The 57,222-nt window shown below is 64.2% G+C and carries 53 protein-coding genes and 1 pseudogene (1 of these 54 only partly in view); 33 read left to right on the forward strand and 21 right to left on the reverse strand.

Translation table 11 applies throughout. The features are described from left to right. The 3 genes from CV770_RS15315 to CV770_RS15325 all read left to right on the forward strand — a co-directional run. Positions 1-187, forward strand: a 187-nt coding sequence (locus CV770_RS15315; protein ID WP_146101290.1) for a transposase, incomplete at its 5' end; no start/stop codon positions are given. A gap of 325 nt (positions 188-512) precedes the next feature. Then, on the forward strand, positions 513-1,256 hold the full coding sequence (locus tag CV770_RS15320; RefSeq protein ID WP_104462911.1) for a cysteine hydrolase family protein: 744 nt from the start codon (positions 513-515) through the stop codon (positions 1,254-1,256). Then, a complete protein-coding gene (locus tag CV770_RS15325; protein ID WP_104462912.1) occupies positions 1,222-2,889 on the forward strand; it encodes a regulator in 1,668 nt (555 codons plus the stop codon). The genes CV770_RS15320 and CV770_RS15325 overlap by 35 nt, the downstream gene beginning before the upstream one ends. 52 nt (positions 2,890-2,941) lie before the next feature. Here the strand turns inward: CV770_RS15325 and soxA are convergent, their stop codons facing one another. The 7 genes from soxA to CV770_RS15360 are packed head-to-tail and all read right to left on the reverse strand — an operon-like array spanning position 2,942 to position 8,927. Next, positions 2,942-3,721, reverse strand: a complete 780-nt coding sequence (gene soxA / locus CV770_RS15330) for a sulfur oxidation c-type cytochrome SoxA (RefSeq protein WP_201759868.1) — start codon at positions 3,719-3,721, stop codon at positions 2,942-2,944. Further along, positions 3,718-4,035 carry a thiosulfate oxidation carrier complex protein SoxZ gene (gene soxZ, locus CV770_RS15335; protein ID WP_091965637.1) on the reverse strand — a complete coding sequence of 106 codons (318 nt, stop codon included), beginning with the start codon at positions 4,033-4,035 and terminating at the stop codon, positions 3,718-3,720. Before soxZ ends, soxA begins: the two co-directional genes overlap by 4 nt. Beyond that, the gene (locus CV770_RS15340; RefSeq protein WP_104462914.1) at positions 4,035-4,502 is read right to left on the reverse strand and encodes a SoxY-related AACIE arm protein; all 468 of its coding nucleotides are present in this window, start codon (positions 4,500-4,502) and stop codon (positions 4,035-4,037) included. The genes soxZ and CV770_RS15340 overlap by 1 nt, the downstream gene beginning before the upstream one ends. Before the next feature lie 8 nt (positions 4,503-4,510). Next, positions 4,511-4,963: a sulfur oxidation c-type cytochrome SoxX gene (soxX, locus tag CV770_RS15345; protein ID WP_104462915.1), complete on the reverse strand. Its 453-nt coding sequence runs from the start codon at positions 4,961-4,963 to the stop codon at positions 4,511-4,513. Further along, entirely contained in the window at positions 4,956-6,227 is a 1,272-nt protein-coding gene (locus CV770_RS15350; protein ID WP_104462916.1) for an NAD(P)/FAD-dependent oxidoreductase, read from the reverse strand. The genes soxX and CV770_RS15350 overlap by 8 nt, the downstream gene beginning before the upstream one ends. A 52-nt stretch (positions 6,228-6,279) precedes the next feature. After that, positions 6,280-8,466 (reverse strand): xanthine dehydrogenase family protein molybdopterin-binding subunit, encoded by a 2,187-nt coding sequence (locus tag CV770_RS15355; protein WP_104462917.1) that lies wholly within the window; start codon positions 8,464-8,466, stop codon positions 6,280-6,282. A gap of 11 nt (positions 8,467-8,477) precedes the next feature. Beyond that, the gene (locus CV770_RS15360) at positions 8,478-8,927 is read right to left on the reverse strand and encodes a (2Fe-2S)-binding protein (protein WP_165637755.1); all 450 of its coding nucleotides are present in this window, start codon (positions 8,925-8,927) and stop codon (positions 8,478-8,480) included. Positions 8,928-9,259: 332 nt separating this feature from the next. Between CV770_RS15360 and CV770_RS15365 the strand changes: the two genes are divergently transcribed. Both CV770_RS15365 and CV770_RS15370 read left to right on the forward strand, forming a co-directional pair. Continuing rightward, positions 9,260-10,876: a B12-binding domain-containing radical SAM protein gene (locus CV770_RS15365; protein WP_104462918.1), complete on the forward strand. Its 1,617-nt coding sequence runs from the start codon at positions 9,260-9,262 to the stop codon at positions 10,874-10,876. Between the two features lie 184 nt (positions 10,877-11,060). After that, positions 11,061-13,256 (forward strand): hypothetical protein, encoded by a 2,196-nt coding sequence (locus CV770_RS15370; RefSeq protein ID WP_104462919.1) that lies wholly within the window; start codon positions 11,061-11,063, stop codon positions 13,254-13,256. A gap of 38 nt (positions 13,257-13,294) precedes the next feature. Here CV770_RS15370 and CV770_RS15375 read toward each other — a convergent pair whose 3' ends face one another. Beyond that, positions 13,295-14,683: an MFS transporter gene (locus CV770_RS15375; RefSeq protein ID WP_104462920.1), complete on the reverse strand. Its 1,389-nt coding sequence runs from the start codon at positions 14,681-14,683 to the stop codon at positions 13,295-13,297. 173 nt (positions 14,684-14,856) lie between these two features. Here CV770_RS15375 and CV770_RS15380 point away from each other — a divergent pair, with 173 nt between their 5' ends. Next, entirely contained in the window at positions 14,857-15,918 is a 1,062-nt protein-coding gene (locus tag CV770_RS15380) for an isocitrate/isopropylmalate dehydrogenase family protein (protein ID WP_104462921.1), read from the forward strand. Between the two features lie 390 nt (positions 15,919-16,308). On the opposite strand, the gene CV770_RS15385 is transcribed toward CV770_RS15380, so the two are convergent. Next, positions 16,309-16,584, reverse strand: a complete 276-nt coding sequence (locus CV770_RS15385; protein WP_104462957.1) for a hypothetical protein — start codon at positions 16,582-16,584, stop codon at positions 16,309-16,311. 14 nt (positions 16,585-16,598) lie between these two features. Further along, positions 16,599-17,030: a pyridoxamine 5'-phosphate oxidase family protein gene (locus CV770_RS15390; protein ID WP_104462922.1), complete on the reverse strand. Its 432-nt coding sequence runs from the start codon at positions 17,028-17,030 to the stop codon at positions 16,599-16,601. A gap of 1,148 nt (positions 17,031-18,178) precedes the next feature. Between CV770_RS15390 and CV770_RS15400 the strand changes: the two genes are divergently transcribed. The 4 genes from CV770_RS15400 to CV770_RS15415 all read left to right on the forward strand — a co-directional run bounded on the left by CV770_RS15400 (position 18,179) and on the right by CV770_RS15415 (position 22,181). After that, the gene (locus CV770_RS15400; protein ID WP_146101291.1) at positions 18,179-19,807 is read left to right on the forward strand and encodes a coiled-coil domain-containing protein; all 1,629 of its coding nucleotides are present in this window, start codon (positions 18,179-18,181) and stop codon (positions 19,805-19,807) included. Between the two features lie 62 nt (positions 19,808-19,869). After that, complete coding sequence (locus CV770_RS15405; RefSeq protein WP_104462958.1) at positions 19,870-20,913, forward strand: TAXI family TRAP transporter solute-binding subunit; 1,044 nt, start codon at positions 19,870-19,872, stop codon at positions 20,911-20,913. Beyond that, entirely contained in the window at positions 20,910-21,539 is a 630-nt protein-coding gene (locus CV770_RS15410; protein ID WP_245453762.1) for a hypothetical protein, read from the forward strand. The genes CV770_RS15405 and CV770_RS15410 overlap by 4 nt, the downstream gene beginning before the upstream one ends. Positions 21,540-21,563: 24 nt before the next feature. Beyond that, entirely contained in the window at positions 21,564-22,181 is a 618-nt protein-coding gene (locus CV770_RS15415; RefSeq protein ID WP_245453763.1) for a DsrE family protein, read from the forward strand. 60 nt (positions 22,182-22,241) lie between these two features. Here the strand turns inward: CV770_RS15415 and CV770_RS15420 are convergent, their stop codons facing one another. Further along, complete coding sequence (locus CV770_RS15420; protein ID WP_104462925.1) at positions 22,242-22,985, reverse strand: SDR family NAD(P)-dependent oxidoreductase; 744 nt, start codon at positions 22,983-22,985, stop codon at positions 22,242-22,244. A 148-nt stretch (positions 22,986-23,133) separates the two neighbouring features. Between CV770_RS15420 and CV770_RS15425 the strand changes: the two genes are divergently transcribed. From CV770_RS15425 to CV770_RS15440, 5 genes and pseudogenes are all read left to right on the forward strand, one after another. Continuing rightward, on the forward strand, positions 23,134-23,904 hold the full coding sequence (locus CV770_RS15425; protein WP_104462926.1) for a methyltransferase domain-containing protein: 771 nt from the start codon (positions 23,134-23,136) through the stop codon (positions 23,902-23,904). A gap of 198 nt (positions 23,905-24,102) precedes the next feature. Further along, positions 24,103-25,104: a DctP family TRAP transporter solute-binding subunit gene (locus CV770_RS15430; protein WP_104462927.1), complete on the forward strand. Its 1,002-nt coding sequence runs from the start codon at positions 24,103-24,105 to the stop codon at positions 25,102-25,104. A gap of 155 nt (positions 25,105-25,259) precedes the next feature. Next, a pseudogene (locus CV770_RS43315) lies at positions 25,260-25,733 on the forward strand (TRAP transporter small permease); the annotation flags it as partial. A 222-nt stretch (positions 25,734-25,955) separates the two neighbouring features. Then, positions 25,956-27,236 carry a TRAP transporter large permease gene (locus CV770_RS43320; protein WP_244550726.1) on the forward strand — a complete coding sequence of 427 codons (1,281 nt, stop codon included), beginning with the start codon at positions 25,956-25,958 and terminating at the stop codon, positions 27,234-27,236. 242 nt (positions 27,237-27,478) lie between these two features. Then, positions 27,479-29,407 (forward strand): alkyl/aryl-sulfatase, encoded by a 1,929-nt coding sequence (locus tag CV770_RS15440; RefSeq protein ID WP_104462928.1) that lies wholly within the window; start codon positions 27,479-27,481, stop codon positions 29,405-29,407. 183 nt (positions 29,408-29,590) lie between these two features. Here the strand turns inward: CV770_RS15440 and CV770_RS15445 are convergent, their stop codons facing one another. Together CV770_RS15445 and CV770_RS42590 are read right to left on the reverse strand one after the other, a co-directional pair. Continuing rightward, entirely contained in the window at positions 29,591-30,661 is a 1,071-nt protein-coding gene (locus CV770_RS15445; RefSeq protein WP_091965655.1) for a glycosyltransferase family 4 protein, read from the reverse strand. A 110-nt stretch (positions 30,662-30,771) separates the two neighbouring features. Next, positions 30,772-31,011 carry a hypothetical protein gene (locus tag CV770_RS42590; RefSeq protein ID WP_201759873.1) on the reverse strand — a complete coding sequence of 80 codons (240 nt, stop codon included), beginning with the start codon at positions 31,009-31,011 and terminating at the stop codon, positions 30,772-30,774. Here CV770_RS42590 and CV770_RS15450 point away from each other — a divergent pair. Genes CV770_RS15450 through CV770_RS15465 form a run of 4 tightly spaced genes read left to right on the forward strand, consistent with a single transcriptional unit; the run spans position 30,939 to position 36,814 of the window. After that, the gene (locus CV770_RS15450) at positions 30,939-32,702 is read left to right on the forward strand and encodes an ABC transporter ATP-binding protein (RefSeq protein ID WP_091965656.1); all 1,764 of its coding nucleotides are present in this window, start codon (positions 30,939-30,941) and stop codon (positions 32,700-32,702) included. The genes CV770_RS42590 and CV770_RS15450 overlap by 73 nt on opposite strands. Before the next feature lie 58 nt (positions 32,703-32,760). Further along, the gene (locus CV770_RS15455) at positions 32,761-34,965 is read left to right on the forward strand and encodes an amylo-alpha-1,6-glucosidase (RefSeq protein ID WP_104462929.1); all 2,205 of its coding nucleotides are present in this window, start codon (positions 32,761-32,763) and stop codon (positions 34,963-34,965) included. A 20-nt stretch (positions 34,966-34,985) separates the two neighbouring features. After that, positions 34,986-35,504 (forward strand): PRC-barrel domain-containing protein, encoded by a 519-nt coding sequence (locus tag CV770_RS15460; protein ID WP_165637756.1) that lies wholly within the window; start codon positions 34,986-34,988, stop codon positions 35,502-35,504. A 23-nt stretch (positions 35,505-35,527) separates the two neighbouring features. Further along, the gene (locus CV770_RS15465) at positions 35,528-36,814 is read left to right on the forward strand and encodes an MFS transporter (RefSeq protein WP_091965658.1); all 1,287 of its coding nucleotides are present in this window, start codon (positions 35,528-35,530) and stop codon (positions 36,812-36,814) included. 74 nt (positions 36,815-36,888) lie between these two features. Here CV770_RS15465 and CV770_RS15470 read toward each other — a convergent pair whose 3' ends face one another. From CV770_RS15470 to fixL, 4 genes are all read right to left on the reverse strand, one after another. Then, a complete protein-coding gene (locus tag CV770_RS15470; RefSeq protein ID WP_201759869.1) occupies positions 36,889-37,587 on the reverse strand; it encodes a helix-turn-helix domain-containing protein in 699 nt (232 codons plus the stop codon). 103 nt (positions 37,588-37,690) lie between these two features. Beyond that, positions 37,691-38,113, reverse strand: coding sequence for a response regulator transcription factor (locus CV770_RS15475; protein ID WP_091965659.1), 423 nt, complete (start codon positions 38,111-38,113; stop codon positions 37,691-37,693). Between the two features lie 59 nt (positions 38,114-38,172). After that, positions 38,173-38,790, reverse strand: coding sequence for a response regulator FixJ (gene fixJ / locus CV770_RS15480; protein ID WP_091965660.1), 618 nt, complete (start codon positions 38,788-38,790; stop codon positions 38,173-38,175). A 17-nt stretch (positions 38,791-38,807) separates the two neighbouring features. After that, positions 38,808-40,325 (reverse strand): sensor protein FixL, encoded by a 1,518-nt coding sequence (gene fixL, locus CV770_RS15485; RefSeq protein WP_091965661.1) that lies wholly within the window; start codon positions 40,323-40,325, stop codon positions 38,808-38,810. A gap of 207 nt (positions 40,326-40,532) precedes the next feature. On the opposite strand from fixL, the gene CV770_RS15490 reads away from it, so the two are divergent. The 10 genes from CV770_RS15490 to ccoS all read left to right on the forward strand — a co-directional run bounded on the left by CV770_RS15490 (position 40,533) and on the right by ccoS (position 49,964). Beyond that, positions 40,533-41,366 (forward strand): universal stress protein, encoded by an 834-nt coding sequence (locus CV770_RS15490; RefSeq protein WP_104462931.1) that lies wholly within the window; start codon positions 40,533-40,535, stop codon positions 41,364-41,366. A gap of 34 nt (positions 41,367-41,400) precedes the next feature. After that, positions 41,401-41,826, forward strand: a complete 426-nt coding sequence (locus CV770_RS15495; protein WP_028143087.1) for a CBS domain-containing protein — start codon at positions 41,401-41,403, stop codon at positions 41,824-41,826. 221 nt (positions 41,827-42,047) lie between these two features. Next, entirely contained in the window at positions 42,048-43,697 is a 1,650-nt protein-coding gene (gene ccoN / locus CV770_RS15500; protein ID WP_018322740.1) for a cytochrome-c oxidase, cbb3-type subunit I, read from the forward strand. 11 nt (positions 43,698-43,708) lie between these two features. Beyond that, complete coding sequence (ccoO, locus tag CV770_RS15505; RefSeq protein ID WP_018322741.1) at positions 43,709-44,443, forward strand: cytochrome-c oxidase, cbb3-type subunit II; 735 nt, start codon at positions 43,709-43,711, stop codon at positions 44,441-44,443. Positions 44,444-44,456: 13 nt separating this feature from the next. Next, positions 44,457-44,621 (forward strand): cbb3-type cytochrome oxidase subunit 3, encoded by a 165-nt coding sequence (locus CV770_RS15510; protein ID WP_018322742.1) that lies wholly within the window; start codon positions 44,457-44,459, stop codon positions 44,619-44,621. 6 nt (positions 44,622-44,627) lie between these two features. Next, on the forward strand, positions 44,628-45,503 hold the full coding sequence (ccoP, locus tag CV770_RS15515; protein WP_104462932.1) for a cytochrome-c oxidase, cbb3-type subunit III: 876 nt from the start codon (positions 44,628-44,630) through the stop codon (positions 45,501-45,503). Positions 45,504-45,615: 112 nt separating this feature from the next. Next, positions 45,616-47,082, forward strand: coding sequence for a cytochrome c oxidase accessory protein CcoG (gene ccoG / locus CV770_RS15520; protein ID WP_104462933.1), 1,467 nt, complete (start codon positions 45,616-45,618; stop codon positions 47,080-47,082). Positions 47,083-47,101: 19 nt separating this feature from the next. Beyond that, the gene (locus tag CV770_RS15525) at positions 47,102-47,593 is read left to right on the forward strand and encodes a FixH family protein (RefSeq protein WP_104462934.1); all 492 of its coding nucleotides are present in this window, start codon (positions 47,102-47,104) and stop codon (positions 47,591-47,593) included. Positions 47,594-47,604: 11 nt separating this feature from the next. Further along, entirely contained in the window at positions 47,605-49,797 is a 2,193-nt protein-coding gene (locus CV770_RS15530) for a cation-translocating P-type ATPase (RefSeq protein ID WP_104462935.1), read from the forward strand. Further along, positions 49,797-49,964 (forward strand): cbb3-type cytochrome oxidase assembly protein CcoS, encoded by a 168-nt coding sequence (gene ccoS / locus CV770_RS15535; RefSeq protein WP_008550618.1) that lies wholly within the window; start codon positions 49,797-49,799, stop codon positions 49,962-49,964. Before CV770_RS15530 ends, ccoS begins: the two co-directional genes overlap by 1 nt. Here ccoS and CV770_RS15540 read toward each other — a convergent pair. Together CV770_RS15540 and CV770_RS15545 are read right to left on the reverse strand one after the other, a co-directional pair. Further along, the gene (locus CV770_RS15540) at positions 49,961-51,163 is read right to left on the reverse strand and encodes an MFS transporter (RefSeq protein WP_104462936.1); all 1,203 of its coding nucleotides are present in this window, start codon (positions 51,161-51,163) and stop codon (positions 49,961-49,963) included. The two genes, ccoS and CV770_RS15540, sit on opposite strands and share 4 nt — an antisense overlap. Before the next feature lie 91 nt (positions 51,164-51,254). Next, complete coding sequence (locus CV770_RS15545) at positions 51,255-51,737, reverse strand: cupin domain-containing protein (RefSeq protein ID WP_104462937.1); 483 nt, start codon at positions 51,735-51,737, stop codon at positions 51,255-51,257. Positions 51,738-51,750: 13 nt separating this feature from the next. On the opposite strand from CV770_RS15545, the gene CV770_RS15550 reads away from it, so the two are divergent. Continuing rightward, positions 51,751-51,942, forward strand: a complete 192-nt coding sequence (locus tag CV770_RS15550) for a hypothetical protein (protein ID WP_146101292.1) — start codon at positions 51,751-51,753, stop codon at positions 51,940-51,942. 149 nt (positions 51,943-52,091) lie between these two features. Beyond that, positions 52,092-52,808 (forward strand): peroxiredoxin-like family protein, encoded by a 717-nt coding sequence (locus CV770_RS15555; protein WP_104462939.1) that lies wholly within the window; start codon positions 52,092-52,094, stop codon positions 52,806-52,808. A 17-nt stretch (positions 52,809-52,825) separates the two neighbouring features. Here CV770_RS15555 and CV770_RS15560 read toward each other — a convergent pair whose 3' ends face one another. Further along, on the reverse strand, positions 52,826-53,707 hold the full coding sequence (locus tag CV770_RS15560) for a LysR family transcriptional regulator (RefSeq protein WP_201759870.1): 882 nt from the start codon (positions 53,705-53,707) through the stop codon (positions 52,826-52,828). 201 nt (positions 53,708-53,908) lie between these two features. Between CV770_RS15560 and CV770_RS15565 the strand changes: the two genes are divergently transcribed. Beyond that, complete coding sequence (locus CV770_RS15565; RefSeq protein WP_104462941.1) at positions 53,909-55,045, forward strand: DUF3734 domain-containing protein; 1,137 nt, start codon at positions 53,909-53,911, stop codon at positions 55,043-55,045. Positions 55,046-55,136: 91 nt separating this feature from the next. Beyond that, positions 55,137-56,081 carry an oxygenase MpaB family protein gene (locus tag CV770_RS15570; protein WP_201759871.1) on the forward strand — a complete coding sequence of 315 codons (945 nt, stop codon included), beginning with the start codon at positions 55,137-55,139 and terminating at the stop codon, positions 56,079-56,081. Between the two features lie 286 nt (positions 56,082-56,367). On the opposite strand, the gene glgA is transcribed toward CV770_RS15570, so the two are convergent. Continuing rightward, on the reverse strand, positions 56,368-57,222 hold the 3' portion of the coding sequence (glgA, locus tag CV770_RS15575) for a glycogen synthase GlgA (RefSeq protein ID WP_104462942.1). It continues 561 nt past the right edge of the window; 855 of the gene's 1,416 nt are visible here — the last part of the coding sequence; its start codon lies beyond the right edge, outside the window — the gene reads right to left on this strand; it ends in the stop codon at positions 56,368-56,370.

Raw genomic sequence — 57,222 nt, forward strand, 5'->3', positions numbered from 1 at the left:
AAGGCTCAAACGCTACAACCGCCTCATCGCGCGCCGACGAGCCCAGGTTGAGACCACCTTCGCCACTCTCAAACGCCGCATGCGACTGACTTGCATCCGCTACGTTGGTCTGATGAAGGCAAGCGGGCAGGTCCTGCTCGCCTCGATCGCCTTCAACATGAGGCGGTGGGCCACGATCGCGGCCTGAGCCGCCCGCCGAGGGCGACCACTACAGACTTGGCTGGCAATTGCCGTAACCACGGCCCTTCTCCTGCCGTCCTCAACTTCAAAAGCCGATAACGCAACAGGCCCACAAGGGGAGAAGGGAAGAATGCTGCCAATCGGCCGCTCATCCCTTAGGCAAATGCTCTTCGCGAAGCCGTCGCACAGGGAATGAGCAGACGTCGATCTGCGTCCTAACCGTCTGAGCGCACTTCAAATTCTCTCGCCGCTCACGCTCCATCGCAATTGTACACAATGGCACGGCGCTTGCAGAACTCCGGCAAGGAGAGTTCTCGCGAGGGGCGGGCGTCATGCTGGACTCGAGCAAGTCGACATTGGGCGTCATCAGCGCCGAGCCCGAGCCCATCAAGCTCGACTGGCCGAGCACCGCACTTCTCATCATCGACATGCAGCGCGACTTCATGGAGCCCGGCGGCTTCGGCGAGACGCTCGGCAACGACGTCAGCCAGCTTGCGCGCGCGGTGAAGCCGATCGGCACCGTGCTGACGGCGGCGCGCGACACCGGCATGCTGGTGATCCACACCCGCGAGGGCCATCTGCCCGATCTCTCCGACGCGCCGCCGGCGAAAGTCGAACGCGGCGCGCCGTCTTTGCGCATTGGCGACCCCGGTCCGATGGGCCGCATCCTCATTCGCGGCGAGGCCGGTCACGACATCATTCCCGAGCTCTATCCGCTCGACAGCGAGATCGTGATCGACAAGCCCGGCAAAGGCGCGTTCTACGCCACTGAGCTCTCCGACGTGCTGGAGAAATACGGCATTGAGAATTTGCTGGTGTGCGGCGTCACGACCGAGGTGTGCGTCAACACCACGGTGCGCGAAGCCAATGACCGCGGCTACCGCTGCGTCGTCATGTCGGACGGCTGCGCGTCCTACTTCCCCGAGTTTCACGAGATGGGCCTGAAGATGATCAAGGCCCAGGGCGGCATCTTCGGCTGGGTCGCAACCTCGGCCGCGGTTCTGGAGGCAATGAAGGTTTCGACCACACAGGGGTATTGTCATGAGCACATTGACGGGGACGATCGGCAAGTCTGAGATCAATACGTCCGAGTTCAGGCCGGCACTATGGACATCGGGCGACTGGAACGCGTTTTTCGGCTTCGGCACCAACATCCTCGTCAACATGCTGGTGCTCACGGGGCTCCTGCGTTTCGTTTTGAAGATGCCGGACAGCCTGGTGTTCGGCCGCATCCTGCCCGCGCTCGGGCTGATGATGTGCCTCTCGACCTTCTACTACGCCTACCTCGCCTATCGTCTGGCGCAGAAGACCGGCCGCAACGACGTCTGCGCGTTGCCCTCGGGCGTCAGCGTGCCGCACATGTTCATCGTCACCTTCGTGATCATGCTGCCGATCACGCTGAAGACGGGTGACCCCCTTAAGGGGTGGTCGGCCGGCCTGGTCTGGGTGTTCTTCCAGAGCTTCATTCTCATGATCGGCGGTTTCATAGCGCCGTTCATCCGCAAGATCACTCCGCGCGCAGCGCTGCTCGGCACGCTTGCCGGCGTTTCCGTCACCTTCATCTCGATGCGGCCAGCGCTGGAGATGTATATGACGCCGCAGATTGGTCTCGTCTGCTTCGCCATCATCCTGGTGAGCTGGTTCGGCGGCGTGAAATATCCGCGCGGCATTCCCGCCGGTCTTGTCGCGATTGCCGTCGGCATGATCATCGCCTGGGGTTCGAACCTGTTCGGTCTCGGTCTCGGCGGCTTGAGCGTAAAAGGCGTCGGCGATGCCTTCGCAAATTTCGGCTTCTCGGTGCCGATTCCCGCCGTGGGCTACGTCTTCTCCGGCTTCGAATTCCTCGGCATCATCCTGGTCACCGCCATTCCGTTCGGCATCTATGACCTCGTCGAAGCCATGGACAATGTCGAGAGTGCGGAAGCCGCCGGCGACGAATATCCGACCACGCGGGTGCTCACGGCCGACGGCGTCGTCAGCCTGATCGGCTGCCTGATGGGCAATCCCTTCATCAATGCCGTCTATATCGGCCATCCCGGCTGGAAAGCGATGGGCGGCCGCATCGGCTACTCCGCCGCAACCGGCATCATGGTGATCGTGCTGGCCTGGTTCGGCATCATCTCGGTGCTGCTGGCACTCGTGCCCGTGGTCGCGATCTCGCCGATCCTGCTCTACATCGGCATGCTGATCGGAGCGCAGGCGTTTCAGACCACGCCGGTCAAGCACGCGCCCGCGATCGTGCTGGCGCTGACGCCGCATCTGGCCGCCTGGGCCAAGCTGCAGATCGACACGATGCTGGGCTCGACCATGAATGCGGCGGCAACCGTCGGCGGCATGGCGGCCGACAAAGCCGACGCGGTGAAGGCTGCCGCGATCGCCGCGCTGCCGCAGCAGGGCGTGTTCTACCACGGCCTGGAGGTGATGGGCGGCGGCTCCATTCTCGGGGGCCTCATCCTGGGCGCGATCGGCGTCTTCATCATCGAGCGCGACTTCGAGAAGGCCTCAGGCTTCGCGCTGGTCGGTGCGGTCCTGACCTATTTCGGCTTCATGCATGGCGAGGCCGTCGGCATCGGCGGCGGATTCGGGGTCACGCCCGCTGTCGCGCTCGCCTACGCCGCGATGGCCGCCGGCCTGTTCGCGGCCAGCAAGCTCGGCGCCGGCGAACACTATGCCACGCATCCGGAGATGTCCGCCGCACCGGCGGAATAGGAGGCGGCACGAACTTCTGCGAAGCGGCCGGCCTGTGCCGGCCGCTTTTGTTTCAGGGCCGCACGGCCGGCGTTTCCATCGGCAAGCCGCGTGCCCGCGACATCAGATAAAGCTCGAGCACGACCAGCTCGGGCGAGCCGTAATCATAGGCCTGGGCGCGGACGCCGCTCATGCAGCTGCGCAGCCGTCGCTCCAGCGATCCCAGCGTTTGCCACTCCAGGCGGTAGAGCGGATAGCCGGTCGGCTGTCCTTGCGTGATCGGCGCGCCGGCGAGGTGTTTGTCGAAATTGTCGTCGTGGCAATTGGTGCAGGCGAGGTTGAGCTGGCCCTCGCGCTGCATGAAGAGGTCGCGGCCCTGCGCCACGAAGGGTTTTGCTTGCGGATCGTCGCCGGCGGTGATCGCGACACCGCGCGATTGGTGGGCGACGAAGGCGGACAGCGCCAGCAGGTCGCGGCTCTCGTAAGGCAGTGGCGACGCCTGCTGATGAGTGGCGCGGCAGAGATTGATGCGCTGGTCGAGCGTGACGGGGCGACTGAGCGCGTTGTCGAAGGCCGGGTAGCGTGCGGCAACGCCCTTCATGCTGCTGCGTGCATCGCCATGGCAATCCGCGCAGGTCTTCTCGGCGCTGCCGGACTTCTTCGTCCAGAGCGACTGGCCGTCGAGCACGAACAGCATGCCCGGGTTGGAGGTGTCGTCATCCTGCATGGCGCGCGTGTCCGGGCCCATGAAGGAGTAGCCAGACCGGCGCGCATCGGGCGGGATTTCACCGGCGAGCAGGGCTGGGGCCGCGGCGAACAAGGCCGCTGCTGCTATCGCGTGCCAGACGCTCATTCGACAGTGATCGACGCCGACGCAGTGGACGAATAGCCGTTGTCGCCGATCCATTCGAACTCGAACTTGCCGCTTTCTTTGGCGACCGTGAAGAACGACAGATAAGGATTGGCCGCGATCGCCGGAAACAGATCGGCGCGAAAGATCTCGGCGCCGTTGTAGCGGCAGGTGAAGCTCGTGATGATGTCGCGCGGCACCAGCTTGCCGTCCACAGTGTGGCGGAAGCCTGTTTCCATAATGTGCGAGGTCAGCGTGCGGATCTCGATGACGTCGCCGCGTCTCGCCTTCGCGGGAACGTTGATGAGCGCGGCCATCAGTTCATCTCCTCGGTGCAGGCGGCCAGCGTCACGACCACGTCGGCGGCGACCTGCCAGAACGTGTCGTCGGACAGGCGCGCGATCGCAACCACCTTCTGGGTGTCTGCGAGGCGGATGCGGGTCGCGACCTGGGCGCGGCCTGAGGAGGGGCCGAGATAGAAATTGCCGATGTTCGGCTGCGGGTTCTTCTCGTTGAAGATGTGGATGCTCTTGACGTGGTCGTCAGCGGTCATCGGGCTCGCAACGCTCACCGTCACCGGCACCGTATTGCCGTTCTCGACCAGCGGCGGAATGTCGAGCTTCACCTTGCCGGTGCGAATCGGCGCTTCGCCGACGACGTTGCGGATCGCGGTGTTGAGCATCGCTGGCGTCGCGTGAAGCGGACGCAGGGTGACGATCGGGATCGTCCCGGCGGCGGTGACGCCTCCGGCGAGGCTCAAAAATTGTCGTCGCGTGGTTGGCATGAACAGTCCTAGTCGCGAAGCGTTGCAAGAAAAGCCACGATGTCCTCGATCTCCGCCGCCGACAATATCGGCTTGCCGGTGAAATTGCGTCCGACACGCACGAGGTCGTCATTGCGATAATAGGACGGCATGATGGTCTCAGCGTTGAATCGCGACGCATCGACCAGCCGAAGCCGCAACTGGCTCGCCGACCATCGGTTCCCGGCCCCGGTGAGGTCAGGTGCGAGATCGCCCTGGAACCGCGTTTCCGGGAAGGGGCCGGAATGGCAGAGGATGCAGGTCGTAGTGCGCGCCAGCACCAGCGCGCGGCCGCGCACGGCATCGCCTGGCGTGCCCGTGAGCGATTCCACTATGCCGTCGCCGGCTACCTTGTAGGAAGCGAGTTCGTCCGCGCGCGCAATGCTGACGAAGGCGAGACTGGCGGCGATCAGCGCCACGCCATGGATGGAGGATTTAGCCAAAGGTGTCCGCCGTGATGGTTTGAAACCAGCGCTCGGCTTCAGTCGCCTCGCGGGCGCGCAATTCGCGCGGGGCATCGACCGGGCTGGTCGCCCCGCCTTCGACCTCGGCAAAGATGTCGCCTTTCGGCTGGTAATTGCCTGCAAGCAAAAATCCATAGCCTGGCGCGACGGTGTTGTAGCAGACGCCGGTCAGCCGTGGCGTCTCGGGTGCTCGGCCCGCGAGCAAAGCGACGATGGCAGCGGCGCACGCCTTGCCCTGCCCGCTTGCAGCCGATGCCGATTTTGGAATGCCGCCCCCGAGGCAGGCGTCGCCGATGACGTGGATGTTCTTGACGAGCTTCGACTCGAAGGTCACGGGATCGATCGGACACCAGCCGGTGTGGTCCGCAACCCCCGCGATCTCGGCAATACGACCCGCGCGCTGCGGCGGGATGACATTGGCGACATCTGGCGTGTAGTTGCCGAACTCTGTGATGATGGTCCTCGTAGCAGGATCGACCGAGGTTGCGCGGCCGCCTTGCGACAGGCCGATCCGCTCGATCATGTCGCCGTAGAGCTCCTTCCACGCCTTCTCGAACAGCCGCTGCTGGGAGAAATTGTCCTTGGCGTCGAGCAGCAGCACTTTCGAGCGTGGCTTGTTCGTCTTCAGATAATGCGCGATCAGGCTGGCACGCTCGTAAGGCGCCGGCGGGCAACGCGAGGGATTGGCGGGGACGGCGATCGCGACCGTACCGCCGCCCGCCATCGCTTGCAGCTGCCGGCGCAGCAGCAGCGTCTGCGCGCCGGCCTTCCAGGCGTGTGGCATCTTCTCCGATGCGGCGTCGTCATAGCCGGGCAGGGCTTCGAAATGGAAGTCGATGCCGGGCGAAAGGACGAGGCGATCGTAGGCAAACGTGGCGCCATCGGCGGCCGTCACGCTGCGCTTTTGCGCGTCGACGGCCGTAGCAGCCTGAGCGGCGACGGTGATGCCCTCGGCGGCGAGCCTGTCATAGCCGAACTGCTGCGCTTCGATCTCGCGCAGGCCGGCGATCACCTCGTTGCTGAAGGGGCACGACGTGAAGGTCTTGTTCGGCTCGATCAGCGTCACCTGCAGGCCCGCCTGCGCGCGCTTGAGCGCCCGCGCGCAGGCCGCACCGCCAAAGCCGCCGCCGACCACGACGATGCGGCCTGCCGATTGCGCGCGCAGGATCGAGGGGACGGCGAGCGATGTGGCCGCGGCGGTGATGCCGAGAACGGCATTCCGCCGTGTCACCGGCGCATTCATGAATCTTGTCCGCAAAATGCCGCGGCGGCCGATAGGACCGCCGCGGCTGCTTTTAGGCGAAGGTGATATTCTGGTCCCGCAGCGGCACGGAGCGGATGCGCTTGCCGGTCGCGGCGAAGTACGCGTTGAGCACCGCCGGCGCGGCGACGCCGATGGTCGGCTCGCCGACACCGCCCCAGAATCCGCCGCTCGGCACCATCACCGATTCCACCTTCGGCATCTCGTTGATGCGCATCGAATTGTAGGTGTCGAAGTTGGTTTGCTCGATCTTGCCGTCCTTGACGGTACAGCCGCCGTAGAACAACGCGGAGAGGCCATAGACGAAGGAGCCCGCGATCTGCCGCTCCACCTGCGCCGGATTGACGACGTAGCCGGGGTCGGTGGAGGCGACGATCCGATGCACCTTGATCTTGCTGCCGTCAGTCACCGAGATCTCGGCGGCGCCGGCGACATAGCTGCCATAGCCCATGACCTGGGCGATGCCGCGATAAACGCCCTGCGGCGCCGGCGTGGTCCAGCCGATCTTCTCGGCGACCGCATTGAGCACCGCCAGATGCTTGGGATGGTTGCCCATCAGCCTGCGGCGGAATTCGAGCGGGTCCTGGCCTGCGGCCTGGGCCAGCTCGTCCATGAAGCATTCCATGTAGATCGCATTGTGATTGACGTTGACGCCGCGCCAGAAGCCGGGCGGAACGTGCGGGTTGCGCATCGCGTGCTCGACCAGCAGGTTCGGCACCGAATAGCCGAACGCGGCCTCGCCGGATTGGGCGACGCCCTGGAAGGCGGCCGGATCCATGCCATTCTGCAGCGCTTCGGGGCGCAGCGAGAACAGGATCGATTGCCCGGACAGGCGGTAGTGCAGCGCGACCAGATTGTTGTTGGCGTCGAACGCGCCGGTCATCTTGCACTGGGTGATCGGGTGATACCTGCCATGCGCCATATCCTCTTCGCGCGACCACAACAGCTTGACCGGCGTTCCCGGCATCTCTTTGGCGATCATCACGGCTTGGCGGACATAGTCGGTCTGGCCGCGCCGGCCGAAACCGCCCCCTAACATCACCTTGTGCACGTCGCACTTGTCCGCCGGCAGGCCGGACGCCTCCAGCACCGCCGCGAACGCCGCCTCGCCATTCTGCGTGCCGCACCAGACCTCGCATTTGTCCGCGGTGTAGAGCGCGGTGGCGTTCATCGGCTCCATCGTGGCGTGGTTCTGGTAGGGATAGCTGTAGATGGCCTCGACCTTCTTCGCCGCGCTCGCAATCGCCGCTTTCGCGTCGCCGTTCTTGTTGCCGACATAGGCCGGCTGGTCGTTGTTGAGGCCTTCAGCCAGCCACTTGGCAATCGACTCGCTGGAGACTTTTGCGTTGTCGCCCTCGTCCCAGACGATCGGCAACGCCTCCAGCGCGGTCTTGGCGTGCCACCAGGTGTCGGCAACGATCGCGACCGCGGTATCGCCGACCTTGACGACTTTTTTGACGCCTTTCATGCTGGCGATCTTGGCTTCGTCAAAGCTCTTCAGCTTGCCGCCGAACACCGGGCAATCCTTGATCGCGGCATTCAGCATGCCCGGCAGCTTGATGTCGGCGCCGTAGATCATGGCGCCGTTGGTCTTGTCGACGGTGTCGAGCCGCTTCACGCCCTTGCCGATCAGCTTCCAGTCCTTCGGGTCCTTCAGCTTGACCTCGGCCGGCGGCGTCAGCTTGGCGGCGGCCTCGGCGACCTTGCCGTAGGTCGTGGTCTTGCCCGACGGCGTATGGGTGATGACGCTGTTCGCGGCCGCGCATTCGGAGGCCGGCACCTTCCATGCATCGGCGGCGGCCTGGATCAGCATCACGCGCGCGGTGGCGCCGCCCTTGCGGACATAGTCCTGCGAGGAGCGGATGCCGCGGCTGCCGCCGGTCGAGAAATCGCCCCAGACGCGCTTGCGGGCGACGCTCTGGCCGGGTGTCGGATATTCGGTCGTGACCTTGGTCCAGTCGCATTCGAGCTCCTCGGCGACGAGCTGGGCGAGACCGGTGAGCGAGCCCTGGCCCATCTCGGAGCGGGCGATGCGAATCACGACGGCGTCGTCGGGCCTCACCACGACCCAGGCGCCGATCTCGGGCGAGCCGTCGGCCGCGCGGACCACGGCGGGGCCGCCGAAGGGGAGGTCGAGGCCGATGGCGAGGCCGGCACCGACCGCGGCCGTGCCGATGACGAAGGCGCGGCGGTTGAGCCGCGGCGAGATATGCTTATTCATGGGGGATTTCCTTACGCGCTTGCGATCGTGTGGATCGCTTCGCGCACCTGCTGGAAGGTGCCGCAGCGGCAGATGTTGGTGATGGCCTCGTCGATATCGGCGTCGGTCGGCTTCGGCTTCTCGCTCAGCAGCGCCGCCACCGCCATGATCATGCCGCTCTGGCAATAGCCGCATTGCGGCACGTCCTGGGCGATCCAGGCCTCCTGTACCTTGTGCAGCGTATCCCCGGAGGCGAGCCCCTCGATGGTGGTGATCTTCTTGCCCTCGGCTTCGCTGACCGAGACGCCGCAGGAGCGGGTGGCGACGCCTTCGATGTGCACGGTGCAGGCGCCGCATTGTGCAATGCCGCAACCGTATTTGGTGCCCGTCAGGCCGGCATTCTCGCGAATCGCCCAGAGCAGCGGCGTATCCGGCTCGACGTCGAGAGTGAAGGTTTTTCCGTTGATTGTTAGGTTTGCCATCGCAGTCCCCTGATTGGCCCAATCCACCGATTGAACTCAGGGGCGCAATGTGTCCGGCAAACTGGAACTGTTCAAATCAACAGTCCGAGGGGTGAAATGCGAAGAATTACGCCGCCGAGGGAAGATTGTAGGGAGGGTGGTGTTTTGTCTCGTCCTCCATCATGGTTGATTCGGTCGTCCTTCCGCGGGCGCCAATCCATGGGTCTGAGGCGACGCCCAGCTGTGAACGCCGGTTCCATGGCCGGTCGAGGCCACGGCGACAGTTTGTCCCTTTTGCCGGGGTGCAAGACGCAGGCGCTTTGATACACTGCGCCGACGCCACAAGGAGTTCCATGAACGTGCCGAGTCCCAACGTGCTAATGCTGTACCCGCTGTTCTCGGCAGAGTCCTTCTGGACCTTTGGCGAATCCTGCAAGGTATTGGGCGTAAAGCGCCCGGCCGCTCCTTTGGGCCTGATCACGGTTGCCGCGATGCTGCCTGAAAGCTGGACGGTCCGGCTGATCGATTGCAACACGGCTCCCTTCAACGACGAGGATCTCGCCTGGGCCGATGTCGTCTTCACCGGCGGGATGATGCCGCAGCAGGCCGACACGCTGCGCCTGATCGAGCTCTGTCGTGCCGCAGGCAAGCCGGTGGTCGTGGGCGGTCCCGACCCGACTTCAAGCCCCCACATCTATGAGCGGGCCGACTTCCGGGTGCTCGGTGAGGCCGAGAGCGTCATCGACGAATTCATTGCGGCCTGGGAGGGTGGCGCGAGGTCCGGCACCTTTACCGCACCGAAATTCCAGGCGGACGTGACCAAGACGCCGGTGCCGCGTTTCGACTTGCTCAAGTTCGAGGACTATCTCTATCTCGGTGTGCAGTATTCGCGCGGTTGTCCCTTCACCTGCGAGTTCTGCGACATCATCGAGCTCTATGGCCGCGTGCCGCGGACCAAGACGATCGAGCAGATGTTTGTCGAGCTCGAGAGGCTCTATCAGATGGGCTACCGCGGCCATCTCGACTTCGTCGACGATAATTTCATCGGCAACAAGAAGTCGCTGCGGCAGTTCCTGCCGAAACTCGCAGAATGGCAGCGGACCCACGGCTATCCGTTCGAATTGTCGACCGAAGCCTCGGTCAACCTGGCCGATGATCCCGAGCTATTGGAGTTGATGGGGGCGGCGAATTTCTTCGCTATCTTCGTCGGTATCGAGAGTCCGGATCCGGCAACGCTGGTCGCGATGCGGAAGAAGCAGAATACGCGGCGCAACATCGCCGAGAGCATCCACAAGATCTACGCCGCCGGCATGCTCGTCACCGCTGGCTTCATCGTCGGCTTCGACAATGAGAAGGTCTCCATGGCGGACGCCATGATCGATTTCATCGAGGAAGCGGCGATTCCCGTCAGCATGGTCGGACTGCTCTATGCCTTGCCGAACACGCAGCTGACGCGCCGCCTGGAGCGCGAAGGCCGGCTCCACGCGGGCCACGATGTGGCGCCGACCATCGGCGCCGATCAGTGCACGGCTGGAATCAATTTCGATCCGGTGCGCCCGCTCCGCGACATCCTGACGGACTACAAGCGGGTGCTGGAGCACGTCTACAGCCCGGCTGCCTATTCAGGACGCGTCGACCGCCTCATGACGCTGCTCGACCGGTCCCGGCAGCGCCACGAGCTCGCCGAAGGCGATATCCGTGCCAAGCTCGGTGCGATGGAGACGGTGCACAAGGTGGTCACCGCCCTTCCCGAGGCGCGTGGACCGTTGTGGCAAACTTTCATGAACTGCGCCAAGCGCGACACGACATCCGCGCGCATTGCGGTCCAAATGATCGCAGCCTATGCCCATCTCGGACCGTTCTCGCGCAAGGTCATCGCCGCCATCGACGCGCGCCTGGCGGCGCTGGACGAGCAAATCCCGAATCCAGGCGTGGTTGCGGGCGCGACCGAGGCTCGACATCTGGCCTGACATCCGGAGAGCCGATGGAACCGCCGACGCTTTGATCCGCTGCCCGGTGCGCCGTCGGCAATCAAACTGGCTGTCATGTGTGAGATCCCGGCTTGACAGCAGGACAACCTCAAGCTGATCGTCATCAGGACGACACCGGGCCTGCCGCGATTTCGGCGTCTGGCCGCGCGGTATGGGGTGGGCCATGTTCAGGAAGGTGATCCGCTGGTCGGTTGCGCTGATTGTCGTGGCGGTGCTGGCCTTCGTGTATCTGCCTTCCTTCATCGCCGACTCCATCTACAAGAACGTCGACGACATCACCGACGGTGAGATGCCCGCCACCGTCACGGCCTTTCAATCGGGACCGGACGTCGTCAGTACCATCGGTGGCAGCGGCGAGGGCTTGAACTGCAGCCTGCCGCCCTGGGCCAACATATTTTTCGACGGCGGCAGGGATTCCAACCAAAAGCGCCATCTCGTCCTGCAGCGCTTCAGGCAGGCGTGCGTCTTTCACGACTTGTGCTATCGCCACGGCCTTGCGACCTACGGCTATAACCAGAACGATTGCGACCGCATTCTGCAGAACGCGGCTTTTCGACTCTGTCTCTACATACGAAACGGCAGCCAGGAGAGTAGCGCGGCGCGCTGTCAGACCGACTCCAAGATGGTTCTGGCGGGCGTGAGCCTCGGCGGATACGACGCCTATCGCGGCTGGGACCGATCGACCTATTTCGAATTCGATTCGGACCCGTCGCGGTCGAACGGATTTCTGGTCAGCCGTGTGGTGGATCATCCGTTCAAGGCGGTGGCGCCGGCGAAATACGGCAGCGACCCCGATCAGGTCATTCTCATGTTCGAGAACGTCCGCTCCAATCTTGCGGTGACCTGCATCACCTGCGCAAGTGTTCCCGTCCTCGACTGGACGACCGATCCCAACGCCGTCAGCGCTGAGTTGCGCTCGGTCGGTGTGACGCGGTTGCCGGAAGCGCTGCTCAAGCGCGAGCCCATGCTGTCCGAGACCATGCCGGTCTGGTTGCCGCCGCGCCGTCGACACGCGGCGCCGCATCTCCTGGTCGACGGAGCGGGCAAGGACCATCTGATCTGGATGAGCCGGAACAACCCGCAAGACAGCATGTCGTGTATCGTGGGCGCCGATGCGGCGCGCCTTCTCACCAATACCCTGCCGTCCCGGGATCTCTGCTCGGTCGATGCGGGCCCGTCGCTCAGCAGGGTGGAGGTCGACATGTTCGCGACCTCTCCGCTTCCGATGGAAGTGCCCGGAAGTCCGGATCTCGTCTACGCGACGTCGATCAGCACACAGAAGACAAAGGAGCAGCATCTGAGCTTCTGCTCCCGCTCTGCGTCCAGGAAGGTCGAGGAGTCCGGAGGCGACGACCAGTCCAAATGCGTCACCTTCCCCGAACCGGAGGTTCGCAAGGGCGCGGCGCTCGGTGCATTTCAGAACTTTCCACTGGTTCGCGCCGGACAGCAGATTTATTTCGCGCGGGACATCGATCAGCGGACGGATTCGCTGCTGACCGCCGCCTGGCAGCGCGCCTTCGGCAACAGCTTTTCGCCCGACGGCGCCCTGCTCGTGATCGACGTTGCACCACCGCTCGCCGCCAAAGGGCCTCTCTCGGCCAAGCTGAAGAAGATCGTCCGGTTCAACATCGACGATCGCTTCGATCCGATGATGCCGATCACGCGCAAGGTGGACGATTTGCGATTCCTGAGCCTTGAGGCGTCGAAGTCGAGCGTGCACCTTCGCACGATCGATTTCGCGAGGGACAACCCTTCCGTCGGCAATGTGCTGTTGACGATGGGCAACGGTGAGGTGGACCTGGACCGCTCGTGGGCGGAGAGGCCGATGCTGGTGCTGGAGACCAGGGAGGCGCGACCGAAGACCAAGCTAGTGTTCTCGCGTGGGGAAGTAGCGATCGAACCGGGCAAGCCGGACGTGTCCCGCGCGACGACCGAAGTGTTGACGCTGCAGACCCTGGTTTTCGAACGCGATGCCGTCGCGCCGTCGGATGCGCCGTTCGTGAAATCGGCTGGCGCGGCATGCCGGATCGTCTATGAGTTCGAAGCGAACCACACCGATTGGCCGTGCTACCGCGCGTTCGACCCCGACCGCACGATGCGGGCCTCGCCGGCGACGCGGATGCAGGCCTCCCAGATGCTGGTTGGGCGGTTCAGTCAAGGCGGCGGCCATGGCCTCGCATTTCCGGATCTCTGTCTGAAGTCGGAGCCGATCATTCTGGCGCCGCAAGGAGGCACGTTTGCGCCCCTGAGCGAGACCGCGGGCTGGAACGGCCCGCCAAAGCTGACACGGACGATCAAATGCGAGCCGCTCGATGCCGCGGCAATCGTGAGCCGTCCCATCGCGCAGAAGGCTCCGTGAAGGCGGGCCGGCCGATGAGGCCCGCCAGCGCGTTCGGTCTACTTCACCGCCAGCCGCAGGAAGCTCATCACGCTGCCGAGTGCGGCAAAGCCGGCGCCGAGCGCCAGCGCGACGGTTGCCCCGTCGTGGCCGGCGAGCGCGAAGCAGAGCGCCGCGAGGGCCGCACCCGTCGTCTGTCCCGTCAGGCGCGCGGTCGCGACGATGCCTGAGGCGCTGCCGCTGCGATGCGGCGGCGCGCTTGACATCACCGCCTTCATGTTCGGCGCCTGGAAGAAGCCGAAGCCCATGCCGCAGATCACCATCCGCCAGATGATGTCGGCAATGGCGGGGTTGGCCGGAAGCGTCGCAAGCAGCGCCATGCCGAGGCCGAGCAGCACCAGGCCGATGCCGCCGAGCAGGCCGACCGCGTGGCGGTCGGACAGGCGTCCCGCGATCGGCGCCATGATGCCGACCACCAGCGGCCACGGTGTCATGAAGAAGCCGGTCTCGACCTGCGAGCGCCCGAGCACGTCCTCGAAATAGAACGGCAGCGAGACGAAGGCGAGGCCCTGCACGGCGAAGGAGCACACTGCGGTCGCGGCCGACAGCGCGAACATCGGCCGGCTGAACAGGTCGATCGGCAGCATCGGCGCCGGGTGATCGGCGTGACGGCGCATCAGGATGACGCCGAGCACGAGGGCCGTGACCAGCTCGATGATCACGACCACCGGCGACAGATTATGCGCGGCACTGCCGATGCCGGTGATGAACAGGCCGAGGCAGGCCGACGCCAGGATCGCGCCGAGAAAGTCGAACCCGTGATCGGCGCGCGGCGTCTTCGGCAGCATCGCAAAGCCGATGCCGATCGCGACGAGGCCGAACGGGATGTTGACGGCGAACAGCCACGGCCACGGGCCGATGGCCAGGATGGCGGAGGCGATCGTGGGGCCGAAGGTGAAGGCGGTTGCGACCACCAGCGCGTTGTGGCCAAAACCGCGGCCCAGCATACGGCCGGGATAGACGAAGCGCACCAGCGCCGTGTTGACGCTCATGATGCCGCTGGCACCCAGCCCCTGCAGCGTGCGCGCGACCAGCAGGCTGTCCAGCGACCAGGCCACCGCGCAGAGCAGCGAGGCGATGGTGAACAGGATGAGGCCGCCGAGATAAATGCGTTGGTGCCCGACGATCTCGCCGAGCGCGCCCAACGGCAGCAGCGTCGCCACCAGGGCGATCTGGTAGACATTGACCACCCAGACCGACTGCTCCGGCGAGACATGCAGATCGGCGGCAATGGCGGGCAGGGCGATGTTGGCGATCGCGGTGTCGAGCGAGGCCATCGCCAGCGCGGTGAAGATCGCGGCGATCGCCCAGCGCCGCTGCGTGGCGGGGAGGCCGTCGGAGATGGTGTGGTCGGGCTCGCGCGCGGCGGCAGGTAACGTGATCGTCATTGCTTTGGCGCGTGGCTCCGGCGGCGCGGCTCAAGTCGGTCATTTCGCATGTACTACGGTGGGGCCGCCTTCCACAGGCATATGCTTGCATGCTGTGTATGCGTGAAGGTGGGGCGATGCCGCCTCGCGCTGCCCTATGATCGCGCCGCTGCTGCAAAAATCAGGGGATCGCCATGCAAATCGTCGTTCTGCCCGGTGACGGCATTGGACCCGAGATCACGACCGCGACATCGGGCGTGCTGCGCGCGGCCTCCGAGCGCTTCCAGCTTAATTTGCGCCTGGAGGAGCACGCGGTCGGGCATGCGAGCCTGAAGCTATCAGGCACGACCGTGCGCCCCGAGCTGCTCGACATCGTCCGCGCCGCCGACGGTCTGATCCTGGGTCCGACCGCGACGTTCGACTTCAAGGACGAGGCGCATGGCGAGATCAATCCGTCCAGGTACTTCCGCAAGAACCTCGACCTCTACGCCAATATCAGGCCCGCGCGCACCTATGCGGGGCGGCCCGGCCGCCTCGGTGATTTCGACCTTGTCGTGGTCCGCGAGAATACCGAGGGGTTCTACGCCGACCGCAATCTGGAGCAGGGCAATGGCGAGATGCTGGTCACGCCTGATGTGGTGATCTCGCTGCGAAGGATCACACGCCTATGCTGCGAGCGCATCGCGCATGCCGCATGCCGGCTCGCCATGAAGCGGCAGAGGCACCTTACCATCGTGCACAAGGCCAATGTGCTCAAGATCGGCGACGGCATGTTTCTCGAAATCTGCCGCGCGACGGCGAAGGCCTATCCAGGACTGAGCGTCGACGACATCCTGGTCGATGCCATGATGGCGCACGTGGTGCGCAGTCCCGATCGTTTCGACGTCATCGTGTCCACCAACATGTTCGGCGACATCCTGTCCGATCTTACCGCCGAACTTTCGGGGAGCCTCGGCCTCGGCGGCTCGCTCAATGTCGGCGAGCGCTACGCGATGGCGCAGGCCGCGCACGGCTCCGCGCCCGACATTGCCGGACAGGACGTGGCCAATCCCGTCTCGTTGATCCTGTCGACCGCGCTGCTGCTGGCCTGGCACGGCGAGAAGACTGGTGCGGTCCGCTATGAAGAGGCCGGGCACGCCATCGAGGCGGCGGTGGCGAAGGCGATTGGCGAGGGCAGGGCGACGCGGGACGTCGGCGGCAAGCTCGGCACGATCGCGGCGGGGGCGGCGATTGCGGAGATCCTGCAGGCGGAGTGAGCGGTGCACATTTTTCTCGGGGCCCAAGACAAAAAGTCGAAAAACAACCCCATGCACAGTAGAAGTCTCCTTGATTGACAAGGGATTTTCGAACCGCATTGCAACGGCAGTCGCGGCTGCGATCAAGTTGACCCGTCGGGCAAAACGCTGGCAGGATGCTAACGTGCCAGCGATCCTGAAAAAGACTTGGATGAAAAAGACTTGGATGCCGGTGAACGTGCGACGCCGCCGATCAAGGCGGGCCACGTATCGGCTTGGCAAGCGCTGACCTACGATATCGGGCCAATCGCGGTGCCGCTGCCCGGGCCAGCCCGCCAAGGCTCTTGACCTCGTGATCCCCGAAAGTTTTCTGATCGGTGCCGATCAGGTGATGGACTGAAGTACGTGGATTCACGGCAGAAGCGTCATGAATTCATAGACGACTACGGCAGCGCCGAGACAGCGCCGCCAGGGATTCACGCCGCGGAAGACCTCGTCGGCGCCCCAGACGACGAGTCCGCCCTTCATGACGATCGTCAAGCCGGCGCTGACTTTGCCTGCGGAAGGCCAGATCCAAAGCAGAAGGCCCGCAACGATAACGATCCAAAGAAGAAGATTCGGCCACTGCGCGATGGTGATGGCACCTGTTTCGCGGCTCCGGAAGAACCAATCAACGAATCGGCGCACCGTCACGGAGCCGATCAGAGCGCAACCTCACCCTCTTCACGGCCCTTCCAATAAGTGATGCGGTTGGCTTTGACCTTGATCAGCACGATGCCCGGCGTATCGATGCCGTGGTCGAACCATTTGTCGAGATCGCTCGTCCAGTGCTGTTGGAAAGCCGCCTTGTCCCGGATCAGTTCGGCCGCCCCCTCGACGGCGACGTAGATTCCCTTCGAGAAGAGGCCCCCTTCCGACGAAAACCCGAGCGCGACTTTCGGATTTTGTTGGATGTCCGATACGGTGCGGGTCTGTTCATAGGCGAAGTAGTAAGACGTGCCGTCGTAGGCGACATCGCCGTTGTTGCTCATGGGACGGTTGGCGATTTCGCCGTTCTCGGTGTGGGTCGAAAGAATCGCGATGTCGATGTCGGCCATTTCCTTCGCGATCTCGGCGAGCAATGTCTTGGACATGAACTTTCCTCCCGTGGGGCTGGAGCAACGGCGGGATGCAGACCATGTTCCCTGGTGAATAGAGCGGGGGGCCATGCCGATTTGCCGTTGCATCGCTGATGCTTTGGGCAGGCTTGGCGGGTTTGAAGGAAAGGCGGTCGGCTTGGGTCTGAGGGCAGTCTCTCTATTGCCATTCTACACGCCGCCGCTGACGCGCTATCTCGACATGCTCGCGTGTGACGAGAAGATCGCGTGCGAAGCCGCCGCGTTGCCAAGGCCTATCCGAATGCGGTGGGGCAGACCCTGTTCCCGTTTCGCCGTCTCTTCATGGTCGCCCAGCGCAACGGATGATGCATTGCCGCGATGCGACATGAGCGCTCGTTCCCAAAGACGGGCGCGAGTGCCGGGTTGCACAGGACGACATCCGCCGTTGCGACGACGTTGACACGTGGCGCAAAACAACCGCAAGCCTGTCATGCTGACGCGCGCCTCGCGAGCACGATTGGCCGCCTTTGAAGGCGAGGAAGATGCTCGGCGCGCTGTCGCCGACATTGTTGCCGGCGCCTCCTGCACTGTATTGCCTTAGCAGGCGAGCCCAAGCTGACGAAATAGGGGGCCGGGTGGCCGGGTAGTCCCGAATGATAAATTGCGCGAGGTCGCGGCAAGACGGCTGGTAAGAAACAGGCGGAATAAGTGACGTGGAGATCAACGCTCGTGGTGGAAAACCGTCACTCGAATACAAGCCCCACCGCCAGCCAGGTCGCAAGAGACAAGCAGACGCCAATTCCCAAATAGGGCAATGCAAGGCGCATCGGTTACTCCTCAGCTCCGAGACGCTGCGAAAACGTCAGCTTCGCATGTTCGCCGTGCCCTGCCCATATTCCATACGATGTACGAGCTTTGGTTTACCGTGGACGGCAACGTACCCGACTGGGCAGTGAAGACGATGCCAACAGGAAACAGACGTGCCTGATTTGACGCCCCTTTCCCGGACCATGCTGATTTAATTTGACTCCGGATTTGGTTCAAAATATATAATTTATTTAATTATTTAATTGTGGGTATGGTGCCTGCCAAGTCATTTCGATCTAAGGATTTTTTCCATGCCGGACTGCGAAACAGGCGGAGCAACCGCGCCGCTCTAGCCGTTATCTAAAGAGGCGTGATCGATGCGCCGACCGATTGATACTGCCCCCAGGGACGGAGAAGACATCTGGGTGGAAGATGCGACCGGGGTTGTTGACCTCGCTCGCTGGTCGCCTCCAGCAGGCAAATGGGTCTCCAAAGACGGCGCTCCAATCAACGCCGAGCCGACCCATTGGTATCCCGAAGCTGAGGACATTGACCCAGAGGGCGGACCATTGGGCATTCCGCTCGCAACGGGTGTCATTTTGCTTCCCGCGATCCTGATTGGAGCGGCCTTACTGGGTGTGTTCGACACTTTCGGCGCACGAGCGATTCCGGAAACGACGCAAATCGGCGGCGAGAGTGCCCTCAGCTTCGACCAACGGCCGGAAATAGGGGCGGGGTCGCAAGCGCTCTTTCAGCGCGAAGCGAGCGGAGCCCTGACGTACACGGTGCCGGCAGGCATGGCACAGCCTGAGCCATGGCCCGATCGAGCTGCTCTGCACAGTCATGCGCGCGCCAGTGAACTGGACGGGGCGCGCAAGGAACTTGACGAGGCGGTCCAGCACGCGCAGGCGGCAAAAATTGCGGCGGACGAGTTGCGGCAGTCGCTGCAACAGGAGCAAGCGCGCAACGCTGCGCTTGCGAACGAAGTTGCCGAATCCCGCCGCGAGATCGATGCCCGCGACGCAGGATCGCGGAAGGCGGAGGATGTGGCCGCGCAGCAGAGAGAGGCGGCGCAGCGGGAGATCGCAGATCTAGAGCAGTCTCTGCAGCGCGAGCGGGAAAATAGCGCCGTCCGCGCAAGGCAGGTGAACGCCGCACAGGCAGCAGCGGCGAGCGCTGAGCAGGAACGCCACGAAGCCCAGTCGCGCGCCGCGGCGCTCGCGAGCGAACTCGCCGGAATGCCTCGCCAATTGCCTATGACGGAAGCTGCGACCGCGGAGCAAAGCCCGGCGGCGGGCCTGGAGATTGCGGAACTGCGGCAGTCCCTGCGGCAAGAGCAGGAAAAGAATGCCGTTCTCGTCACGGAAGCCAAAGCAGCACAGGCAGCAGCTGTCGATGCCGATCAACAACGCCGCGCTCTCGAAGAGGCTCAGGCGCACGCCGCTGCGCTGGAGAGCGAACTTGCCGAAGTGCGCCGGGAGATCGAAACCCGCAACGTGCAATTTCGGGAGGCCGAAAATGCGACCCGGCAGCAGAGACAGGCAGCAGAACGAGAGATCAGTGAACTGCGGCAGTCGCTGAAACAGGAGCTGAGCAAAACCGAGGCCAGGGAGAGAGACCTTGCACGGCGCTCCACCCATGAGCGCGTCCTCGCCGAGCGAGCAAATGCCGCCCCGGTCTCGCCGGCGACGCGGAGCGTGGAAGTGGCGGCGCCACCGACCGCCGCAGTCAAGAACGAGGCGGAGGCCCGTTTGATCCCGCGTGCCAGGGCGCTGCTCGATCAGGGAAATATTGGTGCAGCACGCATTGTACTCGAGCTCGCGGCTGAGAAAGACATTGCGCAGGCAAGTTTCATGCTCGCCGAGACCTACGATCCGGCGGTTCTATCCGCCTGGGGTACTTATGGAACTCGCGGCGAAGCGGCCAAGGCGCGCGAACTCTACGCGAAGGCATACGGGGGCGGTATTCGCGAAGCAAAGGAACGGCTGGATGCGTTGCGACCCTGAGAATGGGCTCCTTGCAGTCCGAGAGACGAAAGCTTGCGGTGGCTGAGCCGGAAGGGAACGACATGAACAAGGCGCCAAAGTCACGTTCGTTGCTCCAGCTCACTTGGTTGGTGCCGGTCGCTATGATGCTTCAAACGGCCTGCCTGGAAGCGCAAACGGCGAGAAATGCAAAGGCCGATGCCCAATTCGACCAACGGCCGCTTCCGAAAGAGAGCGAAAAGGACCGGATGAACGCCTGGACGGTCGGGCTCGCCGGAGGCCTGCTCGAGGGCGCGCCGATCCGCCTCGCCGCAGAAATGGCTCGCGTCGTCGACGACGGAGCAGACCTGCATCTCCTGCCGATCGTCACCCGGGGCGCAACCGACAATCTGAATGCGCTGCTCTATTTGCGCGGCGTCGATACTGCCATCATCAATTCCGACGCGTTCGAGGAGTATAAGATTCAGGCACCGCAGATCAAAAGCCGCATCACCTATCTGCTCAATCTCTTCCCATCCGAGCTGCACATTTTTGTGCGGCCTGAAATCACAAGCCTGCAGGATCTTGCCGGCAAGAAGGTGAACTTCAACACCCTGGGCACCGCGGCCGCCTATTCAGGACCACTGATCTTCAGCCGTCTCGGGCTCGATGTCGAAAAGACATTCATCCCGCATCAGGTTGCCCTGGAACAGATGCGCAAAGGCGAAATGTCGGCCGTGGTGTTCATCACCTCGAAACCCGTCGATGCCTTCGTAAAGGGCCGCTGGGAGGCTGGATTCAAGTTCCTCCCGATCGGTTACGACAAGAAGTTCGAGGACTATTATCTGCCCGCGACCTTGGACGCCAATGAGTATCCCAACCTGATCAAGCAGGGTGAGCGGATCTCGACCATCGCGGTCCCGACAGCGCTTGTCGCTTTCAACTGGTCGCCGGGCTCCAATCGCTACCAACGCGTGGCTCGCCTTGTCGAGTACCTGTTCTCGCGCATCGACCGCCTGCAGGCACCAGGCTTCGATCCGAAATGGCAGTCGATCAATCTTGCGGCATCCGTCCCGGGTCTCACCCGCTTCCAAGCCGCGCAGGAATGGCTGGATCGCAAAGCGCGCAGCGTACAGGCGAGGCCATGAAGACTGCCGCTCCGCCGCTCGCTGTCGCCTTCAACGTCGCCTGCGGTATCGCCTACGCGCAAAGTACGACCGATCCCATGGAAACACTTAGGGCTTGTTCGGCGATGGAGGGACAAGCCCGGCTGGAATGTCTGCAAGACGTATCGCGCAAGATTCCACCGTCCGGTCGGAGTAGCCGGGATACTGACTGGATCGTCAGCGAGACGACTTCGCCAGTCGATTATCTGCCGGTCGTCACCGCCATCGCCACTTCGGTCGGCAGCTCGGATGGCGCCGCGATGCAGCTCGCAATCCACTGCCGCAGAGGCCGCACGGAAGTCATAGTCGCCGGACCGGCGCTGTCACGCAGCGCCAGCGAATACGTCATCTCCTTTCGGCTGAATGCGGATACGCCAATGCAATTCACGGCAGCGTCGCCGTCGTTCGGCTCCGGCGTCGCTTTCGGAGGCGACGTCGTAAAGTTGTTGAGCTCACTACCCGACGAGGGTCAAATCGTTGTGAGCCTTTTCACCCGCACTGGCCCGGTGCAAGGCGGACAATTCCTGCTCAGCGGATTCGAAAACGTGCGCAAGAAAATGGCGGCTGCATGCAAATGGCCACATGCCGTCGCCAGACCGGGTAGGTGATGGTCAGGAAATGGGAAACACGAGATGATCACTCCAAAATTGGTGATGGCAGTCATCGGCGGCTTGACGATAGGGCTTCTGGTCGGACCAAGCGCGCAGGCGCAGCAGGACAACCAGTGGATCCCGCAGGCGCGCGAGAAGAGCCAGGCGAGCAACCCAAAGCATCCGGGTGGACAGAAGCAGGTGAGCAAGCCGCGGCAGAATCATGCGATCAGGCAGGATCCTCCGAACAGCACGAAGATGGCTCAGGCCACAAAGACCGAGAGCGCGAAAAAGCCGCACCGGCTGGTGCTGCAGGTTAATTCCAACGACTCTGCTATGATGAACCTCACGCTCAACAATGCGAGCAACGTCGCGCAATACTATCGCGATCTCGGTGAACCGGTGTCGATCGAGGTTGTCACCTTTGGTCCCGGCCTTCACATGCTGCGCGATGACACCTCGCCGGTAAAGCCGCGCATCGAGGTGCTCGCGATGAGCCATCCCGAAATCTCCTTTAAAGCCTGCGGCAACACGCAGGAAAACATGCGCAAGGCGGAGAACAAGGACATAAGCCTGATTCCACAGGCCACGATCGTCAAATCCGGCGTCGTCCGCGTCATGGAGCTACAGGAGCAGGGTTGGAGCTACGTCAAACCGTGAGGTCCGGCGGCAGACCGGACATGGCGTGCGTTCGCGGGCCGTGGATTCTGGAGGCCAACCCTAGAACTGATACCGCCGCAGGCCGCCATCCACCGGGATCACCGTGCCCGTGATGTAGCGCGCCACCGGTGAGGCCAGAAATACTGCCAGTGCCGCCAGATCTTCCGGCTCGCCCCAATAGCCGACCGGAATCTCTTCCTCCGCAAAGCGCTCGCGATAATCAGGCGCGTAGTTGCGGCGGATCTGCTCGCTCATGATGCGGCCGGGCGGGATGCAGTTGATGGTGATGCCGTGCTCGCCGATCTCGCGCGACAGGCCCTTGGCCCAGGCGTGCACGGCGGCCTTGGCGGCGAACGCCGCGTTGAGACCTTCTGGCTCGGACTTGCCGGTGATGTTGACGATGCGGCCCCATTTGCGTTCGATCATCTGCGGCAGCAACGCATGCGCGATGCGGCGGTAGCTGGTGAAATTCAGCGCGATCGCCTCGTCCCATTTGCTGTCGGGGGCATCGACCGGCAGCGGCCGGCTTCCGCCGGCATTGTTGATGAGGATGTCGACATGGCCGAGCTCCTTCACCGCAAAGGCCGCGATCCGCTCCGCCGCGTCCTTGGCCATGACGTCCTGCTCCAGCGGCGTGATCAGCCCGCCATCGACCTCTTTCACCAGCTCGACGAGAAGATCGGTGCGCCGCGCCACGCCGACCACGCGCACGCCCTCGGCGGCGAGGCCCTTGGCGATGGCGCGGCCGATGCCGATGCTCGCGCCGGTGACGACAGCGGTTTTCGATTTGAGCCCGAGGTCCATGGTGACACGCTCTCTTGTTTGGTTCTTGCTTAATTGCTGTCCGCTTGCTGCCCGTCCCGCGGGCCTTGCGAATTGCCTGAGCGGGACGAGCAGTGGTAACCAAGAGCGACGTTGAAGGAAACACGAAAAAGAAAAAGGCGTTGGGACGATGGTCTGGGATCCGCAGCAATACTTAAAATTCTCCGGTCACCGGCTCCGGCCCGCCGTTGACCTCTTGATGCGGATTCCGGATTTTGCCCCGCGCGAGATTGCTGATCTCGGCGCCGGCGCCGGCAACGTGACAAAACTCATCAAGGAGCGCTGGCCGGAGGCGAGCGTGACCGGCGTCGAGGGCTCCGCCGAGATGGTTGACGCCGGCCGCAAGGCTGCACCCGATGTGGAATGGTCCCACGAGGACCTCGGCCATTGGCGCCCCGCTAAGCAATACGACTTGATCTATTCTAATGCCGCACTGCACTGGCTGCCCAATCATGCGGCGCTGATTCCATCGGTGATGGAGAAGGTGAAGCCTAGCGGCATGCTTGCGGTGCAAATGCCGCGCAACTTTCTGGCGCCGTCGCATGTGCTGATCGGCGAGACCGCGCTCGATGGTCCGTGGCGATCGAAGGTCGAACATCTCGTCACGCCGCCGCCGGTCGAGGGGCCGGCGTTCTATCACGATCTTCTTGCGCCGATGTCGGCCAACATCGACATCTGGGAGACCGAATATCTGCAAGTGCTCGAAGGCGAGAACCCCGTCAAGGAATGGACCAAGGGGACCTGGCTGACGCGCTATCTCGACGTGCTCGCAGGCGAGGAGAAGATCGCATTCGAAGCCGCCTATGGCGCGCGGGTTGCGAAGGCCTATCCGAAGAATGCGACGGGGCAGACCCTGTTCCCGTTCCGCCGCCTCTTCATGGTCGCGCAGCGCAAGAGCTGATGCACTGCCGCAATGCGACATAAGCGCTCGTTCCCCTGGTCGGAAGCAGATGCCGGGTTGCGTAGACAACGCTCGTCAAGATAGCTTGGCTGCGGCAAATTGGGCTTAGGTCTAGTTGTTCGGCCTGCGGATTGCTGCCACTACTCAAACCGGAAAACAAAAAAGCACCCGGTTTGTCGAGGTTGTTGGGAGGTCTTGATGCGCAAACTGCTTCTTGCGGTCGCGGCGGCCGCGCTGATTCTGGCCCCTGCCGCTGCGCAGGCCCAAACTCCGATCGTCATCAAGTTCAGCCACGTCGTCGCCAACGACACCCCGAAGGGGAAGGGTGCGCTGAAGTTCAAGGAGCTCGCCGAAAAATACACCGACGGCAAGGTCAAGGTCGAAGTCTACCCGAACTCCACGCTTTATAAGGACAAGGAGGAGATCGAGGCGCTGCAGCTCGGCTCCGTGCACATGCTTGCCCCTTCGACCGCCAAATTCGCGCCTCTTGGCATCAAGGAGTTCGAGGCGCTCGATCTGCCCTGGCTATTCAAGGACGACCAAACCTATTCCAGCGCGATCAAGGGCACGATCGGCAAGTGGCTATTCCAGAAGCTCGAGGCCAAGGGCATCACCGGGCTCGCTTACTGGGACAACGGCTTCCACATGGTCTCCTCGAACCGTCCGCTGATAAAGCCGACGGATTTCCAGGGCCTCAAGTTCCGCATCTCCGGATCCAAGGTCGCCGACCAGTATTTCCGCCTGGTCGGCACGATCCCACAGATCATGGCGTTCTCCGAAGTCTACCAGGCGCTGCAGACCGGCGTGGTCGACGGCTGCGAGAACACAGCATCGAACTATTTGACGCAGAAGTTCTACGAGGTGCAGAAGGACATCACCGTGTCTTATCATGCGCACCTGCAATATGCCGTCATCGTCAATTCAAAGTTCTGGTCTGGCCTGCCGCCCGATATCCGAACCCAGCTCGACAAGGCGATGGCGGACGCGACTGATTACACCAATCAGATCGCGCACCAGGAAAACGAGGACGCGCTGGCCGAGATCAAGAAGACAGGCAAGACCAATCTGCATTACCTGACCGATGCCGATCGCAAGGCGTGGCAGGAGGCGATGCAGCCGACTTACAAATGGGCAAAGGGCAGGGTCGGGCAGGAAGTGCTCGATCTTGTCGCCAAGGAACTCGACGTCAAGATGAACTGACGGCCGCGCCCTGACAAGAACAATAGCAACGGTCGGGGGTGATCGCACTCCCGGCCGTTTCGCTCTTGAATGGACGAGCCAATGCTGGGGGGACGAAGTTGCTGCGTGTGCTGAATCGTGTGCTCGATCATCTCGAGGAATGGCTGATCGCGACGATGATCGCGGCTGCGACGTCGCTCATCTTCGTCGCCGTGCTGCACCGCTACGGCGCCGGGCTGTCGATCGACATCGCCAAATGGGCGGAAGCCCGCAACCTGACCTTCCTCGCCGTCCCGGCGCGCGCGGCATTCGTCTGGCTTGCCGCGCTCGATTTGTCCTGGGCGCAGGAACTCTGCATCTACATGTTCATCTGGATGGCGAAGTTCGGTGCCGCCTACGGCGTGCGGACCGGCATCCATGTCGGCGTCGACGTGCTCGTTAACATCCTGCCCGGCGGATCGCGCCGTCGCGTCATCACCTTCGGTCTGTTGTGCGGCGCTCTCTTCACCGCCATCGTCGCCTATTTCGGCGCCGCGTTCGTCGGGCAGATGTGGCAGACCGGCCAGCAGTCCAACGATCTGGAAGCACCGATGTGGATGGTGTATCTCACCATCCCGCTCGGCTCCGGCCTGATGTGCTTCCGCTTCCTGCAGGTCGCCTGGGCCTTCCATCGCACCGGCGAGCTGCCGCATCACGACATGGCGGGTGTCGAGGGCGTCGAGGCGGATCCGGTGCATCCGGCGCCGGTCACGCATAGCCAGGTCGTCCGCGACGAGCGCAGCCCGCTCGGCTGGATTCTGATGCTGCTGCCGGTCCTGATCGTCGCGCTGTGCTTCGCGCATGCGGGCCACGTCATCACGCTGCCGCAGGGCTTGCGCGTCCTCATCGTGTTCGCGCTTCTGCTCTCCTTGATGCTGACGGGCATGCCGATCTCGATCGCGCTCGGTCTCACCGTGCTCAGCTTCATGTTCACGCTGACCGACGTGCGCACGGAATCGGTGGCGCTGAAGCTGTTCACCGGCATCGAGAATTTCGAGATCATGGCGATCCCGTTCTTCATCCTCGCCGGCAACTTCCTGACCCATGGCGGGGTGGCGCGGCGGATGATCACCTTCGCGACCTCGCTGGTCGGCCATTGGTACGGCGGTCTCGCGCTGTCGGGGGTGGTCGCCTGCGCGCTGTTTGCCGCCATTTCCGGCTCGTCGCCGGCGACCGTGGTGGCGATCGGCTCGGTGATCCTGCCGGCGATGGTCGCGCAAGGCTTCCCGAAGCGGTTCGGCGCGGGCGTGATCACGACGTCGGGCTCGCTCGGAATTCTGATTCCGCCGTCGATCCCGATGGTTCTCTACGCCGTCTCCACCAACAGCTCGGTCGGCAAGCTGTTCATTGCCGGCATCGTGCCGGGATTGGTCCTGGCCACGCTTCTCGGCGCAACCACATTTTATCGGGCCTGGCGCAACGACTATCCGCGGATGCCGAAGGCAACGCTGCGCGAGCGCTTCGATGCCTTCCGCAAGTCGATCTGGGGCATCCTGCTGATCGTGATCGTGATCGGCGGCATCTACAGCGGCCTGTTCACGCCGACCGAAGCTGCCGCCGTTAGTGCGGTCTACGCCTTCATCGTCGCCGTGTTCATCTATAAAGACCTGAAGCTGAGCGATGTGCCGCGTGTGCTGCTGTCGTCGGCGAATCTCTCGGCGATGCTGCTCTACATCATCACCAACGCCGTCCTGTTCTCGTTCCTGATGACTTACGAGAATGTGCCGCAAGCGTTGGCGCAATGGATGATCGACCAGGGCCTGGGGTGGATCGGCTTCCTGCTCCTCGTCAACCTGCTGCTGCTGCTGGCGGGTAACGTGATGGAGCCGTCCTCGATCATCCTGATCATGGCTCCGATCCTGTTTCCGGTCGCGATCAAGCTCGGCATCGACCCGATCCATTTCGGCATCCTGATGACCGTCAACATGGAGGTCGGCCTCTGCCATCCGCCTGTCGGCCTTAATCTCTACGTGGCATCAGGCATTGCCAAGATGGGGATCACAGAGCTCACGGTCGCGGTGTGGCCATGGCTGTTGACGATGCTGGGATTCCTGGTGGTCGTGACGTACTGGCCGGGTCTGTCGTTGTGGCTGCCGCGATTGCTGGGGATGTAGCCACGAGTTCTGAATCCCTCTCCCCCTTGTGGGAGAGGGTGGCTCGCCGCGCAGCGGCGAGACGGGTGAGGGGTATCTATCCTCGCGGACGCTCTCGCCAGCGGAGAGATACCCCTCATCCGGCGCTTCGCGCCACCTTCTCCCACAAGGGGAGAAGGGGATAGCATCCGTATTGCCGCCGGCGATAGTAATCGCCTGCGAGATGCGGTTAGATGCCGCGCAACTGGCGGGGAGGAGCAAACATGACAGAACCCAGCAGCGAGCCAAAGGACGCGACGCCGTTCGTCATCGCGCAGCAAACGGCGATGCTGAACGCGCTGCCGTTTTCCGACACGCGGGATTTCGACGACGCCGCGCGTGGCTTCCTCGGCACGATCGAGAACGCGGCGATCACGAATCCGCAAGGGAGGACGGTCTGGAGCCTCGAGCTTTACGGCTTTCTGTCCACCGAACAGGCGCCGCCCACGGTCAATCCGAGCCTGTGGCGGCAGTCGCGGCTCAACATGCAGCACGGCCTGTTCGAGGTCGTGCCCGGTGTCTACCAGGTGCGCGGGCTCGACATCGCCAACATGACGCTGATCGAGGGCGACAGCGGCGTCATCGTGGTCGACACACTGACCTCGATCGAAGGGGCACGGGCCGCGCTCGATCTTTACTTTACGCATCGCGGCCTGAAGCCCGTTGCTGCCGTGATCTTCACCCACACCCACACCGATCATTGGGGCGGCGCGCGCGGCGTGCTGGAGGAAGACGCACTCGCAACCGGCCGCGTGCCGATCATCGCTCCGAACCTGTTCATGGAGCACGCCGTCTCCGAGAATATCATCGCAGGCCCCGCGATGCTGCGCCGGGCGCAGTACCAGTTCGGGCCGCTGCTCGCCAAGGGGGCGCGGGGGCAGGTCGATTGCGGGCTCGGCAAGTCGATGGCGGCAGGATCAGTAGCTCTGCTGCGCCCGACCGATTTGATCATGGCGACCGGCGACAGGCGCGTCATCGACGGCGTCGAATTCGAATTCCAGATGGCGCCGAACAGCGAAGCACCGGCGGAGATGCATTTCTTCATCCCGCGCTACAAGCTGTTGAACCTCGCCGAGAACTGCACGCACAATTTCCACAATCTGCTGCCGTTCCGTGGTGCCGACGTGCGCGACGCGCTGGCCTGGTCAAAATATCTGGGCGAGGCCTTGCAGCTCTGGGACGGCAAGGCGGAGGCGATGTGCGGCCAGCATCATTGGCCGGTGTGGGGAGCTGAGCGCATCGGCACGATGATCCGGCAGCAGCGCGATCTCTACAAATTCGCGCATGACCAGACCATCCGCCTGATGAATCACGGCCTCACCGCGGCCGAGATCGCCGAGACGATCCAGCTGCCGAAGAGCCTGGAAGGCGCCTGGCACGGCCGCGGCTATTACGGCCACATCCGGCACAATGTGAAGGCGATCTACCAGAAATATCTCGGCTGGTACGACGCCAACCCGGTCAATCTCGATCCGCTGCCGCCGGTGGAGTCAGGCAAGAAGTACGTCGTGTATATGGGCGGGGCGGATGCGATCCTCGCGCGGGCGCGTGCGGATTTCGACAAGGGTGAATTCCGCTTTGTCGCCCAAGTGCTCGGCCATCTCGTCTTCGCCGAGCCTGACAATGCGGCGGCGCGCGGTCTGCTGGCCGACACGCTGGAGCAGCTCGGCTACGCCGCAGAAAGCGCGACCTGGCGCAACGCCTATCTGTTCGGTGCGCAGGAATTGCGCCAGGGCATGCCGAAGGTGCCGGAGCGCCCGCCGATGCCGCGCGAGACGCTGGCGGCGCTACGCACCTCGCAGCTCTGGGACGTGCTCGGCATCCGCCTCAACGGTCCGAAGGCGGAAGGCAAGCACATCGTGCTGAACTGGAGTTTTTCCGATACCGGCGAGACCTTCGTGCTCAATCTGGAGAACTGCGCGCTGACCTATACCGAGGGCGTGCAGGCAGAGGGCGCCGATGCCAGCTTCACGCTGGCGCGCGCAACGTTCGACGAGGTGATCGCCAAGCTGACGAGCTTTCCGGAAGCGGTCGCCGCCGGCAAGGTCAAGCTATCTGGCAACCCGATGAAGCTCGCCGAGCTGATGGGCCTGATGGACGAATTCCCGCGCATGTTCGAGATCGTGGAGCCGAAGCGGGCGGTGGTGAGGTAGGCGCTTTCGCAACAATCCCGGTGTCGTCCCGGCGAAAGCCGGGACCCATAACCACAGGATTGCGTTTTTTCGCGAGCTGGCAACTCCGAGTCTTCGCAAAACTAATGCTGCGGAGTATGGGTCCCGGATCGGCGCGCGCTTAGGGCGCGCCTGTCCGGGACGACAGTTGTGCTTGTGGCTAGCCTACTCCGCGCTGCTCACCAGCTTGATCCGCGGCGACTGTTCCTCGGCGAGGCTGCGATAGGCGGCGAGGTAATCCAGCGCCATTCGCCGCGCCGTGAAACGCGTCTCGAACTGCTTGCGGATCGCGGTGCGGTCGAGTTGCGGAAGGCGATTGACGACGCCGGCTGCGCTCAGGACGTCCTCGACGACGAAGCCGGTCAGCCCCTCGTCGATGATCTCCGGCACCGAGCCGCGGTTGAAGGCGACCACCGGCGTGCCGCAGGCCATGGCTTCGATCATCACCAGGCCAAACGGCTCCGGCCAGTCGATCGGCAGCAGAAGGCCGAGCGCGCCGCTCAGAAAGTCCGACTTCTCGTGATCGCTGATCTCGCCGATGAACTCCACCAGCGGATTATTCTCGATCATCGGCCGGATCAGCTCGTCGTAGTAATCCTGATCGGCACGATCGACCTTGGCCGCGATCTTCAGCGGAATGCCGCAATGGGTCGCGATCTTGATGGCGCGGTCAACGCCCTTCTCGGGCGCGATGCGGCCGAGCACGGCGAGATATTCCTGTTTCGCCGGCTTCGGCGTCAGCAGATTCTCCGGAAGACCGTGATGAATCGTCGTCACCCAGTTTGCTTGCGGCACCGGCCGTCGCTGCGCATTGGAGATCGAAATGACGGGCATCTTCGAGAAGGTGTTGAACACCGGCTGATGCTCCGGCAGGTCGAGCCGGCCGTGCAGCGTGGTCAGGAATGGCGTCGGCTGGCGGTGGAACAACGACCACGGATAATAGTCGAGATGGAAGTGGAGGAAGTCGAACTCCTCGTCGTCACATTTTTGCCGCACACGCTCCAGCAGCACCATGTGCAGTGCATTGGGATCACGCACGGAACCGTCGAGCCGGAGCGCCTTGGGCCACAGCGCATCCAGCTTGGCTGATGTCTGCGAGTCGCCGCTGGCGAAAAGCGTCACGTCGTGCCCGAGGGCCACCAGCTCTTCCGTCAACCAATGCACCACCCGCTCGGTGCCGCCATACAGCTTGGGTGGAACAGCCTCCGTCAACGGAGCAACCTGCGCGATGCGCATCTCACCATCTCCTTTGTGCGATCATGATCGTAGAAAGCCCCCGCTTGTCGGCACCGGCAATGCCAGCCAAGGGAACGTTCCCGCACTTGCGAAGTTCCTTCCTCCGAACGTTACTTATTCGACACGTCCGGTGTTCGTCGCGATGCTGCCATCACATCTTCGCAGATCGTCCGCATCCGCATGTCGTGATGACGTTGCCCGGGAACCGAGGCGAACTGGTCGATGTTCAGTCGATCAGTAACAAATTTGAAGATCAGCAAAACGGGGCGATAGCCATATGGATCATCTTTCTGGATACGCGCGCAGGCCATTTGCCTTTGTCTTGCGCTATCTTCGGATGCGAATGACATCGCATCTGGTGATCCTGGCCGCGGTTGTCGCAGCGGTTGCCTGCTCCGTAGGCACCCAATACGGGGTCAAATCCCTCGTCGACGCCTTGTCTGCGGGTCCTTCGCAAGGCGGCGGCGTATGGCTGGCATTCATTTTACTCATGTCGCTGATCGCCGCTGACAACTTCCTGTGGCGGATCGCGAGCTGGACGGCGAGCTTCACCTTCGTTCGTGTCACGGGTGATTTACGGCGTGACATATTTCGTCATCTGACCGGACACGCGCCCAGTTACTTCTCGGACCGGATGCCCGGCATGCTGACGAGCCGTATCACCGCGACGTCGAACGCGGTGTTCACGGTTGAGAACATGTTCGTCTGGAACGTGTTGCCGCCCTGCATTGCCACAATTGCGGCAATCGCCCTGATTGGAACCGTCAGTCCTTATATGGCGCTTGGCCTGACCGTGATTGCCGGCGGCATGGTGATTGCGATGTTCCGCCTCGCCGCCGCGGGCAAGCCGCTGCATGACGACTTCGCCGACAAGGCCGCCGTGGTCGACGGCGAGATGATCGACGTCATCAGCAACATGCCCCTGGTGCGGGCCTTCTGCGGTATCGGCCACGAGCATGAGCGGTTCGACGCGACCGTGAGCCGGGAACTGACCGCGCGAAGCCGCAGCCTGCGTTATCTGGAAAAGCTGCGACTGTTGCATGCCGCTGTGACCGTGCTTCTGACGATCGCGCTGATGGCCTGGGCAGTCACGCTCTGGCAGCAGGGCGAGGCGACCACCGGCGACGTGGTGCTGGTCTGTACGCTCGGCATCTCCATCCTGAGCGCGACGCGCGACCTCGCGGTGGCGCTGGTCGACGTCACCCAGCACGTTGCGCGGCTGACCGAGGCGATCGCCACGCTGCTGGTGCCGCACGAATTGCGAGATCACCCCGAGGCGGAACCCCTGGTCAAGAGCGGCGCCGCGATCGCGTACAATAACGTCACCTTTGGCTATCCCGGCGGCGAGAAGATTTTCGAGCGCTTCAGCCTGCGGCTCCAGCCCGGCCAGCGCGTCGGCCTGGTCGGCCAGTCTGGCGGCGGCAAGTCCACGCTGTTCACGCTGCTGCAGCGCTTCTACGATACCGACGAGGGCAGCATCACGATCGACGGCCAGGACATTTCGAAGGTTACGCAGCAGAGCCTGCGCGAGGCGATCTCCGTGGTGCCCCAGGACATTTCCCTGTTCCACCGTTCCATCCGCGAGAATATCCGCTATGGTCGGCCCAACGCGACCGATGACGAGGTGCTGCGCGCGGCGATCGCGGCGCGCTGCGATTTCGTCGAGAGCCTGCCCGAGGGCCTCGATACCATGGTCGGCGACCGCGGCGTCAAGATGTCCGGCGGCCAGCGCCAGCGCATCGCGATCGCGCGCGCCTTCCTGAAGGATGCGCCGATCCTGCTGCTGGACGAGGCGACCGCCGCGCTCGACAGCGAATCCGAGGAGGCCATCCGCGAGGCGCTGTCGCGCCTGATGCGCGGCCGCACGGTGATCGCGATCGCGCATCGGCTGGCGACGCTGCGCAATTTCGACCGCGTGGTGGTACTGAGGGCCGGTAAGATCATCGAGGACGGCGCGCCCGACCGACTGATGCAGGGTCACGGTCCCTACCGTGAGCTGGTGACGCAGGAGATGAGCCGGCTCGCGAAGTTCGCCGCGTAAACCCAACAGTCGCGTTCGCGTTGGTTGCGTTTCGAAACAAGCCGCAGGGGAGCAGCTCATGGCAGCCGAAGCCGTAACCAAGATCGTCTCCGTATCGCAGACGGTGGAGGCCGTCGCGGAGCAGACGTTCTACATTCCGATGACGGGGCCCGCCGCGCGGCCGCGGCGGTCCCTGAAACATGACGACACCTTCATCGTGCTCGACAGCCATGGCGACATCGGCGCGTCGGCCGGCGGGCCGGACGGCCTGTTTCACTACGACACCCGCTATCTGGCGCGGCTGGAGCTCGTGCTCGAGGATCTCCAGCCGCTGCTGCTCGGCTCCAACCTGCGCGACGACAATTCGGCGCTCACCGTCGATCTCACCAATCCCGACATCTATCGTCAGGGCCGCCTCGTCTTCCAGAAGGACCTGCTGCACATCGTGCGCACGATCTTCCTGTGGCACGGCACGGCCTATCAGCGCATCGGCGTGCAGAACCATGGCGACGGACGGGCCAGTTTCGAGCTGACGCTGCTGTTCGACAACGACTTTGCGGACCTGTTCGAGGTCCGCGGCGAGCGGCGCCCGCGGCGCGGGACCGGCACGAGCAAATTGCTTGGGCCGACCGACGTGCTGTTCGAATATCGCGGTCTCGACGACAACGAGCGCACCACGGGGCTGCATTTCGACCCGCGTCCGACGCGGCTGTCGGTGAATGCCGCGACCTGGCAGATCGAGCTGGACCCGCATGAATCGAAATCGCTGTTCGTAGCCGTATCCTGCAATCGGCCGGTCGCGGAGAAGCCTGCACGCTTTTTCAGGGGCCTGCTAGCCCATCGCCGGGAGATGCGCCAGTCCACGATGGGCGCCGCCAGCATCGAGACCTCGAACAACATCTTCAACGAGGTGCTGTGCCAGGCCATGGCTGACCTCAACATGCTGATGACGGAGACGCCGCAAGGGCGTTATCCCTATGCCGGCATTCCCTGGTACTCGACGACGTTCGGCCGCGACGGCCTGATCACCGCGCTCCAGATGCTGTGGGTCGATCCGCGCGTCGCCAAGGGCGTCTTGCGCCGGCTCGCGCATTTCCAGGCCAAGGCGACAGATCCGCTCGCCGATGCCGCGCCCGGCAAGATCCTGCATGAGATGCGCGGCGGCGAGATGGCGGCGCTCCGCGAGGTGCCGTTCGCGCAATATTACGGCAGCGTCGATTCGACCGCGCTGTTCGTCCTGCTCGCCGGAAGCTATGTCGAACGGACCGGCGACGAGAAGACCTTGATCGAGCTATGGCCGGCGATCGAGGCGGGGCTGGCCTGGATCGACGGTCCCGGCGATCCTGATAAGGACGGCTTCGTCGAATACCAGCGCGCCACCGAGAAAGGACTTGCCAACCAGGGTTGGAAGGATTCCTACGACGCGATCTTCCATGCCGACGGCCAGCTTGCGGAAGGCAATATCGCGCTCGCCGAAGTCCAGGGCTACGTCTACGCCGCCAAGCTGCTCGCCGCGCGTTGCGCGCAGCGGCTCGGCAAGCCGGACCGCGTGCGCAAGCTCGAGGCCGAAGCCACGGCGCTGGCCGAGCGGTTCGAGAAGGCATTCTGGTGCGAGGAGCTCGGCACCTATGCGCTCGCCCTCGACGGCAGGAAGCGGCCCTGCAAGGTACGGACCTCGAACGCCGGCCAGGTGCTGTTCAGCGGCATGATCCGCGAGGACCGTGCCCGCCTTGTCGCCGCCGATCTGATGCGGCCGCATTTCTTCTCGGGCTGGGGCATCCGCACCGTCGCGCAAGGCGAGGTGCGCTACAACCCGATGTCCTATCATGACGGGTCGATCTGGCCGCACGACAACGCGCTGATCGCGCTCGGGCTCGCGCGCTACGGCCTCAAGCATTCGGTCGCGCATGTCTTCAAGGGGCTGTTCGACGCCGCCACCTATATGGACCTGCGCCGGTTGCCCGAATTGTTCTGCGGCTTCCGGCGCGAGAAGCGGCGCGGCCCGACGCTCTATCCGGTCGCCTGCGCGCCGCAGGCCTGGGCCAGCGCGACGCCGTTCACGCTGCTGGAGGCGGCGCTCGGCATCGAGTTCGACGTGGCGCGCAGCGAGATTCGCCTGCGCAACCCGCATCTGCCGGCGTTCCTCAACGAGGTGATCCTGCGCGATCTGCGCCTAGGCGAATCTAGCGTCGATCTTCGCGTCAGCCGCCACGGCGACGACGTGGCGCTGGAAGTCTTGCGCACGCGCGGCCAGATCCAGGTGTCGATCGTGCTGGCGCGCTAGCGGCGCGCAGGGAGAGTGTCATGCGTGCGATCGGAGCGTTGATCCTAGGCATAGCCATCGTCGCGGGCCTGGCGGTGGCCACGTCGCGCGCCGCAGAGGAGCCGCCTGCAGGGCAGAGTGAGGCGAAAGCGCCGACGGCACCGTCGCCGACCTCGGCCGTCCCGGTCACGCCGAAGGACGCCGCGCCGCCGCCGTCGGTGACCATCATCGGCGCGAGCGAGGCCCATGGCGTGCTCGGCCGCGACGTGCGTAGCGCCGCGGATGAGGACATGGGACGCATCGTCGACGTCATCGTCGACCGCGGCGGCCATGTCCGCGCCGCGGCCATCGATTTCGGCGGATTTCTCGGCGTCGGCAGCCGCAAGATCGTGGTGGATTGGAACGCATTGCGCTTCGGCAAGATTGCCAACAAAAAGGACAGCATCACGCTGGAATTGACCAAGGCGCAGGTCGCGGCCGCGCCGGAATACAAGGAAGACACGCCGATCGTCGTGCTCGGCGCGTCCGGCAGCCTTCAACCGCTGCAAGCGATCCAGTGAGGTGCCGGGAGGGCTGACCGCCTGTGCTGTTGTCGAGGAAGCCGAACCATGTAGATCGTGACGGCCGCGCCGAACAGGACGACGTCGCCGCGCCATCGGCCGCGGGCATTCCTGCGCCGTCGCGCCAGAGCCTGCGCGGCCTGGACTGGTTCATCTTCTTCCTCGCCGACGTGCAGACCGGATTCGGTCCCTTCATCGCGGTCTATCTGACGACCCAGAAATGGACCCAGGTCGAGATCGGCCTCGTGCTGTCGATCGGCGGTATCGTCGCCCTGATCGGGCAGATGCCGGGCGGGGCGATCATCGATGCCGCGAAATCGGAGCGGCTGGTCGCCGCCCTCGCGATCGCGACCATCGGCGCTTGCGCGCTGGCCTATGCAGCAATGCCGATCTTTCCCGTGGTGGTGGCCGCGGCCACCTTGCATGCGGCGGCGAGCTGCGTGCTGGGACCGGCCATTGCGGCGATCAGCCTTGGCCTCGTCGGCCCGCTCGCCATCGGCGAGCGGCTCGGCCGCAACGCGCGCTTTGCCTCGCTCGGCAACGGCGTCGCGGCCGCGGTGATGGGCACGGCGGGCTATCTGCTGTCGAGCCGTTCGGTCTTCCTGGTTACCTTCCTGCTCGCGATTCCGACCCTGATCGCCCTCTCGCGCATCCGCGAGCACGAGGTCGACATTGCGCGCTGTCACGGCGAGATGCCGCGCGAAGCGGCCGACCGTGGTGACACCAATATCTGGCACCTGATCCGGCAGCGGCCGCTCATCGTCTTCGCCCTAAGCGTGCTGTTGTTGCAGCTGGCGAATGCCGCGATGATGCCGCTGATGGCGAGTGCGGTGACGGCGCGGTCCGCCCAATGGGCGACGGTGCTCGTCGCCTTTTGCATCGTCGTTCCGCAAGCGATCGTGGCGCTGCTGTCGCCGACGGTCGGGCGCAAGGCGCAAGCGTGGGGCCGGCGGCCGTTGCTCCTGATCGGATTCGGCGCGCTGACGATTCGCGGCCTGCTGTTTGCCACCGTGCGTGATCCGTATCTGCTGGTCGCAGTGCAGGTGTTCGACGGCCTCACTGCGGCGGTGTTCGCGGTGATGATTCCGCTGATCGTGGCCGATGTCGCCTTCGGCAGCGGCCATTTCAACCTGGCGCAGGGCATCGTCGGCACTGCGATCGGCATCGGCGCGTCCTTAAGCACCGCGCTCGGAGGCTATGTCAGCGACAAGTTCGGCAATGCAACCGCCTTCGTCGGGCTGTCCGGCGTTGCCGCGACCGGGCTCTTGCTGATTCTTTTCGTGATGCCGGAGACGCGGCGCACGGCATGATTCGCGGCCCAAAGAAATGGCCGGCCGAAACGCGTTCGGCCGGCCAAGTGGGTAGGAGGAAGATCAGGCGGAGATCAGGCGTCGAGATGTTGCAGGCGCTGGCGGTTGCGCAGCACGATCTGGCGGGCGCCGGAGAAACCCAGAATGCCCTGGGCGTGAAGCTGCGACAGCGCGCGCGACACGGTTTCGAGGGTGAGGCCGAGATAGTCGCCGATGTCGCGGCGGCACATCGGCAGCGCCATCATGCCGGCAACGGCGAGGCGGCGGTCCATTTCGAGCAGGAAGGTCGCAACACGCTCCATCGCGGTCTTGCGGCCCAGCAGCAGCATGTGATCCTCGGCATGGCGCAGCTCCGAGGCGGTCATTGCCCAGAGCTTGCGGGCGACCTGGACGTCGGTGCCGGCGGCCTTCTCGAGGCTGGCGCGCTTCACGAGGCGCACGGTGGTGTCGATGATGGCTTCGGCAGCAAGGCGGTGAGCCGGACCGGATTCGAGGCCGAACACGTCGCCGGGAAGATGGAAGGCGCCGATCTGGCGGCGGCCGTCGGACAGGAGCTTGTAGCTGCTCACTGCGCCGGACACGACCTGGTAGACATATTCGGCCGGCTCGTCCTCGCCATAGATCTCCTCGTCCTTGCGGTAGGAGAACTCGGTGGCGACGAGGCCGACATGGCCGGTGATGGCGCCGAACTGGTCGGCAACGGGATGGCCTGGGGCGATCTTGCCAACAATCTGGGTGTTGATCGCCTGGGTGTTGAGGGTCTGGGTGAGCATCTGCGCCATCTCCGTTGTGATGGAGCATTGCTACGCGGGATCGTGCAATCCGGAAATTTCGAGCGATATCTTAAGGACGATTACCTACGTAGAATCCCGTAGGTCAGGTGTGGGGACGGTCCTGGATGGCGTGGCGGATGCACTTGACCAGGTTTTCGTCCAGAAGCGGCTTCAAAACCACGTCTTTGATGCCCGCAGTCGCAGCCCGGGCCGAGATGTTCTCGTCGGGATAGCCGGTGATCAGGATCACAGGCGTGTCGCCATCGGCCTGGCGCAGGCGGCCAGCCAGCTCGATGCCGTTGATGTCGGGCATCTTGTAGTCGATCACGTAGCAATCCGCGGCGGGCGCGCCGGCGGCATTGAGCAGCGCCGTGCCGCTCCTGAAGGTCCGCACGGCGAAGCCGTCGGTTTCCAGCAGGAATTGCAGGGAGCCCAGCACGGCGGCATCGTCGTCGACCACGTAGACGGTGGGCCTTGCCGGTGACGCCATAGGGAGCCGTTGAGGGTGCGAGCCGATCTCGATCATGCCGCCTTGGCTAGCACAGCCATGCGGAGCGATCTTGACTTGCCTCAATCCGGTTTGGCTCAATCCTTGAGCATGCCGGCGCGCATCGCCAGCCGGACCAGCTCCGACAGGCTGTTGGCCTGCATCTTGGTCATGACGTTGGCGCGGTAGACCTCGATGGTGCGCGGGCTGATGTCGTATTCGCGGGCGATCAGCTTGTTGGACAAGCCTGCGATCAGCCCTTCCATGACCTGGCGCTCCCGGGGGCTCAAAGAGGCGACGCGGGCGGCGATGTCCTGCGTGACGGCCTCGCTCTTGGCGGCGGGCTCGGCCTGGCGGATCGCCGATTCGATCATGGTGGTGAGGCGGTCGTCCTCGAACGGCTTTTCCAGGAAGTCGACCGCGCCCAGCTTCATCGCCTCGACCGCGAGCGGCACGTCGCCGTGACCGGTCATGATCAGGATCGGAAACGGGCTTTGCTGCGCCTTCATCCGCTTGAGCAGCTCGATCCCGTCGAGTCCCGGCATGCGCACGTCGGAGACGACGCAGCCGAAGGCGAGGCCGGGCAGGGCGTCGAGGAAGCTCTGCGCGTTGTCGAACAGCGTGACGCCGAAGCCGGCGGAATCCAGCAGGAAGTTCAGCGAATCCCGCATCGCCGCATCGTCGTCGATGACATAGATATGTCCCTTGGTGGTCATGTATCGGTTCTCGTCAGTCAGTTCTCGGCGGTCGCCGGCAGGGTGAAGCGGAATGTCGCGCCGCCCGATGCATTGCTCTCGGCCCACATGCGGCCGCCGTGAGCCTCGATGATCGAGCGGCTGATGGACAGTCCCACGCCCATGCCGGTTTCCTTGGTGGTGAAGAAGGTCTGAAACAGGTTTGGAATGACGTCGCCCTGGAAGCCGGAGCCGGTGTCGGAGACCTCCACCTCGATCATGTCGTCGGCGACGCGGGTGTTGGCGACGACGAGCTCGCGGCGCGGCGACTGCGCCATCGCCTCCAGCGCGTTGCGGAACAGATTGACCAGCACCTGCTGGATCTGCACCCGGTCGGCGAGGACGAGATCGGAGTCGGGATCGAGGCTGAAGCGGAGCTGCACGTTCTGCTCGCGCGCGCCGGCGAGCCCGAGCGCGCCGGCCTCCTCGATCAGCTTGGACAGGCTCTCGACCCGCTTCTCCGACTCGCCGCGCGAGACGAAGTCGCGCAGGCGCCGGATGATCTGGCCGGCGCGCAAGGCCTGCTCCGCCGCGCGATCCAGCGCGCTTTCGATCTTCGGCGTGTTCGCGTCGGTGCTGCCGGCGAGCAGCCGCCGCGATCCCTTCATGTAGTTGCTGATCGCGGCCAGCGGCTGATTGAGCTCGTGGGCGAGCGCGGAGGCCATTTCGCCCATCGCGGTCAGTCGCGAGACGTGGACGAGCTCGGATTGCAATTCCTGGAGCCGGGCCTGGGTCTGCTGGTGCTCGGTGAGGTCGCGGACGAATCCGGTGAAATAGGGCTCGCCGGCGGATTCCATCTCTCCGATCGACAGGTGCATCGGAAAGGTCGTGCCGTCGCGGCGCTTGCCGGTCACGATGCGGCCGATGCCGATGATGTGCGGATCGTTCGTGGAGCGGTAGCGGGCGATGTAGCCGTCGTGGCGGGTGCGATCAGGCTCCGGCATCAGAATGCTGACGTTCTGACCGATCGCCTCGTGCTCGGACCAGCCGAACAGGCGCTCCGCCGCCGTGCTGAACAGCTGCATGATGCCGTGGCCGTCGATGACGATCATGGCGTCGGGAATAGTATGGAGAATCGAGCGGAGATGGGTCTCGCGCGTGCGCAGCGCCTCCTCGACCTGCTTTTCCTCGTCGATGTCGAGAAAGATGCCGCTGAGATGGCGGGCGACACCGACCTCGTCCCTGATCAGCCCGGCGCGGGCCCTGATCCATTTGCCCCGGTCGGCCTTGCCGGAGATCCTGAAAGAGACGTCAAAGCCGCCGCCATGTTCGGCAACCTGTTTGATCGCGGTCTCGACGCGCGCGCGGTCCTCGGGCTCGAGCCGTGACAGGAAGAGGTCGTAGCTCGCCGGCTGGCCACGCTCGATACCGAGCAGCGTCCTCGCGGTTTCCGACCACTCCAGTTCTTGCGTCGAGAGGTCGAGATCCCAGGTGCCGACGCCGAACCCCTCGATCCGGACCCGGAAATGCTCGCCGCGACCATCGTCTGGCGGATGCGTTACGCGGGTCGGCGACAATGGGTTGCTCCTCTTTTCCTGCGACGAGCGTGGCGCCGCGAACATGGCGGCAATTTCGCCTAAGGCCGGGCCGGAGGCAAGTTCGGATGTCTGATTCCATTGGCGGATTTGCCGCAACTCGGCAGGCGGCGATTTGATCTACCTCATCCTGCCCGGTCACGGCGAGGCTAGATTTCGCACCAGTTCATTGCCGTTCGGAGATTCCCGATGACATATGCGACCGTGATGGTCAGCCTCGCGCTGGATCAGCCCAACCAAGCGCGTCTTCAGGTCGCGGGCGAGCTCGCCGAACGATACGAGGCCACGCTCGTCGGGGTTGCCGCAGCCCGGTTCGCGCCGCCGCTTTATTTCACCGACGGTGCGGAGGCCCAGCGCCTGATCGATCAGGAGGAGGCCTCAGTCAAGCGGTGTCTGGGCGATCTGGAGGCGGAATTCCGCGCCGCGACCCGGACTCGCGGCGGGCGCGTGGAATGGCGCTGCGCCACGGATTTTCCCACGCGGTTCGTCCTGGCTCAGGCGCGCTGCGCCGACATCATCGTCAGCGGCGGGCAGAGTCCGGCCTTCTCCGATGCCTTTTCGCTCGCAAGCCCCAGGGACTTGGTGATGCAGGTCGGCCGACCGCTGCTGGTGGTGCCTGATCGAATCAACTGGCTCGACCTGCGGAATGTGCTGGTCGCGTGGAAGGACACGCCGGAGGCGCGGCGGGCGGTGGCCGATGCGCTTCCGATGCTGCGTAAGGCAAGAGACGTCACCATCGCCACAATTCCGGAGCACGACGATGACCGTTCCGTCGTGATGGCCGGCGTCACCGACGTCGCCGCCTGGCTCGCCCGCCACGGCGTCACCGCGACCGCGCGCGTCTGCGAAGGCGACCGGAACGAAACCGCCGCCGCGCAATTGGAGAAAGTCGCCGGCGACGTCGATGCCGGACTGATCGTTGCGGGCGCCTATGGTCATTCGAGGTTTCGTGAACTGATCCTTGGAGGCGTCACCCAATATCTGGTCACGCAGACCGCCCGCAGCGTGCTGCTGTCGCACTGACGGCCGGCCAGAATCGAATCGAGGAGGACGCGCCGTGTACAGATTTCTTGAACAGACCGTCGACGGCTACATGACGCGCAACGTCAAGGCGGTGCAGCGCGACCGTGACCTGCTCGAGCTCAGCGAGATGTTCGAGACCGACGATTTCAACTCCTATCCGGTCGAGGACGACGGGCAGGTGGTCGGCATCGTCACGAAATTCGACATACTGAAGTGCTTCGCCTTCACGCCGAGTCAGATGCTGCCCCGCTATCACGACCTGATGAGCCGCAAGATCGGCGACGTCATGACGCCCGAATTCATCTATGTCAGCCCCGACACGCGGCTGACGCGCGTGCTTCAGATCATGGTGGAGCATCGCATCAGGAGCATCATCGTGCTCGACGGTGCGCAGAAGCTGGTCGGAATCATCGCCCGCGAGGATGTCATCGCGGCGCTGAAGGCGACCGCGCGCGACTGACAAACCATTCTGATCGAATTTCATTATCGCCTCCGTGATTGTACGGAGGCTATTCCCGTTTGCGCGTCACGCCGGGCCGGCCTGCTCGTGTGTCGAGATTTCAGGGAACCAAAAGGATCATCGCCGGCTACGGAGAACTTAAATGCCGCTCTTGATTTCAATCAATTCCGAGTGAGGGTGGATGTGGTTTCTGGCGCTGTGTTCTTTCAGAGAGAATCCGCATGAGCCAGCCCTCCATTTCCAAATCCATGACCATCGGTGAAAGCGGCCTGGCTGTCGTGTTCGCAGTCACCGCCTTCCTCTGCGTGGTCGCCTCGGCCAAGGCGCTCGATGCGCCGTTCGCCTTCCACGCCGCGCTCAGCGCGGCGGCGAGCCTCGCTGCGGTTTTCGTCATCGTCAACCGCTACCTCGACCGTCCGGTGGCGCTGCCGCCACAGGAGATCAACGGGCGCCCGAACTACAACATGGGCCCGATCAAATTCTCCTCCTTCATGGCGATGTTCTGGGGCATTGCCGGCTTCCTCGTCGGTCTCATCATCGCCTCGCAGCTGGCCTGGCCCGCGCTGAACTTCGATCTGCCCTGGACCAGCTTCGGCCGCCTGCGGCCGCTGCACACCTCCGCCGTGATCTTCGCCTTCGGCGGCAACGTGCTGATCGCGACCTCCTTCTACGTGGTGCAGAAGTCCTGCCGCGCGCGCCTCGCGGGCGACCTCGCGCCGTGGTTCGTCGTGGTAGGCTACAATTTCTTCATTCTGATCGCCGGCACCGGCTATCTGCTCGGCGTCACTCAATCGAAGGAATATGCCGAGCCGGAATGGTATGCCGATCTGTGGCTGACCATCGTCTGGGTCGTCTATCTGCTCGTCTTCCTTGCCACCGTCATCAAGCGCAAGGAGCCGCACATCTTCGTCGCGAACTGGTTCTATCTCGCCTTCATCGTGACGATCGCGGTGCTGCATCTCGGCAACAACCCGGCGCTTCCCGTCTCGGTGTTCGGCTCGAAGTCCTACGTCGCCTGGGGCGGCATCCAGGACGCCATGTTCCAGTGGTGGTACGGCCACAACGCGGTCGGCTTCTTCCTGACCGCCGGCTTCCTCGCCATCATGTACTACTTCATTCCGAAGCGCGCCGAGCGGCCGATCTATTCCTACCGGCTGTCGATCATCCACTTCTGGGCGCTGATCTTCCTCTACATCTGGGCAGGTCCCCACCATCTGCACTACACGGCGCTGCCGGACTGGACGCAGACGCTGGGCATGACCTTCTCGATCATGCTGTGGATGCCCTCCTGGGGCGGCATGATCAACGGCCTGATGACGCTGTCGGGTGCCTGGGACAAGCTGCGCACCGATCCCGTGCTGCGCATGCTCGTGGTCTCCGTCGCCTTCTACGGCATGTCGACCTTCGAAGGCCCGATGATGTCGATCAAGGTGGTCAACTCGCTCAGCCACTACACCGACTGGACCATCGGCCACGTGCACTCCGGCGCGCTCGGCTGGGTCGGCTTCGTGTCCTTCGGCGCGCTCTACTGCCTGGTGCCGTGGGCCTGGAATCGCAAGGGCCTCTACAGCCTGAAGCTCGTCAACTGGCACTTCTGGGTCGCGACCCTCGGCATCGTCCTCTACATCTCGGCGATGTGGGTGTCCGGCATCCTCCAGGGCCTGATGTGGCGCGCCTACACCTCGCTCGGCTTCCTCGAATATTCCTTCATCGAGACCGTCGAGGCGATGCATCCCTTCTACATCATCCGCGCCGCCGGCGGCGGGCTGTTCCTGATCGGCTCGTTGATCATGGCCTATAACCTCTGGATGACCGTTCGCGTCGGCGAGGCGGAAGTCCAGATGCCCGTCGCTCTTCAGCCGGCGGAATGAGGAGTTCCACCATGTCGTTCTGGACACGCCACCAAATCTTCGAAAAGAACTCGATCATCCTGATCGTCGGCATCCTGCTGGTGATCGCGATCGGCGGTCTCGTCGAGATCACCCCGCTGTTCTATCTCAAGAGCACGATCGAGAAGGTCGACGGGGTCAGGCCCTACACGCCGCTGGAGCTGGCGGGCCGCAACGTCTACGTTCGCGAGGGCTGCTATCTCTGCCACTCGCAGATGGTCCGCCCGCTGCGCGACGAGGTCGAGCGCTACGGCCACTTCTCGCTCGCCGCCGAGAGCATGTACGACCATCCGTTCCAGTGGGGCTCGAAGCGCACCGGTCCCGACCTTGCCCGCGTCGGCGCCAAATATTCCGACGACTGGCACGTCACCCATCTGACCAACCCGCGCGCGATCGTGCCACAGTCGGTGATGCCCGGCTATCCGTTCCTCAGCCAGACCGAGGTCGACCCGGACACCATCGCCGACCACATGCGCACGCTGAAGGCCGTCGGCACGCCTTACACGGACGACCAGATCGCCAACGCCGGCGCCGACATGAAGGCCCAGGCCGACCCGGACAATTCCGGCGGCGACGCCTTCAACAAGCGCTACGCCAAAGCCGTCGTGCGCAATTTCGACGGCAAGGCCGGCACGCCGACCGAGATGGACGCGCTGGTCGCGTACCTGCAGATGCTAGGCACGCTGGTCGACTTCAAGATCTACAACGAAAAAGCCAATCTTCGCTGAGAAGGCATGAACGATGAAAGCTATCCTGTCAGTCCATAATCTAGCGTCCGAGCTCGTGACGACGATCTGGACCCCGGTGTTCGTCGCGATCTTTCTCGCGATCATCGCCTACGCATTTTGGCCCCGTAACAAGGCTGTCTTCGACGAAGCAGCGCACCTGCCGTTGCGGGAGGAGTGAGAGACCATGACCGATCATCATAGCGACATCGATTCCGTCTCCGGCAAGTCCACGACCGGGCACGAGTGGGACGGTATCAAGGAGCTCAACACACCGCTGCCGCGCTGGTGGGTGATCTCGTTCTACCTCACCATCATCTGGTCGATCGGCTACTGGATCGTCTATCCGGCCTGGCCGCTGATCCAAGGCAATACCACGGGCATGTTCGGCTACTCCTCGCGCGCCGACGTCGCGGTCGAGTTGGCCAACCTCGAGAAGATCCGCGGTGACAAGATGGCGGCGCTGGGCGCAGCCTCGCTCGCCGACATCGAAAAGGACCCAGCCCTGCTGGCGCTCGCCCGCGCCAAGGGCAAAACCGTGTTCGGCGACAATTGCGCGCCGTGCCACGGGTCCGGCGGCGCCGGCGCCAAGGGCTTCCCGAACCTGAACGACGACGACTGGCTGTGGGGCGGCACGCTCGACCAGATCATGCAGACCATCCAGTTCGGCGCGCGCTCCGGTCATGCCAAGACCCATGAGGGCCAGATGCTCGCCTTCGGCAAGGACGGCGTGCTGAAGTCCGACGAGATCGTCACGGTCGCCAATTACGTGCGGTCGCTGTCGGGCCTTTCGACCCGTAACGGCTTCGATGCCGCCAAGGGCGAGAAGATCTTTGCGGAAAATTGCGTCGCCTGCCACGGCGACGGCGGCAAGGGCAACCAGGAGATGGGCGCCCCGAACCTGACCGACAAGATCTGGCTCTACGGCTCCGACGAGGCGGCTCTGATCGAGACTATCAGCCAGGGCCGTGCCGGCGTCATGCCGGCCTGGGAAGGGCGGCTCGATCCCGCCACCATCAAGGCAATGGCCGTCTACGTCCATTCGCTGGGCGGTGGAAAATAGCAGATCTCGCTGCAGACGGGGGGTGAACAAAAATGCCCCCGTTTGCGCTGGATCAACTGACGCGGCGGTGTCGGGTCTAGGTTCAATCGCACCTTTCGAGAAGCTCCAGGCGATGAACAAGACCGTGAACCCCAAAGACCTCACATTGGACGATGACAACGGGCCGCTCTACGCAGCCCACAAGAAGGTCTATCCCCAGAGCGTCTCCGGCACCTTCCGCCGGATCAAATGGAGCCTGATGGCGATCTGCCTGGGCGTCTATTATTTCCTGCCCTTCGTGCGCTGGAATCGCGGCCTCGGCGCCCCCAGTCAGGCGGTGCTGATCGATCTTCCCAACAGCCGCTTCTATTTCTTCTTCATCGAGCTGTGGCCGCAGGAGGTCTACTACTTTACCGGCCTGCTGATCGTCGCCGCCGTCGCGCTGTTCCTGATGAACTCCGTCGGCGGCCGCATCTGGTGCGGCTATCTCTGCCCGCAGACGGTGTGGACCGACCTGTTCTATGCCGTCGAACGCCTGATCGAGGGTGACCGGCGCGAGCGGATGAAGAAGGATAAATCGTCCGACCCGCTGAAGCTCGAGCGGATCTCCGAGATCGTGCTCAAGCATTCGATCTGGCTCATGATCGCCTGGTGGACCGGCGGCGCCTGGGTGCTCTATTTCAACGACGCGCCGACCCTGGTGAAGGAGCTCGTCACCTTCCAGGGGCCGATGATCGCCTATGTCTGGATCGGCATCCTCACCGCGACGACCTATCTGCTCGCCGGTTACATGCGCGAGCAGGTCTGTACCTATATGTGCCCGTGGCCGCGCATCCAGGCCGCGCTCACCGACGAATGGGCGCTGAACGTCACCTACCGCTACGACCGCGGCGAGAAGCGCACCTCGGTCAAGAAGGCGGCCGAACTGCGCGCGCTCGGCGAGCAGGTTGGCGATTGCGTCGATTGCTACCAGTGCGTCGCGGTTTGCCCGACCGGCATCGACATCCGCAATGGACCGCAGATGGAATGCATCCAGTGCGGCCTCTGCATCGACGCCTGCGACAACGTGATGACCAAGATCGGCCGACCGGAGCGGCTGATCGGCTACGACAACGACATCAATATCCATCGACGCCAGGAGGGCAAGGCGCCGATCTACCGCATCGTTCGCCCCCGCACCATCGTCTACAGCGCGATCATCGCGGCCATCGGCGGCTTCATGATCTACACGCTGGCGACGCGCAGCCTGCTCGACGTCAACGTGCTGCACGATCGCAATCCGGTCGCGGTCAAGCTCAGCGATGGCTCGATCCGCAACGCCTACACGGTGCGGCTGCTGAACAAGAGCGGCTACGACCGCGTCATCGCGATCGACGCGAACGGCCCGGCCAACGCGACCATCCACGTCATCGGCATCGATTCCGTGACGCCTGATAGGCCGATGATCGTGATCCCGCGCGACTCTACCAGCGAGCTGCGCCTGCTCGTCACCGCGCCGGCCGAGAACAATCCGGAGAAATCGGTCCCCGTCCGCTTCCACGTCACCGATATCGGGCTCGGCGAGGTCGCGTCCGCCACCGACAATTTCGTCTCGCCTTGAGAAAAGTCTGGAGTTAGTCATGGCATCCGCCCCGAAGCCGCTGACCGGAACGAAAGTCTTCCTGATGCTGGTCGCCTTCTTCGGCCTCGTGATCGGCGTCAACGTCACCATGATGAAGCTCGCGATCGCGACGCTGCCCGGCACTGAGGTCGACAGCCCCTATGCCGCGGGCCTGACCTATGATCGCGAGATCTCGGCAGCGCACGAGCAGACCGCGCGTAAATGGAAAGTCAACGCCAGTATCGAGCGCCGCAACGACGGCGGTGCCATGCTTCAGGTCGAAGCACGCGATGCCAGCGGCCAGCCGATCGCCGGACTGAAATTCGGCGGCCGGCTGGAGCGGCCGACCGACAAGCGCGCCGATCTCGCCGTCGAGCTCACCGAGGCCGGCATCGGCCTCTATCGCGGCAATGCCGCGTCGGTCGCGCCCGGGCAATGGGATCTGGTGATCGAGGGCGAGGCGCGGGGGACGCGTGTGTTCCTGTCTCGTAATCGCGTGATCCTGAACTGAAGGACTTCGACATGCACGTCACGCGGGATTTCTCGCACTACGTCCGGACCGCGGGCGAGGGCGTCCAGCACATCGATCTCGCGGTCGAAGGTGTTCACTGCGCCGGCTGCATGGCCAAGATCGAACGCGGCCTGTCCGCCATTCCCGACGTCACGCTGGCGCGCGTCAACCTCACCGACCGCCGCGTCGCGCTGGAATGGAAGGCGGGCACGCTCGACCCCGGCCGCTTCATCGATCGCCTCGATGAGCTCGGCTACAAGGCCTATCCGTTCGAGACCGAGAGCGCGGAAGTGGCGGAGGTCGCCGAATCACGCTTCCTGCTGCGCTGCCTCGGTGTCGCAGCGTTCGCCACCATGAACGTGATGATGCTGTCGATCCCGGTGTGGTCGGGCAACGTCTCGGACATGCTGCCCGAGCAGCGCGACTTCTTCCACTGGCTGTCGGCGCTGATCGCATTGCCGGCGGCGGCCTATGCCGGCCAGCCGTTCTTCCGCTCGGCCTGGCGCGCGCTGTCGGCGAAGACGACCAACATGGACGTTCCGATCTCGATCGGCGTGATCCTCGCGCTCGGCATGTCGGTGGTCGAGACCATCCACCACGCCGAGCACGCCTATTTCGACGCGGCGATCATGCTGCTGACCTTCCTGCTCGTCGGCCGCTTCCTCGACCAGAACATGCGGCGGCGGACCCGTGCGGTCGCCGGCAATCTCGCCGCGTTGAAGGCCGAGACGGCCGCAAAGTTCGTCGGGCCTGATGAGATCTCGCAGGTGCCGGTCGCGGCGATCCATCCCGGCGACATCGTGCTGCTCAGGCCCGGCGAGCGCTGCGCGGTCGACGGCACCGTGATCGAGGGGCGTTCGGAGATCGACCAGAGCCTGATCACCGGCGAGACGCTCTATGTCACGGCCGGGCAGGGCACGCCGGTCTATGCGGGCTCGATGAACATCTCCGGCACGCTGCGGGTGCGGGTTTCGGCGGCGTCCGAGGCGACGCTGCTCGCCGAGATCACGCGGCTGCTCGACAACGCGCTGCAGGCGCGCTCGCGCTACATGCGGCTCGCGGACCGCGCCTCGCGGCTGTATGCGCCGGTGGTGCACGCGACCGCGTTCATCAGCATCCTCGGTTGGGTCATTGCCGGCGCGTCCTGGCATGATGCGATCGTGACCGGCGTCGCCGTGCTGATCATCACCTGTCCCTGCGCGCTGGGGCTTGCCATTCCGACCGTGCAGACCATCGCCTCCGGCGCGATGTTCAAGTGCGGGGTGTTGCTGAATTCCGGCGACGCGATCGAGCGCCTGGCCGAGGCCGACCACGTCATCTTCGACAAGACCGGCACGCTGACGCTGCCCGATCTCGAAGTGATGAATGCCGCCGATATCCCCCGCGAGATCTTCGAGCTCGCCGGCCGGCTCGCGCTGTCGAGCCATCACCCGGTCGCCGCCGCCGTGGCGCAGGCTGCGAGCGCGAGATCGCCGGTCGTCGGCGCGGTCGAAGAGCCGGGGCAGGGCGTGCGTGCCGTGGTCGACGGCATCGAGCTTCGTCTTGGCCGTCCGTCCTTCTGCGGTGCCGAGGCGCTGGTTGCGGACGCCACCCGTCTCGACCCCGAGGCCTCGATCGTGGCGTTCGGCAACGGCAGCGAGAAGTTCATCCTCTCGGTCCGCCAGGGCCTGCGTCCGGATGCGCAGGCCGTGATCGCGGCGTTGAAGGCCCGCAACATCGGCATCGAGATTCTCTCCGGCGATCGGGAGCCGGCAGTGATCGCGGCGGCCCGTGCGCTGGGCATCGCGGAATGGCGAGCCGGCGTCACGCCGGCCGACAAGATCGCACGGATCGAGGAATTGAAGCAGCGCGGCGCCAAGGTGCTGATGGTCGGCGACGGCATGAACGACGCGCCTTCGCTCGCGGCAGCCCATGTCTCGATGTCGCCGATCTCGGCCGCGCATCTGAGCCAGGCCACCGCCAATCTCGTCTTTCTCGGCCGGCCGCTGGCCCCGGTGGTCGCCGCCATCGACGCCTCGCGCAAGGCGCTGCATTTGATGCGGCAGAACCTCTGGCTTGCGATCGGCTACAATGTGCTCGCCGTGCCGGTTGCGATCAGCGGTGTCGTGACGCCCCTGATCGCGGCTGCGGCCATGAGCGGTTCCTCGATCCTGGTCATGCTGAATTCGCTGCGGGCGCGCAGCACCTCGCGGGAGATCGCGTGATGGAAATCCTGGTCATCCTGGTCCCGCTGGCGCTGATGCTCGGAGGCGCCGGTCTCGTCGCCTTTCTCTGGTCGCTCAGAAGCGGCCAGTACGACGATCTCGACGGCGCCGCCTGGCGCGCCATCGCCGACGACGAGCCGCCGCAGGAGGCGCCGGCCAAGCGCTAGCGCTTCAAGTTCAGCGCGAGCAGGCCAGCGGCCGCAAGGGCTATGCCCACGCCGGTCACGCAAGCGTGCCAGCCGAAGGCATCGAACAGTCGGCCGAGCACGGCTGTGCCGACGAGCCCCCCGCAGAAATAGCACGCAAGATAGGTGCCGCTGGCGACGCCACGGTTCTCAGTCGCGGTCTGCCCGACGAAGCCCGTGGCTACCGCCTGTGCAAAGAAGGTCCCGACCGCGACCAGCACCATTCCGGTGAGCACTTCAGGCAGCCGCGCAGTCAGCATCAGCGGCAGCCCGATGCCGGCAACGGCGAGCGAGCCCCAGATCGTCGGGCGTGCTCCGATGCGTGAGGCAACCCGCCCCGCCAGCAAGGTCGTGACGACCGAGGGCAGGAACACCAGATAGACGAGGCCAAGATCCATCATGCCGAGCGACAGCGGCGGTCGGACCAGAACGAAATTGACGAAGGTGAAGGTGCCGATGAAGGCGAACAGAATGCAGAAGCCGATGCCGTAGGCCGCGCGCAATCGCGGATTGCGCCAGTGCGCGATGGTGGCTTTGAGCGGCGAAGCAGTCGGCATCATCGCATGCATCGGCTGCACGCGTCGAATCGTGAAATAGACCAGCACCGCCCCGGCCAGATTGAGCGCTGCGAACAGATAGAAATTCCAGGCGAGGCCCAGGCCGTCGGCGACAGCGGCCGAGATCAGCCGGCCGACGAGATTGCTCGCGACATTGCCGGTGATGTAGGCGGCAAAGGCGCCGCCGGCGTCCATCGCGCTGCATTGCTCGCCGAGATAGGCGAGGGTGAGCGCGAAGGCGGAGGCCATGCACAGGCCCTGCGCGACTCGCAAGATGGTGAAGACGACAACATTTGGCGCCGAGGCCAGCAGACTTGTCGGGATCGCGAGCAGCATCAGGCTGACCAGGATGCCGGTGCGGCGGTCGATGTGCGGGCTGAAAAAGCCAATCACGAGGCTGGCTGTGGCCATGCCGAATGTGCTGGCGTTGACGGCAAAGCTCATCGCCGCCGGCGTGACGCCGTAATGGCGCGTCAGCGAGGGCAGGATCGCCTGCGTCGCGAAGAGATCGACGACGGTCAGGAACGCGGTGAGGCCGATGACGAGCGAGCGGAGCGCCAGACCCGGCGAGTGCGCTTCCATCGTCATCGCGGCCGGTTTGATCGGCGCGGAAAGGTCGGTCATGGCGATTGTCCTGTGGGGGATGCGGGGCCCGGAGTGGGGAGTTCCGGGCGCCACATCTCGTAACGAGTGCGCTGGGGCTGGAATGTGCTCGTTACATGTGGTGGTCGTTGGGATCCCTGCGGACGTCGCCGACATAGAGAATGACGGTATCCTTGCCGAGGTTCTTCCACCAATGCGAGGTGCCGTAGACCTCGGGGCGGATGTCGCCGGCCTTGTGCACGATCGGATCGACGCAGTTGGAGGCGTATTCGACGATTTCGCCCTGCTGCACGAAAATGAGAGCGGGGCGGTCGTCATGGCTGTGCCAGGGCACGATGCCGCCGGGCTCGATGGTCAGCTTGCGGAAGCGCAGTTCGCGGCCCTCGATATGCACCGGCTGCTTGCCGAGGTCGATCGCGCCCAGCGTGACGTCGGTAACGCCGACGGGTTTGTAGTCGACCATCTGCCGGGCGTTCGGCTTGATCTTGCCGGCCGGACATTCCCCGGCAACGACCGGCTGCGCCGAGAGTGTCAGCGCGCTGACCATGGCAAGGCTCGGCCAGATCAGACGCGATAAAGCGTAGCTCTTGAACATGGGGAGGTCTCCTGTGTTGGCCGCAACCCCGCTGGTCGCCGGCGATGACAGAAGCTTCATCGAGATCGCGTCGATCCTGAAATGCCGGCTTGCTCTCGATGCGATAGCGGTGCGCTATGTTGATGCGCGGCGGCTATCGATCCGATTGGCCAACGGCATTTCCGCTTTCGCGGCATTCGGCGTCCGATGGCAAGGCGCCCGATGATGGGCGTTCACGTCAATCCACAGGAGCGCCTTATGCCGAATTTGTCCAAGACCCTACGTGACTGAACGGGCCCTGGCATCGCGGCCGCCCCTTGCGGACGGCCGGACCGGGAAACTAATATTCGCCGAAGGGAATGCCGGAGCAGAAAGATGACAGCTCTCTCGCCAGCCGACGCCGAGCAGCTCAGGCTTGCCTTCCAGCGCTGCCGCGATATGGACGGCACGCTGAACGAACAGCTCCGCGCCTATGCCGATGCCAGCCGTGCGGTGTTTCCGGCCTATGGCGAGGCCGTCGATCGCCTGGTGGCGAGATTGGACGGGAATGGTGGTGGCGAGGCCGCGCCACGCCCGGGCGATGCGATGCCGCCGTTCATGCTGCCGGACGACGCCGGGCGTCTCGTCACGCTGCCTTCGCTGCTGGAGCGCGGTCCGCTCGCCGTGATGTTCTTCCGCGGCCATTGGTGTCCCTATTGCCGGCTCAATGTCCGTGCCGTGGTCCAGGCGCTCGATCGCATCGAGGCCATGGGTGCGCAGATCATTGCGGTCATGCCGGAGACGCAGGAATTTACCCGCCAGCTCAAGGCTGAATCCGGCGCGCCGTTTCCGATCCTGACCGATCTCGACAACGGCTATGCGCTGTCGCTCAATGTCGCGATCTGGCTCGGCGCCGAGATCCAGGACCTGTTGTCCTATCAGGACATGGCGAAATTCCACGGCAATGACGGCTGGATGCTGCCGATCCCGGCCGTGTTCGTGGTCGGCCGCGACGGGATCGTGAAGGCCCGCTTCGTCGATCCCGATTTCCGCAAGCGCATGGAGATCGATGATCTGCTCGCGGCGCTGGAGAGCGCGGGCAGGGAGAACTGAGCGCTCGCGACGCGGGCTTATCCTGCAATTTCCCGCCAGTCGGCGCCGCGCAGCATGCGCATCACGGCGTTGGCCACCGCCGTGCGCTGACGGCCGGCCACCCCGTAAAGGCTGACGGTGCGGCGGGCGTCCAGGCCGGCGACGGCGGCACGCGTCAGTGTCTGCGGCAGGGGCGAGCTGTGCGGCATCATGGCGACGCCGATGTCGGCCTCGACCAGCTCGATCAGGTCGCGCTCGCTCGAAATCTCGTGGCCATGCTCGATGCCGTGCTCGCGCAGGCTCGCGGAGATGCGGCGCGAATGCTCGCAGAACGTCCGGCTCAACAGTTGCTCCGAGCGCAGATCGTCCAGTTCGATGCTGCTGCGGCCGGCCAGCCGATGTCTGTCGCCAACGACGAGCTCGAAGCTCTCGGTGAACAGCGGCCAGGCGTCGAGCCGTTCCCAGGCCTCATCGATCTCGGCAGCGATGCCGAGCTCGGCTTCACCTTTCTTCAAGAACTCGCCGACCTCGCGGCTCGTCCCGCGCAGGAAGCGGAATTCGAGCTGATTGAATTGCCGTCTGATCTCGTTGAGATGCGGAATGAGCAGCGCTAGGTCGATCGAATGCGTCAAGGCAACGCGCAGGGCGCCGACCTCTCCGCTTTTGAATGAGGAGGCGAGCGAGCGCGCGCCGGCGGCAGCGTCAAAACACTGCTTCAGGAGCGGATGCATGCGCTGGCCGAGCTCGGTCAGTTGCGCGGCCGGCCGTTCTCGGCGGAACAGATCGCCGCCAAGCTCGGCCTCGAGCTGCTTGATTGCGCGTGTCAGCGAGGGCTGCGTCACGTTGCACTCCTCGGCTGCGCGCGTGAAATTGAGCAGCTGCGCCACCGCGAGGAAATAGCGGACTTGGTGCATTTCCATGGATCGGCTCCCAGCGAAATCGACCTCAAATCTAGCCGATCGGAACCAGAAATGACATCCCACGCGCGATAGCACGGACGTATGGACTTGGAAGCCAACTGGCATTTCAAAAGGTCCCGGGATCTCTTAAAACGATCGCGGGTAACAATGCCGCCGCGTCCGACGAAATTTCGGCCGGTGCAGGCTCACCAGGAGCGAACCATGAACGGCATGAAGGGCAAAGGTGCGGATATCCCAGGTCAGGTCGTGCTGGTGCTTCAGGGCGGCGGTGCGCTCGGCTCCTATCAGGCGGGCGTCTACCAGGCGCTGCACGAGGCCGGCATAGAGCCGGACTGGGTCATTGGCACCTCGATCGGCGCCATCAATGCGAGCCTGATTGCCGGCAATGCGCCGGAGCACCGGCTTGCGCGCCTGAAGGAATTCTGGAAGCGGATGGAGCAGACCCCGGTCTGGACCCTGGGCGGCGCCTTTCCCGACTTCAACGACAGGCTCGCTTACTGGTCGACCGTCACCGGCGGCATTCGCGGCTTCTTCCAGCCCAATCCCCTGGCGCATGCGGGCGATGCCTATCCGCTCGGTGCCGACAACGCGGGCTATTATTCGACCGCTCCGCTGGAGAAGACGCTGAGCGAGCTGGTCGATTTCGATCTCGCCAATCGCTGTGCGCCGCGCCTGACGGTCGGTGCGGCTCATGTCGGCACCAGTGAAATGCGCTATTTCGACAGCCGCAACAGTGAACTGACGGTGAAGCATGTGATGGCGTCGGGCGCGCTGCCGCCGGCTTTCCCGGCGGTGCGCATCGACGGCGAGCTCTATTGGGACGGCGGCATCCTGTCGAACACGCCGACGGAAGCGGTGTTCGACGACAATCCGCGCAGGGATTCGCTGATCTTCTCCGTGCATTTGTGGAATCCCGTCGGGGCCGAGCCGAACACGATCGCGGAGGTGCTGAACCGGCACAAGGACGTGCAATATTCCAGCCGCATTTCGAGCCAGATTGCGCGCCAGCAGCAGGCCCATCGCCTGCGCCATGTCATCAACCAGCTCGCGGCACGGCTTCCGGAGAGCGAGCGCAGCGATCCTGCGGTGAGAGAATTGATGAGCTATGGCTGTCCGACCCGCATGCATGTGGTACGGCTGCTGGCGCCGCAGCTCGAGCGCGAGACCCATACCAAGGATATCGACTTCAGTCCGTCGGGGATCACACGGCGCTGGCACGCTGGTTACGCTCACACGCGATCGGTCCTGGCACGCAAGCCCTGGATCGGCGAATTCGATCCGCTTTCCGGCGTGGTGCTGCACGAGCACACGGACGAGATGCCGATTGCGGCGGAGTGAGGGTTTTGCGCGTTATTGTCTTGCGCAGTGACGATTTCCCGACAGCGCGGTCTGGGCTATTGTTGCCCCGTCTTCGTCGCGAGGCTTGCAATTGATCGCTGAGAAAGATCTGGAGGCAACGCTCGATCTGGTTCGCGCCCACGCGGCGGGACCGGTGGCGGGCGTGTTCGGTCCTGATACGCTGACCTGGCGGATCGACCGGGAGGCCGTCATCTTTCTCGGCGCCGGCCGCGCGTTGTTGCTGCAATTGGCGCATCCCTGGGTCGCCGCCGCCATCGCCGAGCATTCGAAAACCCTTGCCGATCCGATCGGCCGCTTCCATCGCACCTTCGACATCGTCTTTGCCATGGTGTTCGGCTCACTCGACCGTGCCTTGCGCTCGTCCCGGCAGCTGCATCGGCGGCACAGCATGATCGTCGGAGAGATGCCCGAGACGGTCGGTCCCTTTGCGGCAGGCTCGCGCTACAGCGCCAACGATATCCCCTCGCTGCGTTGGGTCCATGCGACGCTGGTCGAGACGGCGCTGATGGCGCACGAGCTGGTTCTGCCGCCATTCTCGGTGGAGGAGCGCGAGCGCTACTGGACCGAGAGTCGGACGTTCGGTGCATTGTTCGGATTGACGGCTGATGATCTGCCCGCGGACTGGTCGGGCTTTACGGCCTACACCGCGACGATGGAGCAGTCGGACACGCTGACCGTGAGCCCGGCGGCGCGCGAAATCGCGGCGCAGATTTTTGGCGGCGCGCGTCCGTGGTTGCGGCCGCCACGATGGTATCGCGCGCTGACGGCGAGCCTGCTGCCGGAACGATTGCGCGCCGGCTTCGGGTTTGAGCTCGGCGAGCGGGAGGTCAGATCGGCCGACAACGCGCTTCGTTGGATCCGGCGCATCTATCCGACATTGCCGGACCGGCTGCGCTATGTCGGCCCCTATCAGGAAGCCCAGGCGCGCTTGCGAGGCGAGCCGCAGCCCGACTGGATGACGCGCTGTCTCAACCGCGCCTGGATCGGACGGCCGCAGATGGATGTGCGTCGCTAAGCGCTTCCGGCGTGTCCCGGACAAGCCGCAACGCATAAGCGTTGCGGCGCAGAGCCGGGACCCAGAGGCCACGAGCCCCGCCGAGACATGGGCCCCGGCTCAGCAGCGCACCACGTCGCAAGCGCGACGCGCTGCGCTGCGTCCGGGGCACGAGAGGAGAGTGAGGCGCATTTTCCACACCGTCATCGCGAGGAGTGCTTGCGACGAAGCAATCCAGACTGTCGGTGCGGAAGGATTCTGGATTGCTTCGCTGCGCTCCCAATGACGGAGAAACGCCGTCGCGGCGTCACACCGATGCCAGCTTCCGGTAGAGCGCGCTGTAGGTCCCCGCCGAGATGCTCCAGGAGAACGAGCGTCCCATGGCGCTGCGGCGCATGGTGTCGAGCTGGTCTTGCGCCATGAAGGCGGAGAAGGCGCGGCGGACACCGCCGAGGAAGGACTCGCGCGAGGGCCTCGAGAACAGGAAGCCGGTCTCGCCGTCGGTGATGGTTTCGGCAAGGCCGCCGGTCTGATGCCCGATCGGCAGCGAGCCGAAGCGCTGGGCGTACATCTGGCTGAGCCCGCACGGCTCGAAGCGCGACGGCATCAGGGTGAAATCGCTGCCGGCAAAGATACGGCGCGCCTGGGCTTCGTTGAAGCCGATCACCACGCCGATGGCGTCGGGGCGACGGCGATGCGCGTCGATCAGGGCCTGCTCCAGCGCCGGCTCGCCGGAGCCGGTGACCACGATCTGCCCGCCGGCATCGACGATCTCATCGGCCGCCGACAGCACGAGGTCGATGCCCTTCTGGTGCACGAGACGCGCGACGATGCCGAACATCGGGCCGCGCGACACCGCTAAGCCGAACTGCTTGCGGACGTAATCCGCATTGGCCCTCTTGCCGATCCAGTCGCCGGCGCCGAACTGCTGGGCGAGCTGGGCGCAGGAGCGCGGGTCCCAGCTCTCGTCGATGCCGTTGAGAATGCCGGTGAGCTCGGACGCGTCCGAACGCAGGCGGAGCAGGCCCTCCAGGCCGCAGCCGAATTCGGTCGTGGTGATCTCGCGCGCATAGGTGCCGCTGACGGTGGTGAGGTGCGAGGCGTAGACGAGGCCGGCCTTGAGGAAGGACAGTTGGTCGTAGAATTCGATGCCGTCGATGTG

It is taken from the genome of Bradyrhizobium sp. AC87j1 (genome assembly GCF_002936975.1).
GTDB classification, from domain to species: Bacteria; Pseudomonadota; Alphaproteobacteria; order Rhizobiales; family Xanthobacteraceae; genus Bradyrhizobium; species Bradyrhizobium shewense.

Coding starts and splice junctions, on each gene's coding strand:
- CV770_RS15320 (WP_104462911.1), top strand. CDS start 513: ATGCTGGACTCGAGCAAGTCGACATTGGGCGTCATCAGCGCCGAGCCC.
- CV770_RS15325 (WP_104462912.1), top strand. CDS start 1,222: ATGAGCACATTGACGGGGACGATCGGCAAGTCTGAGATCAATACGTCC.
- soxA (WP_201759868.1), bottom strand. CDS start 3,721: ATGAGCGTCTGGCACGCGATAGCAGCAGCGGCCTTGTTCGCCGCGGCC.
- soxZ (WP_091965637.1), bottom strand. CDS start 4,035: ATGGCCGCGCTCATCAACGTTCCCGCGAAGGCGAGACGCGGCGACGTC.
- CV770_RS15340 (WP_104462914.1), bottom strand. CDS start 4,502: ATGCCAACCACGCGACGACAATTTTTGAGCCTCGCCGGAGGCGTCACC.
- CV770_RS15350 (WP_104462916.1), bottom strand. CDS start 6,227: ATGAATGCGCCGGTGACACGGCGGAATGCCGTTCTCGGCATCACCGCC.
- CV770_RS15355 (WP_104462917.1), bottom strand. CDS start 8,466: ATGAATAAGCATATCTCGCCGCGGCTCAACCGCCGCGCCTTCGTCATC.
- CV770_RS15360 (WP_165637755.1), bottom strand. CDS start 8,927: ATGGCAAACCTAACAATCAACGGAAAAACCTTCACTCTCGACGTCGAG.
- CV770_RS15365 (WP_104462918.1), top strand. CDS start 9,260: ATGAACGTGCCGAGTCCCAACGTGCTAATGCTGTACCCGCTGTTCTCG.
- CV770_RS15370 (WP_104462919.1), top strand. CDS start 11,061: ATGTTCAGGAAGGTGATCCGCTGGTCGGTTGCGCTGATTGTCGTGGCG.
- CV770_RS15375 (WP_104462920.1), bottom strand. CDS start 14,683: ATGACGATCACGTTACCTGCCGCCGCGCGCGAGCCCGACCACACCATC.
- CV770_RS15380 (WP_104462921.1), top strand. CDS start 14,857: ATGCAAATCGTCGTTCTGCCCGGTGACGGCATTGGACCCGAGATCACG.
- CV770_RS15390 (WP_104462922.1), bottom strand. CDS start 17,030: ATGTCCAAGACATTGCTCGCCGAGATCGCGAAGGAAATGGCCGACATC.
- CV770_RS15400 (WP_146101291.1), top strand. CDS start 18,179: ATGCGCCGACCGATTGATACTGCCCCCAGGGACGGAGAAGACATCTGG.
- CV770_RS15405 (WP_104462958.1), top strand. CDS start 19,870: ATGAACAAGGCGCCAAAGTCACGTTCGTTGCTCCAGCTCACTTGGTTG.
- CV770_RS15410 (WP_245453762.1), top strand. CDS start 20,910: ATGAAGACTGCCGCTCCGCCGCTCGCTGTCGCCTTCAACGTCGCCTGC.
- CV770_RS15415 (WP_245453763.1), top strand. CDS start 21,564: ATGATCACTCCAAAATTGGTGATGGCAGTCATCGGCGGCTTGACGATA.
- CV770_RS15420 (WP_104462925.1), bottom strand. CDS start 22,985: ATGGACCTCGGGCTCAAATCGAAAACCGCTGTCGTCACCGGCGCGAGC.
- CV770_RS15425 (WP_104462926.1), top strand. CDS start 23,134: ATGGTCTGGGATCCGCAGCAATACTTAAAATTCTCCGGTCACCGGCTC.
- CV770_RS15430 (WP_104462927.1), top strand. CDS start 24,103: ATGCGCAAACTGCTTCTTGCGGTCGCGGCGGCCGCGCTGATTCTGGCC.
- CV770_RS15440 (WP_104462928.1), top strand. CDS start 27,479: ATGACAGAACCCAGCAGCGAGCCAAAGGACGCGACGCCGTTCGTCATC.
- CV770_RS15445 (WP_091965655.1), bottom strand. CDS start 30,661: ATGCGCATCGCGCAGGTTGCTCCGTTGACGGAGGCTGTTCCACCCAAG.
- CV770_RS15450 (WP_091965656.1), top strand. CDS start 30,939: ATGGATCATCTTTCTGGATACGCGCGCAGGCCATTTGCCTTTGTCTTG.
- CV770_RS42590 (WP_201759873.1), bottom strand. CDS start 31,011: ATGTCATTCGCATCCGAAGATAGCGCAAGACAAAGGCAAATGGCCTGC.
- CV770_RS15455 (WP_104462929.1), top strand. CDS start 32,761: ATGGCAGCCGAAGCCGTAACCAAGATCGTCTCCGTATCGCAGACGGTG.
- CV770_RS15460 (WP_165637756.1), top strand. CDS start 34,986: ATGCGTGCGATCGGAGCGTTGATCCTAGGCATAGCCATCGTCGCGGGC.
- CV770_RS15470 (WP_201759869.1), bottom strand. CDS start 37,587: ATGCTCACCCAGACCCTCAACACCCAGGCGATCAACACCCAGATTGTT.
- CV770_RS15475 (WP_091965659.1), bottom strand. CDS start 38,113: ATGATCGAGATCGGCTCGCACCCTCAACGGCTCCCTATGGCGTCACCG.
- fixJ (WP_091965660.1), bottom strand. CDS start 38,790: ATGACCACCAAGGGACATATCTATGTCATCGACGACGATGCGGCGATG.
- CV770_RS15490 (WP_104462931.1), top strand. CDS start 40,533: ATGACATATGCGACCGTGATGGTCAGCCTCGCGCTGGATCAGCCCAAC.
- ccoN (WP_018322740.1), top strand. CDS start 42,048: ATGAGCCAGCCCTCCATTTCCAAATCCATGACCATCGGTGAAAGCGGC.
- ccoO (WP_018322741.1), top strand. CDS start 43,709: ATGTCGTTCTGGACACGCCACCAAATCTTCGAAAAGAACTCGATCATC.
- CV770_RS15510 (WP_018322742.1), top strand. CDS start 44,457: ATGAAAGCTATCCTGTCAGTCCATAATCTAGCGTCCGAGCTCGTGACG.
- ccoP (WP_104462932.1), top strand. CDS start 44,628: ATGACCGATCATCATAGCGACATCGATTCCGTCTCCGGCAAGTCCACG.
- ccoG (WP_104462933.1), top strand. CDS start 45,616: ATGAACAAGACCGTGAACCCCAAAGACCTCACATTGGACGATGACAAC.
- CV770_RS15525 (WP_104462934.1), top strand. CDS start 47,102: ATGGCATCCGCCCCGAAGCCGCTGACCGGAACGAAAGTCTTCCTGATG.
- CV770_RS15530 (WP_104462935.1), top strand. CDS start 47,605: ATGCACGTCACGCGGGATTTCTCGCACTACGTCCGGACCGCGGGCGAG.
- ccoS (WP_008550618.1), top strand. CDS start 49,797: ATGGAAATCCTGGTCATCCTGGTCCCGCTGGCGCTGATGCTCGGAGGC.
- CV770_RS15540 (WP_104462936.1), bottom strand. CDS start 51,163: ATGACCGACCTTTCCGCGCCGATCAAACCGGCCGCGATGACGATGGAA.
- CV770_RS15545 (WP_104462937.1), bottom strand. CDS start 51,737: ATGTTCAAGAGCTACGCTTTATCGCGTCTGATCTGGCCGAGCCTTGCC.
- CV770_RS15555 (WP_104462939.1), top strand. CDS start 52,092: ATGACAGCTCTCTCGCCAGCCGACGCCGAGCAGCTCAGGCTTGCCTTC.
- CV770_RS15560 (WP_201759870.1), bottom strand. CDS start 53,707: ATGGAAATGCACCAAGTCCGCTATTTCCTCGCGGTGGCGCAGCTGCTC.
- CV770_RS15565 (WP_104462941.1), top strand. CDS start 53,909: ATGAACGGCATGAAGGGCAAAGGTGCGGATATCCCAGGTCAGGTCGTG.